37 protein-coding genes and 4 pseudogenes are annotated in these 44,385 nt (G+C 73.7%); 17 read left to right on the plus strand and 24 right to left on the minus strand.

Annotated elements, in window-relative coordinates; genetic code table 11:
• Window positions 1-114: 114 nt before the first annotated feature.
• Window positions 115-270: pseudogene (locus ABZ497_RS31185) on the plus strand (DUF4345 family protein); the annotation flags it as partial.
• A 929-nt stretch (window positions 271-1,199) separates the two neighbouring features.
• Here ABZ497_RS31185 and ABZ497_RS31190 read toward each other — a convergent pair.
• Entirely contained in the window at window positions 1,200-1,721 is a 522-nt protein-coding gene (locus tag ABZ497_RS31190) for a TerD family protein (protein WP_359810058.1), read from the minus strand.
• Window positions 1,722-1,978: 257 nt separating this feature from the next.
• A pseudogene (locus ABZ497_RS31195) lies at window positions 1,979-2,242 on the minus strand (2Fe-2S iron-sulfur cluster-binding protein); the annotation flags it as partial.
• Between the two features lie 329 nt (window positions 2,243-2,571).
• Here ABZ497_RS31195 and ABZ497_RS31200 point away from each other — a divergent pair.
• Window positions 2,572-3,579: a PHP domain-containing protein gene (locus ABZ497_RS31200; protein WP_359810060.1), complete on the plus strand. Its 1,008-nt coding sequence runs from the start codon at window positions 2,572-2,574 to the stop codon at window positions 3,577-3,579.
• Window positions 3,580-3,674: 95 nt separating this feature from the next.
• Here ABZ497_RS31200 and ABZ497_RS31205 read toward each other — a convergent pair whose 3' ends face one another.
• Complete coding sequence (locus ABZ497_RS31205) at window positions 3,675-4,064, minus strand: STAS domain-containing protein (protein ID WP_359810063.1); 390 nt, start codon at window positions 4,062-4,064, stop codon at window positions 3,675-3,677.
• 164 nt (window positions 4,065-4,228) lie between these two features.
• Here ABZ497_RS31205 and ABZ497_RS31210 point away from each other — a divergent pair, with 164 nt between their 5' ends.
• Window positions 4,229-5,320, plus strand: coding sequence for a glutamate--cysteine ligase (locus tag ABZ497_RS31210; RefSeq protein ID WP_359810066.1), 1,092 nt, complete (start codon window positions 4,229-4,231; stop codon window positions 5,318-5,320).
• A gap of 75 nt (window positions 5,321-5,395) precedes the next feature.
• Here ABZ497_RS31210 and ddaH read toward each other — a convergent pair whose 3' ends face one another.
• The gene (gene ddaH, locus ABZ497_RS31215) at window positions 5,396-6,283 is read right to left on the minus strand and encodes a dimethylargininase (protein ID WP_359810069.1); all 888 of its coding nucleotides are present in this window, start codon (window positions 6,281-6,283) and stop codon (window positions 5,396-5,398) included.
• Between the two features lie 339 nt (window positions 6,284-6,622).
• Here ddaH and ABZ497_RS31220 point away from each other — a divergent pair, with 339 nt between their 5' ends.
• Window positions 6,623-6,790 carry a hypothetical protein gene (locus tag ABZ497_RS31220; RefSeq protein WP_359810071.1) on the plus strand — a complete coding sequence of 56 codons (168 nt, stop codon included), beginning with the start codon at window positions 6,623-6,625 and terminating at the stop codon, window positions 6,788-6,790.
• Window positions 6,791-6,995: 205 nt separating this feature from the next.
• Window positions 6,996-7,991, plus strand: coding sequence for an iron-containing redox enzyme family protein (locus tag ABZ497_RS31225; RefSeq protein WP_359810073.1), 996 nt, complete (start codon window positions 6,996-6,998; stop codon window positions 7,989-7,991).
• A gap of 268 nt (window positions 7,992-8,259) precedes the next feature.
• Here ABZ497_RS31225 and ABZ497_RS31230 read toward each other — a convergent pair whose 3' ends face one another.
• From ABZ497_RS31230 to ABZ497_RS31245, 4 genes are all read right to left on the minus strand, one after another.
• Entirely contained in the window at window positions 8,260-8,439 is a 180-nt protein-coding gene (locus ABZ497_RS31230) for a hypothetical protein (RefSeq protein WP_359810076.1), read from the minus strand.
• A 145-nt stretch (window positions 8,440-8,584) separates the two neighbouring features.
• Window positions 8,585-11,035, minus strand: a complete 2,451-nt coding sequence (locus ABZ497_RS31235) for a SpoIIE family protein phosphatase (protein ID WP_359810079.1) — start codon at window positions 11,033-11,035, stop codon at window positions 8,585-8,587.
• A gap of 59 nt (window positions 11,036-11,094) precedes the next feature.
• The gene (locus ABZ497_RS31240; RefSeq protein ID WP_359810082.1) at window positions 11,095-15,390 is read right to left on the minus strand and encodes a HAMP domain-containing protein; all 4,296 of its coding nucleotides are present in this window, start codon (window positions 15,388-15,390) and stop codon (window positions 11,095-11,097) included.
• A 549-nt stretch (window positions 15,391-15,939) separates the two neighbouring features.
• Window positions 15,940-16,866 carry a SigB/SigF/SigG family RNA polymerase sigma factor gene (locus tag ABZ497_RS31245; protein WP_359810085.1) on the minus strand — a complete coding sequence of 309 codons (927 nt, stop codon included), beginning with the start codon at window positions 16,864-16,866 and terminating at the stop codon, window positions 15,940-15,942.
• A 231-nt stretch (window positions 16,867-17,097) separates the two neighbouring features.
• On the opposite strand from ABZ497_RS31245, the gene ABZ497_RS31250 reads away from it, so the two are divergent.
• Together ABZ497_RS31250 and ABZ497_RS31255 are read left to right on the plus strand one after the other, a co-directional pair.
• A complete protein-coding gene (locus ABZ497_RS31250) occupies window positions 17,098-17,496 on the plus strand; it encodes an STAS domain-containing protein (protein WP_359810088.1) in 399 nt (132 codons plus the stop codon).
• 216 nt (window positions 17,497-17,712) lie between these two features.
• A complete protein-coding gene (locus ABZ497_RS31255) occupies window positions 17,713-18,135 on the plus strand; it encodes an ATP-binding protein (protein ID WP_359810091.1) in 423 nt (140 codons plus the stop codon).
• A 74-nt stretch (window positions 18,136-18,209) separates the two neighbouring features.
• Here the strand turns inward: ABZ497_RS31255 and ABZ497_RS31260 are convergent, their stop codons facing one another.
• From ABZ497_RS31260 to ABZ497_RS31270, 3 genes are all read right to left on the minus strand, one after another.
• Window positions 18,210-18,914, minus strand: coding sequence for a metal-dependent hydrolase (locus tag ABZ497_RS31260; protein ID WP_359810094.1), 705 nt, complete (start codon window positions 18,912-18,914; stop codon window positions 18,210-18,212).
• 514 nt (window positions 18,915-19,428) lie between these two features.
• Window positions 19,429-19,902 (minus strand): SRPBCC family protein, encoded by a 474-nt coding sequence (locus ABZ497_RS31265; RefSeq protein WP_359810097.1) that lies wholly within the window; start codon window positions 19,900-19,902, stop codon window positions 19,429-19,431.
• Window positions 19,903-20,026: 124 nt separating this feature from the next.
• On the minus strand, window positions 20,027-21,664 hold the full coding sequence (locus ABZ497_RS31270; protein WP_359810100.1) for an NAD(P)/FAD-dependent oxidoreductase: 1,638 nt from the start codon (window positions 21,662-21,664) through the stop codon (window positions 20,027-20,029).
• A 254-nt stretch (window positions 21,665-21,918) separates the two neighbouring features.
• Between ABZ497_RS31270 and ABZ497_RS31275 the strand changes: the two genes are divergently transcribed.
• The 3 genes from ABZ497_RS31275 to ABZ497_RS31285 are packed head-to-tail and all read left to right on the plus strand — an operon-like array spanning window position 21,919 to window position 23,824.
• A complete protein-coding gene (locus tag ABZ497_RS31275) occupies window positions 21,919-22,680 on the plus strand; it encodes a hypothetical protein (protein ID WP_359810103.1) in 762 nt (253 codons plus the stop codon).
• A 2-nt stretch (window positions 22,681-22,682) separates the two neighbouring features.
• Complete coding sequence (locus ABZ497_RS31280; protein WP_359810106.1) at window positions 22,683-23,180, plus strand: phage holin family protein; 498 nt, start codon at window positions 22,683-22,685, stop codon at window positions 23,178-23,180.
• A complete protein-coding gene (locus tag ABZ497_RS31285) occupies window positions 23,156-23,824 on the plus strand; it encodes a DUF3618 domain-containing protein (RefSeq protein WP_359810109.1) in 669 nt (222 codons plus the stop codon). Before ABZ497_RS31280 ends, ABZ497_RS31285 begins: the two co-directional genes overlap by 25 nt.
• 131 nt (window positions 23,825-23,955) lie before the next feature.
• On the opposite strand, the gene ABZ497_RS31290 is transcribed toward ABZ497_RS31285, so the two are convergent.
• Complete coding sequence (locus ABZ497_RS31290; protein WP_359810112.1) at window positions 23,956-26,253, minus strand: catalase; 2,298 nt, start codon at window positions 26,251-26,253, stop codon at window positions 23,956-23,958.
• 398 nt (window positions 26,254-26,651) lie between these two features.
• On the opposite strand from ABZ497_RS31290, the gene ABZ497_RS31295 reads away from it, so the two are divergent.
• Window positions 26,652-27,143 carry a CinA family protein gene (locus tag ABZ497_RS31295; RefSeq protein ID WP_359810114.1) on the plus strand — a complete coding sequence of 164 codons (492 nt, stop codon included), beginning with the start codon at window positions 26,652-26,654 and terminating at the stop codon, window positions 27,141-27,143.
• Between the two features lie 38 nt (window positions 27,144-27,181).
• On the opposite strand, the gene ABZ497_RS31300 is transcribed toward ABZ497_RS31295, so the two are convergent.
• The 4 genes and pseudogenes from ABZ497_RS31300 to ABZ497_RS31315 all read right to left on the minus strand — a co-directional run bounded on the left by ABZ497_RS31300 (window position 27,182) and on the right by ABZ497_RS31315 (window position 29,046).
• Window positions 27,182-27,406 (minus strand): CDGSH iron-sulfur domain-containing protein, encoded by a 225-nt coding sequence (locus ABZ497_RS31300; protein WP_359810155.1) that lies wholly within the window; start codon window positions 27,404-27,406, stop codon window positions 27,182-27,184.
• A gap of 52 nt (window positions 27,407-27,458) precedes the next feature.
• On the minus strand, window positions 27,459-28,103 hold the full coding sequence (locus tag ABZ497_RS31305; protein WP_359810117.1) for a HemK2/MTQ2 family protein methyltransferase: 645 nt from the start codon (window positions 28,101-28,103) through the stop codon (window positions 27,459-27,461).
• Window positions 28,104-28,323: 220 nt separating this feature from the next.
• Window positions 28,324-28,671: pseudogene (locus ABZ497_RS31310) on the minus strand (MSMEG_6728 family protein); the annotation flags it as partial.
• 6 nt (window positions 28,672-28,677) lie between these two features.
• A complete protein-coding gene (locus tag ABZ497_RS31315) occupies window positions 28,678-29,046 on the minus strand; it encodes a DUF6480 family protein (protein WP_359810120.1) in 369 nt (122 codons plus the stop codon).
• A 343-nt stretch (window positions 29,047-29,389) separates the two neighbouring features.
• On the opposite strand from ABZ497_RS31315, the gene ABZ497_RS31320 reads away from it, so the two are divergent.
• Both ABZ497_RS31320 and ABZ497_RS31325 read left to right on the plus strand, forming a co-directional pair.
• Complete coding sequence (locus ABZ497_RS31320; RefSeq protein WP_359810123.1) at window positions 29,390-29,800, plus strand: hypothetical protein; 411 nt, start codon at window positions 29,390-29,392, stop codon at window positions 29,798-29,800.
• A 380-nt stretch (window positions 29,801-30,180) separates the two neighbouring features.
• Window positions 30,181-31,149 carry a helix-turn-helix transcriptional regulator gene (locus ABZ497_RS31325; RefSeq protein WP_359810125.1) on the plus strand — a complete coding sequence of 323 codons (969 nt, stop codon included), beginning with the start codon at window positions 30,181-30,183 and terminating at the stop codon, window positions 31,147-31,149.
• Window positions 31,150-31,198: 49 nt separating this feature from the next.
• On the opposite strand, the gene ABZ497_RS31330 is transcribed toward ABZ497_RS31325, so the two are convergent.
• Window positions 31,199-31,555 carry an STAS domain-containing protein gene (locus ABZ497_RS31330; protein WP_359810128.1) on the minus strand — a complete coding sequence of 119 codons (357 nt, stop codon included), beginning with the start codon at window positions 31,553-31,555 and terminating at the stop codon, window positions 31,199-31,201.
• Window positions 31,556-32,023: 468 nt separating this feature from the next.
• Window positions 32,024-32,875 (minus strand): class II glutamine amidotransferase, encoded by an 852-nt coding sequence (locus tag ABZ497_RS31335; RefSeq protein ID WP_359810131.1) that lies wholly within the window; start codon window positions 32,873-32,875, stop codon window positions 32,024-32,026.
• A gap of 432 nt (window positions 32,876-33,307) precedes the next feature.
• Between ABZ497_RS31335 and ABZ497_RS31340 the strand changes: the two genes are divergently transcribed.
• The 3 genes from ABZ497_RS31340 to ABZ497_RS31350 all read left to right on the plus strand — a co-directional run bounded on the left by ABZ497_RS31340 (window position 33,308) and on the right by ABZ497_RS31350 (window position 37,382).
• Window positions 33,308-33,757 (plus strand): hypothetical protein, encoded by a 450-nt coding sequence (locus ABZ497_RS31340; protein ID WP_359810134.1) that lies wholly within the window; start codon window positions 33,308-33,310, stop codon window positions 33,755-33,757.
• A 316-nt stretch (window positions 33,758-34,073) separates the two neighbouring features.
• Entirely contained in the window at window positions 34,074-36,857 is a 2,784-nt protein-coding gene (locus tag ABZ497_RS31345; protein ID WP_359810137.1) for an aconitate hydratase, read from the plus strand.
• Window positions 36,858-36,878: 21 nt separating this feature from the next.
• Entirely contained in the window at window positions 36,879-37,382 is a 504-nt protein-coding gene (locus ABZ497_RS31350) for a metallophosphoesterase (RefSeq protein WP_359810140.1), read from the plus strand.
• A gap of 172 nt (window positions 37,383-37,554) precedes the next feature.
• Here ABZ497_RS31350 and ABZ497_RS31355 read toward each other — a convergent pair whose 3' ends face one another.
• From ABZ497_RS31355 to ABZ497_RS31370, 4 genes are all read right to left on the minus strand, one after another.
• On the minus strand, window positions 37,555-38,040 hold the full coding sequence (locus tag ABZ497_RS31355; protein WP_359810142.1) for an SPW repeat protein: 486 nt from the start codon (window positions 38,038-38,040) through the stop codon (window positions 37,555-37,557).
• 233 nt (window positions 38,041-38,273) lie between these two features.
• Window positions 38,274-38,471, minus strand: coding sequence for a hypothetical protein (locus ABZ497_RS31360; RefSeq protein WP_359810144.1), 198 nt, complete (start codon window positions 38,469-38,471; stop codon window positions 38,274-38,276).
• Window positions 38,472-38,647: 176 nt separating this feature from the next.
• Window positions 38,648-38,851: a hypothetical protein gene (locus ABZ497_RS31365; protein ID WP_359810147.1), complete on the minus strand. Its 204-nt coding sequence runs from the start codon at window positions 38,849-38,851 to the stop codon at window positions 38,648-38,650.
• Between the two features lie 604 nt (window positions 38,852-39,455).
• Window positions 39,456-40,193, minus strand: a complete 738-nt coding sequence (locus ABZ497_RS31370; RefSeq protein ID WP_359810150.1) for an SDR family oxidoreductase — start codon at window positions 40,191-40,193, stop codon at window positions 39,456-39,458.
• A 92-nt stretch (window positions 40,194-40,285) separates the two neighbouring features.
• On the opposite strand from ABZ497_RS31370, the gene ABZ497_RS31375 reads away from it, so the two are divergent.
• Window positions 40,286-41,149, plus strand: coding sequence for a LysR family transcriptional regulator (locus ABZ497_RS31375; RefSeq protein ID WP_329491858.1), 864 nt, complete (start codon window positions 40,286-40,288; stop codon window positions 41,147-41,149).
• Between the two features lie 308 nt (window positions 41,150-41,457).
• Here the strand turns inward: ABZ497_RS31375 and ABZ497_RS31380 are convergent, their stop codons facing one another.
• Window positions 41,458-42,921, minus strand: coding sequence for a trypsin-like serine protease (locus ABZ497_RS31380; protein WP_359810153.1), 1,464 nt, complete (start codon window positions 42,919-42,921; stop codon window positions 41,458-41,460).
• A 91-nt stretch (window positions 42,922-43,012) separates the two neighbouring features.
• Window positions 43,013-44,385, minus strand: a pseudogene (locus tag ABZ497_RS31385) (hypothetical protein); the annotation flags it as partial.

A 44,385-nucleotide genomic window follows, 5' to 3' on the forward strand; every position in this document is an offset into this window, starting at 1 on the left:
CGCCCGGGGGCGGGGGGCGGGGGCCCCCGCCTTCGCGTCTCCGGCCGGGCCCGCCCGGTTGGGGCGGGCCCGCCCCTACCGCCCGGCCCGGCCGGCCTCAGCGACTGAAGAACGGGCAACGCCTCCCTCCCCGGTGCGGGCGCCGCCGGGACGACGAGCGGCAGCCTGGGGCGCTTCTTCGGGGCGATCTTCGCCGGGTACGGACTGGCCTGGTTGTGGGTCGCCCGGCAGCGGCCGATCCCGGCGACGGCCGTGCGCGGGCCGGCCGGGGCGGGAGCTGGAGCTGGAGCCGGGGGTGCGGCAGCGGTGGGGGACGGCTCCGGTCGGCGGGTCGTGATCTTCACCCGGGCCACCGAGTACGAGTCCGATCGGGTCGACGTCCTCCACGGTCAACCTCCGCACCATGGTCCCCTGGCGTGCCGGCAACCCGACCGCGGCCCTCCCGACGGTGTTCAAGCTCGTCGAGTCCGCACCGGTCGACGGCGCGCAATCACCGGCGCTCACCTGGTCCCCCCGGTTCGTACCGGCACCCGCTTCGACGATGGCGTCCGGGGCCCGGCGCGGTGCGGGTCACCTCCGTCGCGCTGCGGGTGGCGCGGCCGTTGAGGCCCACCTGGGTGGGAGTCAGGGCGAGGGCGTGCCGGGAGGTGATCTTCTCCGGCAGGTCGAGGGCCACCTCGGGGCCGTCCTTGCGGTGGCGCACTGCTCCTGGTCCGCGGCTGGCCACTGACCCGGCCGGGGGACGAGGAACCTCGCCTACCTCGCCCGGTTCCCGCAGATCGGCCCGGCCGTTCCCGACTCGGCACCCGATGAGTACTACCGCAGCGGCCGCCGCCAGGCGGTGGTGCTGTCCGTTCCCGGGTACGCCGCCGAACAGGCAGTGTTGGCCATAGCCGTCCACACCCATCCGTCGGGGGCGACGGTCCTCACCGTCACCGGGGAGCTGCTGGAGGGCGCCGCTGACCGATCGAGCCATCGGCGCGGTGGACCGGGGGTTCGGGGCCCCGGACTGTTCCAGAAGCATTCGGCATCCGTCACGTCAGAACGCTCCACAGCCCCGGGGCCGACCGGAGAGACCAGCCCACTGTCGCACCGTGACAAGATCCGAACCACGGGGGAGACGGCCCGCACCGCATGGTGTCGGCAGGAGTTGTTCAAGGCATCCCGGCCTACTCCTGCCCGACCTTCTGCAACAGGTCTCAGGTGCCCATGATCCTCGCGAAAGTCGCCGGATCGGCATCGAAGCCGTAGACGCCGGGCTGGAATCCCCAGGCCCCCGAGCTGTCCCGGACGAACTCCGCGACCCTCGCCGCTGTTGCCTCACCGGCGCCGGCGAAGTCCACAGCCGCGAACTCATCGCGCCCGTTCCGGATCTTCACCACGGGGTTCGCTATGTCCCCGAACGTCAGTCGGCCGGCGTTCTGTTGGATGGCGACGCCCACGACCACCCGGACGTAGCGGTCGGCCAGACGGTCGAGCTCCAGGACGAGGCGTTCGTCGACGCCGAGGCCCTTGCCGTCAAGGCTGTCGCGGGTGAGGGTGATCGTGCCGTCGGGAGCGCGGTTGTCGAAATGAACCAGGTAGGCGGGGGCGCCGGACGGGGCGGCGGCGGTGTATGTCGCGGCGACGAGGTCCAGATCGTGGCGGGCCGAGCCTGCGGGACTCGGATCCCACAACAGGCCTACTTCGATCCGTTCCAGACCCTTGTTGAGACTGCTCACCGGACTGTCCCTTCGTCGTCGCACCGACCGGATCTGCGCTGTTGCGTACCAGTCCTTGGCGGTTAACAGCATTGCCATAATATGTAATTGACATACTATCAATAGCAGTCGGCGCCTCGGGCCGACACGGGCGTGACCGTGCTCATCATCGAACCCCAGATCCGCCCTCTGACCTACCCAGACTTCGGGCCCCGCGAGACCTTCGCCGCCCCGCCAGCGGCCGCTGGCTGACCGGCGGGGTGCGGCCCGTCCGGACCGGCCAGACCCTCCACGGTCGTGACGGCGGCGCCGTCCTGGGCGACGGCCGGCAGCAGGCAGCGGTTGACCCGCCGTCCGTCCAGCAGCACGGTGCAGGCGCCCCACTGGCCGTGGTCGCAGCCCTGCTTCGCGCCGGTCAGTACGAGCCGCTCGCGGAGCACGTCGAGGAGCGTGGCCCGGTGGTCGACCACGAGCGTGTGCGCCCGGCCGTTCGCGGTCAGGGTGATCTCGCTGCCGGTCGGCAGCGTGTGGGTGGGGTCCATGGGCCACGCATTCCACCGGGTGTCCGGGAGGACAACTGTGGATCCTCGCGACCACCGCTTCGCCGCACGTTCCGTCCCCCTTCAGGGGCATCCGGCACCCGCGGGCACCCGTCTCCCGTCGGCACCCGGTGGTGGCCGGTGGCCCTGGTCCGCCGTCCGGTGTCCGCACGGCCTGGGGACCGTGTCGGGGCCCCCGTCCCGGGTAGGCGCCGTGCGGTGCTCCCGCCGGCGAGGAGAGGGCCGTGCCCGGCGCGGCGGGATCCGGGACACCCGGGGGCGCCGCGATCCGGGCCGGGTGGCGCCGGCCCGAGGAGAGGACCCGTGGTGCCATGGACCCGACCGAAGCACTCCGGCGGATCGCCTTCCTGCTCGAATGGCGCGGCGCCTCCCCTTACCGGGTCCGGGCCTTCCACACGGCGGCCGACGCGGTCGGAGCACTGCCCGTCGGCCCGGTCGACGCGGCGGCGGCGGGCCGGCTGCGCGGCGTCGGCCCGGTGACCGCGGAGGTGATCGCCCAGGCTTCGGCGGGCGGGACACCCGCCTACCTCGCGCGGCTGGAGTCGGACGTCGGCCTGGCCGCCCGGTCCGGCTGGGAGCTGGTGACCGCGAGCGCCGGGGACTGCCACATGCACTCCGACTGGTCCGACGGCGGCAGCCCGATCGAGGAGATGGCGGATGCCGCCCGCGCGCTGGGGCACCGCTGGGCCGTGCTCACCGACCACTCGCCGAGGCTCACCGTCGCGCACGGCCTCGGCCCGGAGCGGCTGCGGCTCCAACTGGAAGCGGTGGCGGCCGTCGACAGCCGCCCGGGGGCGCTGCGGCTGCTCTCCGGGATCGAGTGCGACATCCTGGACGACGGCTCGCTGGACCAGACGGAGGAACTGCTCGGCCGCCTCGACGTGGTCGTGGCGTCGGTGCACTCGAAGCTGCGCGCCGAACCGGGCCCGATGACCGCCCGGATGGTGGCGGCGGTGGGCAACCCCTACACCGACGTGCTCGGGCACTGCACCGGTCGGATCGTCACCGGCCGGGGCCGGCCGCAGTCGCGTTTCGACGCCGCTGCCGTCTTCCGGGCCTGCGCCGAGGCCGACACGGCGGTGGAGATCAACTGCCGGCCCGAGCGGCGGGACCCGCCCGACGACCTGCTGCTGCTGGCGGCAGAGGCGGGCTGCCTGTTCGCCGTGGACACCGACGCCCACGCGCCGGAGCAGTTGCACTGGCAGAGCTCCGGCTACGCGCGCGCCGCACGCATCGGCCTGGGGCGGGACCGGCTGGTGACGACCTGGCCGCGCGAGCGGCTGCTGGAGTGGACCGGCCGGTCCCGCGCCCGGGCCTGAGAGCCCTGACCGGCCGAGCGGGTCGGACGACCGTCACCGGCCTGCCGGGGGCGTGCCTGCCGTCGCCGCGGGCCGCGGCCGGAGGGGCCGGCTGCTCACCCCGCGCCGCTGCGCGTCCGCGCCGGGCGGATGTCCGCCGCCCCCGGGTGGACGGCGAACACCGTCGCCGTCCCGGTCGTGTCCAGGACCCGCCACACCCTCGGCCGTACTCCGGCCAGGCGCAGTGACGTACCCGCACGCTCGGCCTCCGACCGCAGGAGCAGGAGGGCGTTGAGCCCGGTGGAGTCGCAGAAGCCCACGCCCCGCAGATCGACCGCGAGTACCTCGGGCGGCGGGGTCGCGGCCAGCCGTTGTCGCAGTGCGCCCTGGAGCGTCTCGGCGGTCTGGATGTCCAGTGCGCCGTTCACGGTGCACACGACCACGCCGTCGCGTTCCTCGGAGCACGAGACCGCGAGCAGTCCTCCCGTGGAAGCCCTTCCGGTCATGGTGAACACCTCCAGCCGCGACGTCTACCCTTGCGGGCCCATCCGAACCGCGGCCGCCGCCCTCCGGCTGCTCCCCGCCGGCCGGGCCGGCGGGGAGCAGCCGGGGCGCAGGGGGTGCCACGGCCACCAGGAGTGGACGCCGGAGCGGCGGGTATGCGCGAGACATGATCACCCTTGGAGTGGAGGAGGAGTACCTCCTGCTCGACCGTTCGGCCGGCACCCCCGTCGCACGTGCCGCACAGGTGCGCCGGGCGGCCGACCTGCAGCCCGCGATGGACCACGGCGAGGTGCAACGCGAGCTGCTGCAGGCGCAGTTGGAGGTAGCGACGCCCGTCTGCCGGGAACTCGACGAGATCGGCGGACACCTCGTCCGGATGCGGCACGCGCTGGGCGAGGCGGCGCGCCAGGACGGTTGCCTCCTCGCGGCCTGCGCGAGTGCGCCGTTCACCGACCGGCTGCCCGTGCCGGTGACCGACACCGCCCGTTACCGGGCCATCCACAGCGACGCTCGGCGCCTCACTGACGAGCAGCTCATCTGCGGCATGCACATCCACCTGGGCATCCCCGACCGGGCCACCGGCGTCGCGCTGCAGAACCGACTGCGGCCGTGGCTTCCCCTGCTGGTCGCGCTGGCCGCGAACTCGCCGCTGTCCCAGGGCACCGACACCGGCTTCGCCAGTTGGCGCACGGTGGTCTTCAACCGCTGGCCCGTCAGCGGTCTGCCGCCGTTCATCGACGGCCCCGAGGAGTACGACCGGCGGATCCGGGCCCTCGTGGAGGACCGGTTGATCCCGGACACCGGCCAGATCTACTGGCACATCAGGCTCTCGGAGCGCTACCCGACCGTCGAGATCCGCGCCATGGACGTCCAGCTGCGCCCGGACGAGGCGGTGATGCTCGCCGGTACCGTCCGTGCCCTCGCCACCCGGCTGCTCGGCGAGGAGATACCCGGCCCGCCGGCCGCCGCGTTCCGGCCGGAGACCCTGGACGCGGCCCTGTGGCGCGGCGCCCGCCACGGTTGCGCCGATGAGGTCTTCGACCCGCTCCACGGCGGGCTGCGGGCGTTCGGCGACGCGGTCGCCGCCCTGGTGGAGTTCACCGCCCCCGCGATGGGGGACGACGGCAGGCACATCACCCCGGTGCTGGAGCGGGCCCTGCGCGAGGGCAACGGAGCGGTCCGCCAGCTCGGCGAACTGCGCCGCGCCGGCCGCGAGGGTCTGGTCCGCATGATCGCCGACCAGACCACGGGGGCCTGAGCCCCCGCCGGGCCGCGTCCGGCCCGCGCGGGGCCGCCGCCTCACAGGGCGTGTTCGGCCGCAGCGGGGGAGGCTTCAGGCGGCCTCCCGGGTGTCCTCGGCCACCTCGGCGTCCCGGCGCAGCCGGATGGGCTCGCCCTCGGCGCAACCGTGCAGGTCGAGCGTGCAGCACTTGGCGGCGCCGCCGGCCTTGAGGAACTCGCCCATCCCGACGCCGATCGGCTGGAACCCCCGCTCCTCCAACTGCGCGGCCAGCCGGACGGCGGACGGGGGCAGGACGACGTGGCGGCCGTCGGAGACGGCGTTGAGGGCGAAGGCCTCCGCCTCGGCGCGTTCGGCGAGCAGGGCGTCCGGGAACAGGGCCTCCAGCGTGGCGCGGGCCGCCGGGTCGAAGGCGCCGGGGTAGTACATGGCCTCGGTGTCCCCGAGTACGGCCAGCGCGGTGTCCAGGTGGTAGAAGCGGGGGTCGGTCAGGGTCAGTGTCACCACGGGGAGTCCCAGGAGGGCCTGGACCTCGGCGTGGGCGGCCGGTTCCGTACGGAATCCGGTCCCGGCCAGGAGCAGGCCGGCGGCCGGCAGGATGTCGCCCTGGCCCTCGTTGACGTGGCCGGCCGTGGCGACCCGGCGGAAGGTCCGCTCGGTGAACCACTGCCGGTAGGCGTCCGCCTCCGCCGCGCGCTCCGGGTGCCGGAACCTGGAGACCAGCACGCGCTGGTCGACGACGCTCGCCGCGTTCGCCGCGAAGACCATGTCCGGCAGACCCGGGCGCGGCTCCACCAGGCTCACGCTGTGCCCCAGGTCGCGGTACAGGCTCACCAGGCGTTCCCACTGGCGGACCGCCCGGGCCGAGTCGACCGGCCGGGCGGGATCCATCCAGGGATTGATCGCGTAGTCGACGGCGAAGTACGTCGGCCGGCACATCAGGTAGTGGCGCTTCCGTGCGGTTCGCAGAGCTGGTGACATCGACGCCCCCTGTGGTCGTGGCGACGCGCCGGGATCGGCGCCCGTCCCCGAGGGCCGCTGAGCCGGCCGCTCGGGCGTGTGCCCGAGCGGGCCCGGGCCGAAACGGCGCGTCCGGGCGCCGCTTGGGAGCGGCCGCGACTGGGCAGCCGCCAGGGTGCCGATCCCGCTCACACCGATCCCGTCCACACCGACGCCGGACGGACCGGCCCCAGTCACACCGGCCCCGGTCACAGTGGCACCGTGCCGTCCGAGCGCGGTCCGCCGCCCGGACGGTCGGGAGCGGTGCACCCCGGCCGGCCCCCGGGCGGTGCTCGGCAATCGACGGAAGGCGGTCGGACCATGGTCTGGGTTCTGTTGCTGGTGATCGCGGCGATCGTGCTCGGCCTGATCGGCGCGGTCGCCGAAGGTCTGGCGTATCTGCTGGTCATCGGCGTCGTGGTGTTCCTCGTGGCACTCGCGGTGGCCGCGTTCCGGGTCCGGCGAGCCGGTCGGCGGCCGATGCGCTGACCCGGTCCGGCGGGGCCGGGCCGGCTGCTCACTCCGACGGGCCGCAGGTTAGTCCGGGCGGATGCCGGGCAGCCGCTCGGACGGACAGGGACGTCCGACGACAGGAGACGGGCATGATGCGACAGCGGGGCCGGACGGCGTTCACCGGGACCGAGGAGCGCCGGGCAGCCCGGCGAGGGGCCCCGGACGGCCTTCGGAGCGGGCGGTGAAGGCTCTGCCCGAGGCCCGGGGCCCGCTCTCCGGCGCCGTACTCGAAGCCGTCGCGGCCGGCCCGCCGGGCTCCGGCCGGCCGGTCGTGGCACCGGGGCCGCCCTCGGACCCGTGGGGGGAGGACCACCAGCTCGCCCTCCACCTCTGCTACGACCTGCACGACCGCGGTCTGGCGGGCGTGGACCCCGACTGGGAGTGGGATCCCGCCCTGCTGGCGTTCCGGCGGGAGCTCGAAGTGCCGTTCCTCGCCGCCGTCCGGGAGCAGGCGAAGCCGGCGGAGCGGGTCGGTGACGCCCTGGAACAGCTGCTGACCGAGCCCGTCGACGGCTCCGGGCCGTCGCACTACCTGCTCGCCGAGGGCGAGCGCTGGCAGGCCCGGGAGTACCTGGTGCACCGCTCGGTCTACCACCTCAAGGAGGCCGACCCGCAGCTGTGGATGATCCCCCGGGTGCACGGTCCGGCGCAGGCGGCCCTGATGGCGGTCGCGTTCGACGAGTACGGCGCGGGCCGGCCGGACCGCGCCCACGCCCTGCTCTTCGCCCGGATGATGGCGGACCTGGGCCTCGACCCCGGCTACGGGCACTACCTGGACCGCGTTCCGGCCCCCGCGCTGGCGGTGGTCAACCTGATGACCCTGTTCGGCCTGCACCGGTCCCTGCGGGGCGCGGCGGTCGGCCTGTTCGCCGTCGTCGAGGTCACCTCCTCGCCGGGTTCCGCCCGGCTGGCGGCCGCCCTGGAACGGCTGGGCGCGGGGCCGGACGGCACGCTCTTCTACCGCGAGCACATCGAGGCGGACGCCGTTCACGAACAGCTGATGCGGCGCGGTGTCATCGGAGAGCTGCTCGCGAGCGAGGCGGAGCTGGAGCCCGACATCGCGTTCGGCATCGCGGCGGCCGAGGTGGTGGACGACCGGTTCGCCGCCCACCTGCTGGAGCACTGGAAGGCCGGCCGCAGTTCGCTGCGCTCACCCCTGCCGGACGGGCCCGCCTGAGCCCGGCCCGACCCGACCCGACCGGGCGGCCCCCTGACGGACCGGAGGGCCGGGGCGCCGTCGCCGACCAGCCCGACCGCCGCCCACGCACGCCGGACGCTCGGCCGGGAAAGCCCCGGCCGAGCGTCTCTGCGCGCTGCTCGCGGCCTTGGCCCACCGGTCAGGTGGTGCGACGACCGCTGGAAACCGCCCGAAACGGCCCGGCCGCCCGCTCGGCCGGCCCGAGCCGCCCGGCGTCGGGAGGATCCGGCGCCGGGCGGCTCCGGCGTCAGGGCGCCCGGACGTCCGCCCCGGGAGCCTCCGGCTCGTCGTCGTCCTCCTCCGAGCCCTCGGCCTTGGCCCGCACGTCCGCCGGGGTGGGGGCCGTGACGGACCTCTCCTCCGCGGAGCGGTCCCGTGCCTGCTCACCGTCCCGTACCTGTACCTGCTCGTCGTCCGGGGTGCTCATGGCGTGTTCCTCTCGCTGCGCCGCTTCCCCCGCCGGGGGAGCGGGGCGCCAGGCGGCTTCCCCGCTCCCTCTGTCCCGCACGGAGCCGGGGTCGCGTAGGCACCCGGCCGGCGGACTCCGCGAAGCTCCGGCGGGGCCCGACGGCTCAGCGGACCGTGATCCCGATCAGACAGGTGTCGTCGTCGGTGTCGGAGCTGCTGTACCGCAGGAGGTGGTCGAGCCGGCGGTCGAGCTCCGCGACGCCGTCCGCGTCCCCGGCGGTGCTCAGCAGGTCGGCGAGCGACTGCTCCAGGGAGCGGTCCCGGCGCTCGATCAGGCCGTCGGTGTACATCATCAGGGTGTCCCCGGCCTCCAGCCGGATCTCCCCCTCGTCGTAGTCGGCCTGGTCGATCGCACCGAGCAGGATGCCGGCGACGGTGGGCAGCTCGGTCGCGCGGCCGTCCCGCACCAGGATGGGCGGGAGGTGACCCGCCCTGGCCCACCGAAGGGCCCGGGTCCGCGGATCGTAGAGGGCGCAGACGGTCGTCGCGGTGACGTTGTCGGTGAGGTGGTGGGTCACGGTGTTCAGCCAGCCCAGGAGCTGGCCAGGGCCGGCACCGGTGGCGGCCAGCCCGCGCAGGGCGTTGCGCAGCGCGACCATCCCGGTCGCCGCTTCGATGCCGTGTCCGGCGACGTCGCCCACGCACAGCAGCACCTGGCCGGTGGGCAGGGCGAGGGCGTCGTACCAGTCGCCGCCGACCAGGTGGTCCTTCTCGGCGGGCCGGTAGCGCACCGCCACGCGCAGGTCGTGCAGGTCCAACGGGCCGCGGCTGGGCGGCATGATGGCGTGCTGCAGCTGCAGGGCAAGCCGGTTGCGTTCGGCGGCCTGCTGTTCGGTGTGGGCGAGCTGGTCGCGGGTGGCGGCGAGGGCGACCTCGGTCCAGTGCTGGGCGGAGACGTCCTGGTAGGCGCCGCGGACGGCGACGATGCGGGCGTCGGCGTCGAGGACGGGCTCGGCGACCACCCGGATGTGCCGGGCGATCCCGTCGGCGCGCTGGAGGCGGAAGGCCGTCGAGGCGGGCCGCTGGTGGTGTAGCAGGGTGCGCAGGAACCGGCCGATGGCATGCCCGTCGTCGGGGTGCGCATGGGTCGGCAACTGCTCCAGCGGGACGGGTTCGGCGTGCGGGGGGAGGCCGTGGAGGTCGAACAGGGTCTCGTTCCAGGCGATCTCGCCGGTGTGCAGGTTCTCCTCGAAGCCGCCGATGCGCCCGAGGCGCTGGGCGTGCTGGAGCAGGTTGGCGACCCGGGCGGTACCGTCCTCGGTCCGCCACACGACGACCGCGTAGGCCCCGTGGCGGCTGATGCTCACCCGGGCCCGGGTGGTCAGCCGGACGCCGTCCACCAGCGCGGACAGGATCATCCCCGGCGAGCGGAAGGACTCGCCGGTCGCGAGGACGTGTTCGATCATCTCGAAGAGGCCGCCCGGCTCGGCGGCCAGCGGGTAGGCCTCCAGCAGCCGGGCGCCGACGATGGCGCTGCGCGGCCGCCCGGCGAAGTCCTCGAAGCTCGGGTTGAGGTGCTTGATCAGGTAGTCGGTGGCCCGGCCGGACGCGTCGACGTCCGGGTGCATGATCAGGCAGGGGTCGTTCAGGCCGTGGACCAGTTCCAGCAGGTCGGTGGTCTCCGGGTCGGTGCCGCCGTTGGTGTCGACGACGGCCGGGCGGGACTCCAGGGCGGTGACGCACAGTTCCGCCAGGGCCTCGAACTGCCGTTGCAGCGACTGGGACTGCGGAGGCAGGCCGCCGCTCCAGCAGACCTCCAGGACGCCGGTGATCCGGCCGCCCGCGCCCGCCGGTACCGCCAGCCGTCCGCCGCCGAACTCCCGCTGCCCGATCGAGGGGAGGCCCGCGGCGGCCAGCGACTGGTAGGTCGCGGTGGCCCGCTCGGTCAGCGCGCGGCGCGCGGGGACGGGCACCCCGGGCGGGACATGGCGCCAGCGCCTCGCCTCCTCCTCCGCGAAACCGGCACTGCCGGCCAGTGTCAGGGACTGGTCGGAGTTGGCCGCCCAGATCGCCACCGCCTGCGCTCCGAGCGGCCGCAGCGCGTGTTCGAGGGCGGACTGCGCGACGGCCTGGACGTCGTCGGCCCCGAGCATGCCGGTCTCCGCGCTGCGCAGCCGAACGCCCACCGACGGCTCGCCGGTGGAGGCCAGGAACTCGCGGGCGAGGTCCGCGATCCGGTCGTGCGAGGCCTGGTTGACCAGGTCGGCCGCCAGCTCCAGGACGGACACGTTGGACTGGCCCGCCAGGTCTTCGAGCTGCCGGAGGGCGTCGGCGGGGCCGTAGCCCAGGCGCTCGACCAGGATCCCCTTGGCGAGTTCGATCAAGGCCCGGCCGTCCGCCTCGGCCCGCGCCAGGGTGAGTTCGCGGCGCAGGCGTTCGACGGTGGTGGTCAGCCGGCCGATGACACCGGAGTCGGCCGGCTTGTCCGGAGGCCGGCCGACCGGCGACCGCTGGGCGACGACGGACTGGGCGGGCATCCGGTTCACCACGTCGCCGTGGTGCGGCGCGGGGTTGGGGCGGTCGTCTGCGTCCCGAGGCGGTTGGCGGTCGCGCATCGGTATCTCCTCGGGTTGCACGGTGTCGGGTCGAGTGGCCTGGTCCGGTGGGGGTCGCGCTACGGCCTCAGCCACCGCTCGATGCAGGTGATCAGGTCGCGCGCGTCGACCGGCTTGGTGACGTAGTCGCTGGCCCCGGAGGCGAGACTCTTCTCCCGGTCACCCATCATCGCCTTCGCGGTGACGGCGATGATCGGCAGATCGGTGTACGCGGGCATGGCGCGGATCGCGGTGGTGGCGGCGTAGCCGTCCATCTCCGGCATCATGACGTCCATCAGGATCAGGTCGACACCGGCGTTGCGGGTGAGGGTGTCGATCGCGGCGCGGCCGTTCTCGGCCTGCAGCACCCGCATGCCGTGCAGTTCCAGGATCCCGGTCAGTGCGTACAGGTTGCGGTCGTCGTCGTCGACCACCAGGACGGTCCGTCCGGCGAGCGAGCCGTCGACGTCCTGGGCGAGCGGGGTGGCCGGGTCCTCGGCACGGACCAGCGGCAGCACGTCGCCGGGCTGCTCCGCGCTCAGGTGCAGGGCGATGCGCTCGCGCAACTCGTCCAGGCTGGAGAGGAGTTCGAGCGGCTGCACGGTGGCGCGCTGTTGCAGGAGCCGCTCCTGCTCGGCCCCCAGGCGCCGGTTGTTGTGCGCCAGGACGGGCACGCTGTGCAGCGCGGCGTCCCGTGCCATCTCCTCCAGGAAGTCCAGCGCCGCGCCGTTCGGCAGGTCCAGTTCGAGGACCACGCAGTGGCACGGCGTCGCGGCGAGGGTCTCCGCCGCCTCCTGGGCCCCTACCGTGGTGATGACCTCGACCGCCCCGCGCGGTCCGCCGAGGTCGGCGTGCCCGGTCAGGTCGGCGACGGCGCTCTCCGCGACGAGGGAGAGCAGGCCGCGCTGCCGCTCCTCGATGACCAGCAGCCGCTTGGGCTGGGCGACCTCCGGCGTGCCCGGCTGCCCGGCCTGCTCGTCCTGGCCCGGCCGGGCCGATTCGGCCGGGCCGGGCTCCAGGGCCTCCCGCGGGGCCTGGCCGCTCAGTTCGACGAACTCCGCCCTGGCCGCGGGCAGGTAGAGCGAGAAGGTGCTGCCCTGACCCGGGGTGCTCTGCGCGGTGATGGCGCCGCCGAGGAGGAAGGCGATCTCCCGGCTGATGGACAGACCCAGGCCGGTACCGCCGTACTTGCGGCTGGTGGTGCCGTCGGCCTGCTGGAACGCGCCGAAGACGCTCTCCAGGTGCTGGGGGTCGATCCCGATGCCGGTGTCCACGACGTGGAAGGCGACCACCGGACCGTCGTCGCGGCGGGCGACCTCGGGCAGCTGCGCGCCGTCCGCGAGCTCGATGCGCAGGTCGACGCTGCCCCGCTCGGTGAACTTCACCGCGTTGGACAGCAGGTTGCGCAGGACCTGCCGCAGCCGGTAGTCGTCGGTGAGCAGTTCGGCGGGTACTCCGGCGGCGGTGGTGACCTGGAAGGCCAGGCTCTTCTGGCTGGTCAGCGGCCGGAACGTGGCCTCGACGTAGTCGAGCAGCTGGCGCAGCGGGATGCGCTCCGGGGAGACGTCCATCTTCCCGGCCTCGACCTTCGAGAGGTCGAGGATGTCGTTGATGAGCTGCAGCAGGTCGGAGCCGGCGGAGTGGATGATCCCGGCGTACTCGACCTGCTTGGCCGTCAGGTTGCGGGTCGGGTTCTGGGCGAGCAGCTGAGCGAGGATCAGCAGGCTGTTGAGCGGCGTGCGCAGCTCGTGGCTCATGTTGGCCAGGAACTCCGACTTGTAGGTGGAGGCCAGCGACAGCTGGTGTGCGCGGTCCTCCAGCTCCTGGCGGGCCTGCTCGATCTCCAGGTTCTTGGTCTCGATGTCCCGGTTCTGGGCGGCGAGCAGGGCGGCCTTGTCCTCCAGTTCGGCGTTGGAGGACTGCAGCTCCTCCTGGCGGGCCTGCAACTCCGCGGATCGGACCTGCAGTTCGGAGGTGAGGCGCTGGGACTCGCCGAGCAGCTCGTCCGTCCTGGCGTTGGCGACGATGGTGTTCACGTTGACGCCGATGGTCTCCATCAGCTGTTCCAGGAAGGCCTGGTGCACCGGGGTGAAGTCCTGGAGCGCGGCGAGCTCGATGACGCCGAGCACCTGCTCCTCGACGACGATCGGCAGCACGATCAGCGAGGTCGGCTCGGCCCGGCCCAGGCCCGAGGAGACGCTCACGTAGCCGGCCGGCAGCCGGTCGACGGCGATCGTGCGCCGGCTGCGGGCGGCCTGGCCGACGAAGGACTCGCCGAGCCTGAACCGGGTGGGGCTCGCGCCGGCGGGGAAGGCGTAGGACCCGATGAGGTTGAGGAAGGTGGCGCCGCCGGTGTCCTCGGCCAGGTAGAAGGCGCCGTACTGGGCGGCGACGAGCGGGGTGATCTCGTCCATGATCAGCTCGGCGACGACGGGCAGGTCGCGCCGGCCCTGCATCAGGGCGGAGATCCGGGCGAGGTTGGACTTGAGCCAGTCCTGCTCCTCGTTGGCCCGGGTGGTCTCACGCAGGGACTCCACCATGAAGTTGATGTTGTCCTTGAGGTCGGCGACCTCGCCGGAGGCGTCCACGGTGATCGAGCGGGTCAGGTCGCCCTCGGCGACCGCGCTGGTGACCTCGGCGATCGCGCGGACCTGGCGGGTGAGGTTGCCGGCCAGCTCGTTGACGTTCTCGGTGAGCCGCTTCCAGGTCCCGGAGACGCCCTCGACCTCGGCCTGCCCGCCGAGCCGGCCCTCGCTGCCGACCTCGCGGGCCACCCGGGTGACCTCCGCGGCGAAGGCGCTCAGCTGGTCGACCATGGTGTTGATGGTGGTCTTGAGCTCCAGGATCTCGCCCCGCGCGTCCACGTCGATCTTGCGGGTGAGGTCGCCCTTGGCGACGGCGGTGGTGACCTGGGCGATGTTGCGGACCTGGCTGGTGAGGTTGTGCGCCATGAAGTTGACGTTGTCGGTGAGGTCCTTCCAGGTGCCGGCCACGTTCGGGACCCGGGCCTGGCCGCCCAGGGTGCCCTCGGTGCCGACCTCGCGGGCCACCCGGGTCACCTCGTCCGCGAACGCGGAGAGCGTGTCGACCATGGTGTTGATGACGCCGGCCAGCGCGGCGACCTCGCCCTTGGCCTCGACGGTGATCTTCTGCGAGAGGTCGCCCTTGGCGACGGCGGTGGCCACCTGGGCGATCGAGCGGACCTGGCCGGTGAGGTTGGAGGCCATCACGTTGACGTTGTCGGTGAGGTCCTTCCAGGTGCCGGAGGCACCGCGGACGGTGGCCTGGCCGCCGAGGTTGCCCTCGGTGCCGACCTCGCGGGCCACCCGGGTCACCTCGTCCGCGAAGGCGCTCAGCTGGTCGACCATCGTGTTGATGGTCTCCTTCAGCTCCAGGATCTCGCCGCGCGCGTCCACCCGGATCTTCTGGGAGAGGTCGCCCTGGGCGACGGCGGTGGTCACCTCGGCGATGGAGCGGACCTGGGCGGTGAGGTTGTCGGCCATGACGTTGACCGATTCGGTGAGGTCCCGCCAGGTGCCGGAGACGTCCCGGACGTCGGCCTGGCCGCCCAGGCGGCCTTCGGTGCCGACCTCGCGGGCCACCCGGGTCACCTCGCCGGCGAAGGCGCTCAGCTGGTCGACCATCGTGTTGATGGTCTCCTTCAGCTCCAGGATCTCGCCGCGCGCGTCGACGTTGATCTTCTGGGACAGGTCGCCCTTGGCGACGGCGGTGGCCACCTGGGCGATGGAGCGGACCTGGGCGGTGAGGTTGCCGGCCATGAAGTTGACCGAGTCGGTGAGGTCGCGCCAGGTGCCGGAGACACCCTTGACGTCGGCCTGGCCGCCGAGCCGGCCGTCGGTGCCGACCTCGCGGGCCACCCGGGTCACCTCGCCGGCGAAGGCGGACAGCTGGTCGACCATCGTGTTGACGGTGTTCTTGAGTTCGAGGATCTCGCCGCGGGCGTCGACGGTGATGGTCTGCGACAGGTCGCCCTTGGCGACGGCGGTGGCCACCTGGGCGATGTCGCGGACCTGGGTGGTGAGGTTGCCGGCCATCGCGTTGACGGAGTCGGTGAGGTCCTTCCACGTCCCCGACACGCCGGGCACCTTGGCCTGGCCGCCGAGCCGGCCGTCGGTGCCGACCTCGCGGGCCACCCTGGTCACCTCGGAGGTGAACAGGGAGAGCTGGTCGACCATGCCGTTGAACACGGTGGCGATCTCGCCCAGCAGCCCGTCGGCATCGTCGGGCAGCCGGGTGCCGAAGTCGCCGTCGCGTACGGCGGTCAGCCCGGCCAGCAGCCGCCGCAGGTCCGGTTCGCCGACCTGCGCGGTGTCGCTCGTCGTGCGCTGTGCCTGGGACTTCGTCGTGCCCGCCATCGGGACGTCGCTTCCTCGTCAGGTGCCGGGCCGAAGGCCCGCCACAGTCACCGCCCGCTCCGGCCTCGGACCCGGCCGAGGGCCGGGCCACACGGCCGCGCAAGGCACCAGTCCGTACCGTCAGGGACGGTACTCCACCTGTTCCGCCAGGGTGAACTCCCCCGTCGGCCCGGGGCCGTGACCCCGCTCACGTCGGGCCGCACGCCCCCACGGGGTGCGTCCGCCCTGGTCCGCGGGCCAGGGCGGACGCACCCGGCACCCCCGCAAGGCCGTGCGTTCCGTCGGCGCCGGCCGGAGGGCGACCCCGCGCCGCGGTGGCGCGTCGCCCCGGCCGACCTGTCGCCGCCGTTCTCCCGCGACGCCGGGCCGCTCCGGAAGCACCGGGGCGGGTGCCGGTGATCCTGATCACCCGCTTCGCCGCCGGTGCGACCGACGCCGCCCGCTCCCGCCGCCGCACGGTCGGGAACACCCCGGGACCCCCGAAAGGGGCGCCCGACGGCTCGTCGGGCGCCCCTCCCATGCCGTCCGCGAGTGGCTCGGGAGCATCGCTCAGGCGTCGGCCAGGAGTTCGGCGCGCAGGCCGGCCAGGATGCGGTTGAGCAGCCGGGAGACGTGCATCTGCGAGATGCCGAGCCGGCGGCCGATCTCGCCCTGGGTCAGCTCGGCGCCGAAGCGCAGGGAGAGGATGGTGCGGTCGCGCTCCGGCAGGGCGGCGATCGCCGGCTTGAGGGTCTCCAGGCAGAGCATGAGCTCGTAGGCGCCCTCCTCCTGCGCGACCCGGTCCGCCAGCGGGTCGCCGCCGTCCGCCCCGAGGGCCGGGGCGTCGAGGGAGCTCGCGCTCTGCGCCTGGGAGGCGATCAGGCCCTCGCGCACCTCGTCCTCGGTCAGGTCCAGCTCGGCGGCCAGCTCGGCGGGCGCGGGGACGCGGTCCAGCAGCTGCTCCATCGCGTCGCTGGTCTTGGCCAGTGTCAGCCGCAGCTCCTGTAGACGGCGGGGGACGTGCACCATCCAGCCGGTGTCGCGGAAGAAGCGCTTGATCTCGCCCCGGATGGTCGGCAGCGCGAACGTGGAGAACTCGACCTCGAACGACGGGTCGAAGCGGTTGACGGCCTTGATCAGACCGATCGTGCCGACCTGGACGATGTCCTCGATCGGCTCCTTGCGGTGGGCGAACCGGTTCGCCGCGAACTCCACCAGCGCCATGTTCAGTTCGATCAGGGTGCCGCGTACGTAGGAGTACTCGGCGCTGCCCTCCTCCGCCGCGCGCAGGCGGACGAACAGGGCCTTCGACAGCTCGCGCGCATCGGCGGGGCACACCTCGACCAATCGGTCCGCCTCGATCCCCAGCCGCGCGGCCACCCGGACGAGGTCGGCCGAGGACGTCACCGCGTCACCGCCCGCCACCGGTGCGGTAGCGGCGGTCGAAGAACTGCTGGTGCGGGCACTGGTCGAAGGGCGGGACACGACGGTCGGCATGCCCTCTCCTCTGCTGGGGGTCATGTGATCGGGTACGACGCGGCTCACGTGCCCAGCCTCACCCGGATCAGGCCTCCCCTTGCGGAAAGGCCCCACTATATTCACATTGCCCGCACATTCGGGTGGTGCTGCTCGACTGTCCCGCCCGGAGGGCGTACCTTGCGGTCGGATGCCGCCGTACCGTCGTACGGGCAGACACGGCCCCACTCGACAGAAGGAGGACGGAGAGCGATGCCCCACGGCGTCCCCGAGCCGGAACCGGCCCCCCAGCAGCCCGGCGAGGACTCGCGCACCGTGCGCCTCAGGGCCGATCTGCGAACCGAGGACGGTGCGGTGGTCGTCTCGCCGGTCGGCGAGCTGGACTACGACAGCGTGGCGCTCCTGCGCGCGCAGCTCCACGAGGCGATCGGACAGGCCCGGGAGCGGGTCGTCGTCGACTGCCATGGCTTGTCGTTCTGCGACTCCACCGGCCTCAACCTGCTGCTCAACACCCGCGCCGAAGCGGAACGCGCGCACCTCACCCTCGTCCTGGCCGGCCTGCAGTCCTCGGTCGCCCGAGTGTTCGAGCTCACCGGGGCGCAGACGGTGTTCGACATCCGTGCGGACCTCGGTTCGGCTCTCGCCCGATGACGCCGGGTACACCCGGGCGCCGGAGGGCGGCCCGTGGACCGTGCGGCAGCCGTCGGGGGGCGGCGGGGCCCGGTGCACGTCACCGGTGTCTCCTGCGAACCGGCGGGCACACGAGGAAGCAAAGGCCGGTTGCCACCCGGTCCCGGTCGGTCGTCGGAGTGAGGACAGATGAGTGCCAGTGAGTACCGGACGGCGAGCCGGTCGGTGATGCCAGGGATGCCTCCCACCGGTCAGGTCCGGAGGCTGACCCTGGACGGTGCGGCAGGTGCGGTCGGACGCTGTCGCGACCGGACACGGGCCGCGCTGGAGGACTGGGGATGGCTGCCCACCACCGATCCGGACCAGCAGGCCCGGGCCGACGACGTCCTCCTCATCGTCTCCGAGCTCGCCACCAACGCCTGCCAGCACGCCGGCGGGCCGGACCAGCTCGTCCTGTCCGCGAGTGCCGGCACCCTCCGGATCGAGGTGCTGGACGGCTCCGACGAACCGCCGCGGCCCCGGTTGCCGCACGAGCCGACCCGCATCGGCGGGCACGGCCTGCACACCGTCGAGCTGCTGGCCAGCCGGTGGGGGCACCTCCCGCGGGCCGACCGCCCCGGCAAGGCGGTCTGGGTCGAGATCGACCTCCCGCAGGGCTGAGCGGCGTCGGTCGGCGCCGCCGGCCCCGCCGGGGGCGCGCCGTCGTCCGGGCGGGTGGCGGGGTGCCGCCCGGCTCAGCTGATCGGCAGGGTTCCGGGGAAGACCGTGCACCAGAGCAGGACGAAGGTCGCGATCGTCATGAGGGGGGCGAGGAACTTGGTCTCGACGCCGTTTCCGGTGCGCTTGATCAGCGGTATCTCGTAACGCCGTCCGTACGGCCAGAACAGCGGGATGCCCCGCCTGGTCAGGAAGTCACCGAGCAGGTGTGCCAGGACGCCCAGGGTCACCGCGCACGGCAGCCAGTACCGGGCGTTCGGCAGCCAGGAGTCCAGGCCGGCCGCTCCGAGGGCGGCCAGGCCGGTGGGCAGTGCCCAGGTCGCCGGGCCGTTGCCGGGCGGGTGCAGGTGCAGGGCCCGCAGGGCCAGCGCCAGCAGGCAGAAGGTCAGGCCCAGGACGAAGCCGCGGCCCAGATGGGCGATACCGGCCCAGGTACCGGCGCCGGCGAGGGCCGCGAACAGCAGCGAGTGGGTCGCGTGGCGATGGCCCCCGCTGACCCGGCCCAGCACGCGGCAGAGCACCCCGGACACCGGCCCGAGGAAGTGGGCGAGCGTGCTGTCGTGGTGGTCCAGGTCGGGCAGGAGGGCGGCGCCGGCGCACAGGACGGTGCCCATCAGGAGGTCGGCGGGCCCGAACCCGGGTCCGACCAGTTCGACGGGGAGATGGCCCGACGCCGCCGCGAACAGCAGCCCTCCGCTCACCGCGTGCGAATGTCCCATCATGGCGCGCCCCCACCTTCGTCGCTCCTCTCGACCGCCGCTCCCCTCGACGGACCGCGCGACCGGCCGGACCCGCGCCCGACGGCGCGTCGACTACCCGCGATCTTCGTGTCGAAGCGCCCCCGGGCCGCGGGTGACGTCCGGTGCGGACCCCTGAGTCCGTACCGTCTCCGGTACCGACGACGACGGGAACGGCACGTACGCCGCCGCTCCGGGCGCCGGTGCGCCCGCTCCGACGGTCCCCGGGAAGCCGGCCCCGCCCGGCTCTCCACGGGCCGTCACCCGCGCCCGTGATCCCTGCCGCCGGGGGCGGGGATCGCGGTGCGACCGGTCCGGCCGGTGGCGCGGCCCGTGGGCGGCGGCCCGGTCGGCGCGGCGCGGAACTGCACTGGCAGGTATGACGGATGGCATCTCCGGCATCCCGGCCCTCGCCGCGCTCCGGCAGCCCGCGCCGGGTGTCGTCGACCGTGTCCCGTCCCGATCGTCGCGGTCCGGTTCCGGCCGGGCCGGCGCGTGCTCACCCCGGGCGGTGGTTCGGCGCCGCCCCGGCGGTCTGCTGGTGCTCCCGGACCGCCACGCGGGCCAGGTTGCCCAGCAGCCGGCGGTTGCGCAGGTGCAGCAGCAGCTCGCTGGGCGGCCCCTGGAGCCGGCTTCCCGGGCCGGTGAGGGGGTGTTCGTCGAGGAATACCAGGGTGTTGGCGCCCCACGGGACGAGGGTGAACGCGATGCGGGCGGCACCGAAGGGCTCGGCCTTCGCCTCGAGTTCCAGGCGGGTGCCGGGTTCGCAGATCCGTACCACGCAACGGTCGTCCACGGTGAGCGGCCCGATACCGGCCCGGAAGTGCAGCAGGGTGCCGACGGCCGGCCAGTCGGCGTCGGCGTGCTCGATGTCCCGGGTCCCGACCACCCACTCGGCGTAGTTGCGGCCGTCGGACAGGACGCTCCAGACCGCTTCCGGTGGGCATTCGATGAACTGCTGGCGCCGTGCCATGCGACTCCTCCTTCGTTCGTCCCGGACCCGCCGGGCTCCGCGCTGTCGTCGCTCCCGCGATGCCGGGCGTCCGGCGCCCCGCCAACGCCGGTCCGGCGGGGCGGAGCACCCGGCAGGGAGAACCTCACTCGTGCTGTCCGCGGCGGCCCGACAGCAGCCGCTGGGCCGCGGCCAGACCAGGCGCCAGCACGCGACCGGCCAGCAGCCGGTGCGAGCGCAGCGCCGCGCGGGCGGCGTTGGCCCCGCAGGCCCCGTGGACACCACCGCCCGGGTGGGCGGACGACGAGGCCAGGTAGAGCCCTGCCACGGGCGTCTCGGGGCGCCCGGTGCCCGGTACCGGGCGGAAGACCAACTGCTGGTGCGGCGCGGTGGTGCCGCCGTTGATCGCGCCGCCTACCAGGCTGGGATCGCGCTCCTCCAGGAGGGGCGGGGTGAGCACGCGCCGGGCGACGATACGGTCCCTGAAGCCCGGGGCGAACCGTTCCACCTGGTCCTCGATCCGCTCCGCCATCGCCTCGGTCTCGCGGGTGTCCCAGCGGCCGGTAATGCCGGCGTCCCCCAGGTCGTCCCTGATCACCTGGGGGACGTGGGTGTAGGCCCAGGCGGACTCGGTGCCGGCGGGGGACCTGCCGGGATCGGTGGTCGTCATCTGCCCCAGGAGCGCGAACGGGCGGCGCGGCAGCCGCCCCGTGCTCAACTGCAGCGCGTAGTCGCTCAACTCGTCGAGGTCGGCGCCCAGGTGCACCGTCCCGGCCGCGGCCGCCTCGGGCGCGGTCCAGGGGATGGGGCCGTCGAGGGCCCAGTCGACCTTGACCGTGGAGAAGTCCCACTGGAAGCGCCGGAGATCCGCGCGCGTCCGGGGCGGCAGGTGCTCCCACCCCACCAGGGCGCCGTAGAGGGTCGGCGCCGGAACGTCCGCGAGGACGGCACGGCGGGCCCGGTGGGACTGGCCGTCGGCGGTGCGCACGCCCAGCGCGCGGCCCCCGCGCACCACCACCTCCACCACCCGGGCGTCGCAGTGCACGCTTCCGCCCGAGGCCTCCAGCCGCCGCACCAGCGCCGCCGTGAGCGCGGCCGCGCCGCCCACCGGGGCGGGCCAGCCGACCTGCTGGCCGAGCATCGCCATCAGCCAGCCGAACGCGGCGCTGCCGACGCTCTCGGGCAGCAGGTCGGCGTGCAGGGCGCAGCCGGCGAGGAGGAGACCGGCGCCGGGTTCGGTGAACTCCTCCTGCGCCAGGCGCCGTACCGGGAGGGTCAGGAAGCGCAGGGTCCGGAGCCCGTCCGCGGCCCGCAGCCGGGCGGCCATCGCGACCCCCGCCCTGACCGGGGGGAAGGGGGTGAACAGCGACCTCACGAGGTGCGGGTCGAGGTCCTCCCACAGCTGGGAGAGCCGCTGCCACGCCTCGGCGTCGGCTCCGCCGAAGGCGCTCTCCAGCCCGGCGCAGTTGGCGGTCACCCCGCGGTGCAGGGTGGCGCACCGCCCGTCGGGCAGGGGATGGGCCAGCACGGTGGGCGCGTGGCTCCAGCGCAGGCCGTGGGCGCCCAGGTCGAGCGCGCCGATGGCGGGGGAGGCGGCGGCCAGGGGGTAGAAGGAGCTGAACACGTCGTGGACGTAGCCGGGATGCACGCCCCGGTCGCTGCGGACGGCGCCGCCGGGTTCCGACTGGCTCTCCAGGACCTCCACCTGCCAGCCGGCGTCGGCCAGGATGTTGGCGGCCACCAGCCCGTTGGGGCCGGCGCCGATGACGATGGCGTCAGGCATGACTCTCCTCGTGCCGGTGCCCTCTCCCCGTGCAGCACGCTACCCCGGGCGCGGCCGAACGGCCCGGCGAAGGAGCCGCCGAACGGCCCGGGCACCCACCGTGGTCATCACCGGGTGCGACCGGTCGGCGGTTCGGGCCGGTCCGGGCGGCCCGCGCCGGCGCCGCCCGGTCGGGTCGGACGAACGCGGTTACGCCTCCCGATGCCGGGCAGGCGCGGCCCAAGGACGATCCGACCGATGCGTGAGGAGGAGCCTTGAACGAGTACACGGGCCCGGTGGGTTCGAACCAGGAAGAGGACGCCACAGTGGCGGGTGCCGCTGTCCGCAGCGTGCGGGACAAGGCCGGCGGTGGTGCACAGGTGGTGGCCGACAACGTGGGCGAGGCCGTGGGTACGGCCAAGGACCAGGCATCGGAGGTGGTCGGCGAGGCGGGTGCGCAGGTGCGTGACCTGCTCGCCGAGGCTCGCGATCAGGTACAGGAACAGGCCCGGGCGCAGACCGGACGACTGGCGGAGAACGTGCGGCGGCTGGCCCACGAGCTGCGGGACATGGCCGACCACGGGAAGCCGGACTCCGCGGCCACCGCCGCGGTGGGCCAACTGGCCGACGGCGGCCACCAGATGGCCGACCGGCTGGAACGGCGCGGCCCCGACGGTCTGTTGGAGGACGTGCAGGACTTCGCGCGCCGTCGGCCCGGGGTGTTCCTGGCCGGTGCCGCGCTCGCGGGCTTCGCCCTCGGCCGCACGGGCAAGGGCGTCGCGGCGGCCGGGAGCACGTCGGCCCCCGGCGGGGAAGGGCGCGGTGGGCGAGAGTACCCGCCGCCCGTCCCGGTGACACCGCCGAGCCCGGCGGCGCCGCCCGCGCCCGGGTATCCGCCGGCGAGTCCGCTGCCCACCGGCGGCGGCGTCGCGCCGGGCCCGTACGAGGACTACGGCCAGTCCCAGCCGCCCCACGTCACACCCGCCTACGGCCAGGACCCGGCCTTCGGCCGGCGGCCGCCGGCGCAGGGGGTCTAGCGATGGCGATCTCCTATTCCGAACAGGCCGCCAAGGCTCCGGCGGCGGGCCCCGCTCCCACCGGCGGGCCCTCGAGCCCGCCGCCGTACCCGACCGGGGCGACGGCGGCCCCGCCGGCAACCGGGAACCAGTCACTGGGCGATCTGATCAGTGAGATCACCGACGATCTGAGCAGACTGGTGCGCGACGAGATCGACCTCGCGAAAGCGGAGGTCAAGCAGGAGGCGGTGAAGGCGGGTAAGGCGTCCGGGATGCTCGCCGGGGCCGGGTACGCGGGCCACCTGGTGCTCGTGCTCGCCAGCCTGACCCTGGTCTTCGCGCTCGGCAACGCGATGAACCTGGCGTGGGCCGCGCTGATCGTCACCGCCCTGTGGGCGGTGGTGGGCGCCGTGCTCTACCGCACCGGGCGCAAGCGCCTGAAGGACGTACGCCTCACTCCCGAACAGACCCTGGAGACCCTGAAGGAGGACGCGGCATGGGTGCGACACCCGACGAGCTGAGGAGTGAGGTGGAGGCGCGCCGTGCGCACCTCGCACGCAACGTCGACCGGCTGGCCGACAAGGTCGCCCCCGGCCGGGTGGCGCACCGCCAGGCCGAGGCCGCACGGGACAGGATCACCGGAATCAGGGAGCGAGTGATGGGCACCGTCCACGACACCGGATCGTCCGCGCAGCGGGCGGCCGCCGCGACCGGCGAGGGCGTCGAGCAGCTCGGCGAAACCGCCAAGGAGACCGCCGCCCAGATCGGCGACGCCGTCCAGCAGACCCCCGCCCAGGTGCGTCGCCGGACCCAGGGCAGTCCTCTGGCCGCCGGCCTGATGGCGTTCGGCGCCGGCCTTCTCGCGGCGGCGCTGCTGCCGACCAGCAAGGTCGAGGAGCAGGGCGGCGCCAAGCTGCGCGAGCACCCGGAGCTGCTGGAGCCGGCGAAGCAGGCCGCCGTCGAAGCCGTCCAGGAGGTGCGCGACGAGCTGCGTGAACCGGCCGGCGACGCGGTGCGGGCGGTCAAGTCCACGGCCCAGGACGCCGCCCAGACCAGCAAGGGGGCCGCCCAGGACGCCGGGCAGCGCACGGCGCACGACCTGAAGGCCGCCGGGCAGGAGGCGGCGGACGAGATCCGCCACCAGGGGCAGGGCGGCCAGGGCTGACGTTCCCTGGCCAAGCTCTTCGGGGCGTACCCGCGGATATGCCCCGAAGAGGGTCCGACCGCCTTTCTGGCACAAGCCCGCAACGCCCCGCCTCCGTTCCCGGTGGCGGGGCGTTGCGTCACCGCGGCGGGTCAGCGGGTCGCGGCCTCGGCCGGGGGAGGGAAGCGGTCCCAGACCCGGTGGGCGGCGAGCAGGCCGGTGATCTCGCGCAGCACGTTCTCCCCGTCGTCGCCGAGGACGACACCCGGCCCGGCGGCGGGGACGGCCGCCGCGGCCAGGGCCTGCTCGGCGGTGCCCCAGCCGCCGATGGCCTTGGCGTGGCGCCACGCCTCGGCCAGCAGGAGGGTGATGCGGGGGTCGACCGGTGCGCCCGGGCCCTGCGGCGCGCCGGCCTTGGCGTCGCGCCCGCCGTCGGCGTCGATCCCGGGCGCGGGCGAGCCGGCGAGCAGGATGGCGTCGAACTCGGTCGAGCGGGCGGTGGCGAAGGTCCGCTGGACGGCGAGGGGCTCCGCGCCGTCGGCGGTGAGCTCGCCTCCCGTCGGAGCGATGACCAGGGGCACCATCCCCGCGGCGAGGACGGCCCGGCGCACGGCCGCGAGAGCGGCGAGGTCCCCGGCGGGATCGGCGACGATGCCGATGACCCGGCCCTGGGTGGGCCACTCCTGGCCGAGCTGGGACAGGGCCGGGCTGGGCGCGGGGTCCGTGGCCGGCTCGGAGGGCTGCGGAGCCGGCAGGCCCAGGCCGGCGGCGACCTGGGCGCACAGGTAGCGGTCGATGTTGGCGAGCACCAGCAGGGTGCGCTCCTTGACGGCCTGGTGGTAGCACTTGTTCAGTTCGAAGGTGTAGGCGGCGATGATGTGCTCGCGCTCGGGCGGGCTCATGCTGAGCCAGAAGAGGCGGGCCTGGCTGAAGTGGTCGTCGAAGGTGGCCGGGGCCTCGCGGACCTTGGTGGCGGCGGGTACCGGGGTGGGGTGCTCGATGTAGGCGTGGTCGGCGGCGCCGGCGAAGAACGGGCAGCCCCCGTCGAGGGAGTTGGGCTTGTACGGCGCGACGCCGGTGTGGACGGCGTCCTGGTGGAAGCCGTCGCGGAGCATGTCGTTGACCGGGGCGTGGGTGCGGTTGATCGGGATCTGGGCGAAGTTGGGGCCGCCCAGCCGGGTGATCTGGGTGTCGAGGTAGGAGAACAGGCGCCCGGCCAGCAGCGGATCGTCGGTGACGTCGATACCGGGGACGAGGTGCCCGACATGGAAGGCCACCTGCTCGACTTCCGCGAAGAAGTTCGTCGGGTTGGCGTTGAGCGTCATCAGCCCGATCGGCCGGACGGGTGCCAGCTCCTCCGGGACGATCTTGGTGGGGTCGAGCAGGTCGATGCCCTCGAACATCTGGTCGGGGGTGTCGGGGAAGGTCTGGATGCCGAGTTCCCACTGCGGGAAGGCGCCGGCTTCGATGGCGTCGTAGAGATCACGTCGGTGGAAGTCCGGATCCATGCCGGCGATCAGCTGCGCCTCCTCCCAGACGAGGGAGTGGACGCCGAGCTTGGGCTTCCAGTGGAACTTCACGAGCGTGGTGGCGCCGTCGGCGTCGACGAGGCGGAAGGTGTGGACGCCGAAGCCCTCCATCGTCCGGTAGGAGCGGGGGATGCCCCGGTCGGACATGTTCCAGATGGTGTGGTGGGTGGCCTCGGTGTGCAGGGAGACGAAGTCCCAGAAGGTGTCGTGGGCGCTCTGCGCCTGCGGGATCTCGCGGTCGGGGTGCGGCTTGCCGGCGTGGATGATGTCGGGGAACTTGATGGCGTCCTGGATGAAGAACACCGGGATGTTGTTGCCGACCAGGTCGAAGACGCCCTCGGTGGTGTAGAACTTCGTCGCGAAGCCCCGCGTGTCACGCACCGTGTCCGCCGACCCGCGGGAGCCGAGGACGGTGGAGAACCGGACGAACACCGGCGTCTCCACGCCCTCGGCCAGGAACGCGGCCCTGGTGACCCCGCCGGCGGTGCCGTAGCCCCGGAAGACGCCGTGGGCGGCCGCGCCGCGGGCGTGCACCACCCGCTCCGGGATCCGCTCGTGGTCGAAATGGGTGATCTTCTCCCGCAGGTGGTGGTCCTGCAGCAGCACCGGCCCCCGCGGACCCGCCTTCAGCGAGTGATCCGAATCCGGTAGCCGCGCACCCTGGGCGGTCGTCAGGAACCCGCCGTTCTGCGCCCGCACGTCGTCGGCGGCCCGTCCGCCCCGCCCGGTGGCCGATAGCGGCTCCGGCGCGCGCTGGTCGGGCTTCGGCGGCAGGGGCGCCCGGGGCTCGGTGGGCTCGGCCACGGACGGCGGTTTCGCCCCCGGCGCACCCGGTACTTCCACCGGGGGGCGGGCGTCGCCGTCGGTCAGGGCGTCGACAAGGGCGTCAGCGGCCTTCTTGAGGGGGCCTGGCGTTTCCATCGTGTTCCTCACTGCTGGTGCTGGAGAGATGCCCGCCGGAGAAGTGCCGGCGGAGGCCGGCCCGGCCCGAGGGGCGCGGGTGCAAGGTGGCCGGATGACGTGGCGGGGGCGTGTGTCGCGCCCGGCGGGCCGGGTAGCCGCCCTGACGGCCGGCCGTCAGGGCGGGCGGGCGCCCGCGGTCTTCTCCGGCCCTGGGCCCGAGCCTGCTGGCCATCGCCCCTTCACGCATCTCCGCACGGCGACTCGGGTGACCGACGGTGACCGGACAGCACTCGGCGGGCGGAGCGGGGCGCGGCGCGGCCCACCCCACACGGGTGGCAGCCGCCGCTGCCGGGGTGCGTCCCGACACCGCGACCGCTCGCCCGGTCCCCACCACCCGAGCGCGAAGGAAGGCAGCGATGACCGAAGGCCACGAGGAGCGACAGCGGCTGGCGCGGGAGCTCCTCTCCGGGCTCGGCGCCGCGGAGAGCACGGTGTCCGTCGCGGAGTCGCTGACCGGAGGCGCGCTGGCGGTCGCGCTGTCGGAGGCGCCCGGCGCGTCCGGCGTGTTCGAAGGCTCGGTCACCGCCTACGCCACCGAGATCAAGGCGCGGGTACTGGGGGTCGACCGCGACCTCCTCGCCGCACGCGGGGCGGTGGATCCGGAGGTCGCGCGGCAGATGGCGGAGGGGGTCCGCCGGCTCATGGACACCACGTACGCGATCGCCACCACGGGTGTGGCGGGCCCCGAGCCGCAGGACGGCCGGCCACCCGGGACGGTGTACGTCGCGGTGGCCGGGCCGAAGGAGACGGTCGTGCTCGCCACGCCCGCCCCCGGTGACCGTACCGCCGTCCAGCGGGCCGCCGTCCTGGCCGCCCTGCGGGCGCTGCGCGACCACCTGCGGCCCTGAACCCGCCGCCCGGGCGGGAGGGCGGGGTCGGGCCGTGGTCAACCGGCCTCGGCCGCGCCCTCCTCGTGCGCCCGGCCTCGCTGGGCGCGCTCCGCGGGCGGCACGGAGCGTCGACGGTGACTGGTGTCGCAGAACGGGTAGCGCTTGCTGCGCCGGCACACGCACAGCGCGACGACCGGGCGCTCGCTCACCCGGACGGTGCCGTCCGGCAGGACGACCTCGACGGGCCCCTCCACCAGGAGGGGCCCGTTCTCCACGGGCATGGTCAGGCGCCGGGTCTCCCGGAGGTCGGGCAGCCCAGGCGAGCCGGGCAGGTCAGAGAGGTCGGACACCGCGGATCACCGCCAGCTCCTCGTGCCGCACGCCGGGGGCGATCAGCCCCTGTTCCTCGAACCAGTCGGCCCGTGCGGACATCACCGGGCCGAACGCGAGGCGCCGGCGCGCGACCACCCCGGTCCGCAGTCCGGCCCGGGCCAGGGCCCGGCAGCTCGCCTCGACCCCGCAGAGCGAGGAGTGCACCAGCAGCAGGATCCCGCCGGGTGCCAGCACCCGGGGGGCGTCGCGGCAGATCCGGTCGAGGAGCGCGCGTCCGTCGTGCCCGGCGTCCCAGGCCCGTGCCGCCCCGTGGGTGGGCAGCGCGTCGTCGGCCGCCGGTACGTACGGGGGATTGGAGACGATCAGGTCGAACCGGCGTCCGCGCACCGGCTCCACCAGGTCGCCGTGCCGGACACGGATGCGCCGCCCGTTCAGCGCGCCGTTGAGCCATGCCGTGGCCAGCGCCCGGCGGGAGACGTCGATGGCGGTGACGCGGGCGCCCGTGCCGGCGGCGGCCAGGGCCACCGCACCCGTGCCGGTCCCGATGTCCAGCACCTCGTCCCCCTCCCGCAGACGCTCGCGGCCCAGACTGGAGATCAGCAGATCGGTGTCTTCCTGCGCCCGGTAGACACCGGGAGGTTTCATCAGCCACATGCCGCGCGTCTGCCCACCCAGGCCCTGCCGACACCTCCGGCCACGGGGTGGTGAGCGGGATGGAGGGCGGGGTGGAGGGCGCGCGGGACACGCGGATCTGCCGGCCGAGGACGCAGCCCCGGCCGGCGGAGCCGCCTCCCCGGCGGGAGCGTCAGCGCTCCGCGGTGAGGCGAAACGCCCGGCCAGCCCCCGGGGGCGGGCTGCTCCCGCCTCACACCCGGTGCGCGCGGTCGGACGCGGGCCATACGTAGGACAGGTCGTCCGGTTCCTCCGGGAAGCGGGCCCGGTAGAACGCCGGGTTCTTGCGGAGCAGCGCGGACCGGTGGCTGCGGTGGAGCTCCGCGGCTCCGAGCCACGGAGGGAGTTCTCCCGCACCCGCCGGCTCCGCCTGGGAGCGTACGGCGGGGGGCCCGGTCCCGCGCTCCGGCAGGCCGTCCCGGAGGCTGTCCGCACAGGTGTCCCGGCGCCCCTCGGCGGTCCAGGCCCGGCACACCTCCCGGCCGTACCGGACGAGCGCCTCCTCGTAGCCGGCCCACATCCCTACGGCCGGATGGTGGCGCCGGCCTCACCAGCCCGCGATGCGGGCGACGAAGAAGAGCACGACGCAGACGACGAGCACCGCGACCACCACGATCGGCCAGGTGCCCCAGGCCTGGCGCACCTCGGGAGGCTCCGGGGTGGAGATGCCGGCGGTGGTGCTCTCCTCGGCAGGCGGCGTCTCCTGCGGCGCCGGGCCCGCCGGGGAACGGCGGGCCGCGCTGCGCGCCAGGACTGCGGCCGCCTCGGCGGCAGCGGTTCCGCCCTGGCCGGCGTCCGTCCCGTGGCGCTGCAGGAAGTCGAGCGTCGACGGGAAGTCGAGTTCCTCGTCGGGGCCGGTGGGGCCGTGGATCCGGGCGGCGCGGAACTCGCCGTCGGTCGAGAAGAACGACTCCACGGTCAGGTCGGAGCGTTCGCACCGGAGCGGGCGCCGGGTTCCAGGGGGCGGATCCTCCACCGACCATCCTAGAGCCTCGGCCCGGGCGTGCAGCCCGGCCCGGTCCGCGCTCCTCGGGGTCTGCGAACCTGCTACTGCCATGATCGGCCTCCCGTCCCGGGCCGACGGCGTCGGCGACGTCGTCGCCCCGGCGCGTCTATCCACGTGCACGCGAACCAATCGCGCCGGCCGGTCCCGGCGCCGATCGTCCGGGAACTCCCGCCGACGGGCCTCCGACTCCCTCCTCGAAGTGCCCTCGGCCGGGCCGTGTCGGCGCGGCCGGTGCTGCCGCTATCGTGCGGGGATGGACATGCGGGTAGAGATCCTGGGGCTGATCACGGAGGCGGAACAGCAGCTCGGGACGGCAGGGTGGGACCTCACGCCGAGGGACCGGGCGCTGGCCCGCGAGGTGGCCGCCGGCCTCGGGGTGGTCGGCCCGGAGGGCGGCCGGGCGGATGCGGTGGAGCCCCAGCGGCTGGAGCGGCTGCGCGAGGCGCTCGCCGTGCTGGCGATCGGCCTGGCCCGCACCCACGGCCGCCTGGCCTGGTTCCTGGCGGGGTGCAGCGCGGCGCTCTCCCCCGTCCTGCACTGGCGGGCCCTGCCGGCGGGGGACGGCCCGACGTTCAACACCGTCGTCCCCACCGCGGAGCAGTTCACCCAGGCCGAGGAGGCGGTGCGGCGGCTGGCTTCCATGCTCGCCCGGATCAGCGCCTGAACAGTGACGTCCCTGCGGTGACGCCTGAACAGTGACGTCTGGGAGCGCGAACTCTCGCTCTGCCGTACGACCGATGCCGGTCCCGCCGGAGGACAGTGGCCCCAGGGGTGCCCGGCCGGCACCCGAGGGCCGCCGCCGTCCGGCCGCAACCCCCGTCGGGGAGACGGAGTTCACTCGGCACGGTGCCCCCTCGGCGGCTGCCGCGCCCCGGCCGGGGGCCGCCTGGCAGGCTCGGCGCCCTCGCCGCCACACGAACGCGCTCTGTCCCCGTACGCCCGGTCCTCAGCTCCCGCGCCGGCGCGGGAGGGGCGGGAGTCGTCTGCGGGTCGCGCTCCCGCGACCTCGTTTCGAGCGCCGGGATTCCCTGGCAGGATCGGGGCATGGAGAGCGTGGACTTCCGCAGTGGCAGCCTGGACGCGACGGAGGCCTTCCTGTCGTCCGCGTACACCCCGATGCGGATCGGTGGATCGGTGAGTGACGCACAGGTGCGGGTCACCCGTCGAGCGGCGGGCCCGCTGAGCGTGGACCGTCTCGCCGTGAATTTCGACATGGGGTACGACGCCGGCAGCCTGGGCAGGATCTGCCTGGTCAGCATGCACGCCGGGACCTTGGTGGACCGGACGGACGGCCGGGAGACGGTGTACGGCCCGGGGGAGACGTTCCTCCTCGCCCAGCCCGACCTCCCGTACCAGGGCGAGGTACGGTCGGCGCGCTACACCATCGCGATGTTCGATCCGGCCCTGCTGGACCGGATGGCCGCCTCCGGCGGAGCAGCCGGGCCGGGACCGGTGAGGCTGACGGGCTCCCGGGCGGTCACCGAGGCCGGGAACAAGCGACTCGGCGCCGCGATCGCCTACGTGCGCGACGCGGTCCTGAACGACGCGGCGTCCTTCCCGGGCGCGCTGGCCGTCTCCACCGCCGCGCAGCACCTCGCGGCGGTGGTGCTGGCCTCGCTGCCCCACACCGTGAGGACCGCGCCCGCGCGCGTCGACACCCGCGACGCCGACAGCGGCACCCTTCGGCGGGCGGTCTCGTTCATCGAGGACAACGCCCACCGCGACATCGCGCTCGCCGACATCGCGACCGCCGTGAGGGTGACCCCGCGCGCACTGCAGTACGCGTTCCGTCGCCACGCGGGGACCACGCCGCTGGGGTTTCTGCGCCGGGTCCGGCTGGAACGCGCGCACGCGGACCTCGCCGCCGCCGACCGGCACGCCGGGGTGACCGTCACGCAGATCGCCGCGCACTGGGGGTTCGCCCACCCCGGGCGGTTCGCCGCCCTCTACCGCTCGGTGTACGGCCGGGCGCCGTCGCTCGCGCTCAAGGGGGTCGGCGCCGAACGGCGGTGATCGTCGGGCCGGTCGTCGGCCGGTCGTCGCCCGCCGTCGGGCCCGGGGGTCAGAACGGCCTGGACGGTTCGGACTCGGGGACGGGCGGCACTCCCAGGAGGGTGTCGGTCTCCGTCAGGCGCAGCAGTCGGCGCAACTGGTCCTGCGGCGCGGCGACCCGGAAGGCGATGCCCAGGCCGACGGCGGTCATCCGGGCCCGCAGGAACTCGTTGAGCCCGGCCGACGCACAGAAGCTCAGCTTGTCGCAGTCCACGACCAGGGCCTGCGGGAGGGGAGGGGCACCGAGTCCGTCGTCCAGCGCGGCACGCAGGACGTCAGCCGTATCCATGTCGGCGACCCCGTCGAGTGCGACCCGCCGCACACCGGGTGCGCTCTGGTGGCTGGCGATGCGAAGTCCGGATTCCACTGATGCCTTTCCCTGAGTGTGGCCGAGTACCGGTCCCGGCCCACTCTCCCGGTCGGACGCCGTTCGCGCAGCACCGGGAGCGAAGCCTTTCCGCTCGGTGGCAGTCCGGGAAACGAAACGGCGCGGCGTCCGGGCGGGCGGTCCGATCGGTGGGCAGTCAGTCAGGGCCGGGGGGCCGGGTGGGGTCGCGACAGGGGAGCGCCCGGCTGCCGACGACGCTGGTGGTCGTGCTGCCGAAGCCGGTGTCGGACCTCGTGGTCGTCACCCGGACGCGGCCGTGCGGTACCCGGAGCCCTTCTACGAGCCGTTCACCACGCCGTCCTGACCGGCCGGCACCACCCCCGGGTCCGGGAGGTGGTCCGGTTCTCGCCGGGTGGGAGAGCCGGGACGGGTGTCAGTGCAGGACGCTGACGGCGCGGGCGATCACCAGGAGGGAGGTCAGCAGGGCCGCGATGCTCTCGATGCTCATCAGGGCCGGACCGGCCGGAACACGTGGATCGAGTCGTGGCCTTCCTGAACGAGCCCGTAGCAGGACTCGGGGACGGGGTTCCAGGCGCCCGGCAGGTCACCGATGGGCTCGGAGACGATGATGCGGGTCTCCTCGGACACCCGCCGCAGGACGGTGCTGTCCGGATGCAGGGCGCGTAGCGCGTGGACGCTGGTGCTGAAGAACAGCGAACGGGACGCGCGTTCGGTCGAGTAGCGGAACGCCCACAGCCGCCTACCGTCGGAGACGCCGACTGTCATCTGCAGGGCGCCGGGGACGCCGTGCCGGGCGGCGACCGCCTCGACGAAGCCGGCCATGCGCTCGACGGCTCCCGGTACGTCGTCCCGGAGCCCGAAGGTCAGCGCCAGATAGAACATCAGCTCGGAGTCGGTGGAGCCCTCGATGGAGGGGTAGAGGGGAGCGGCGACCTCGAGTGCGAGGTCGCGTTTGAGCTTCGGGAAGTCATGGATCGCGCCGTTGTGCATCCAGAGCCACTGTCCGTAACGGAAGGGATGGCAGTTGGTCTGCTGCACCGCCGTGCCGGTGGAGGCACGGATGTGGGCGAGGAACAGCGGTGAGCGCACGCAGTGTGCGAGCTCGTGCAGGTTGCGGTCGCTCCACGCCGGGCCCACCGCTCGGAAGACCGCCGGATCCGTGGCGCCGTCGACGTCGCGCAGCTCGTCCGGATACCAGCCGACGCCGAACCCGTCGCCGTTGGTCGTCTCGACGCCCATCCGGGCGTGGCGGCTCTGGTCGATCAGCGAGTGGGCGGGTTTGTACAGCAACTCCTCCAACATGATCGGGGAACCGGAGTAGGCAAGCCATCGGCACATGTATCTCACCGTCCTCACGGGCAGTGCGGTCACGCGGATCCCTCGGTCGACTCCTTCCACCGTAGGGCGCGGCGCCGGGCCGGGCGCGAGGAGGTCGGCTCGGCTCTGCCCGTCGTTCCAAGCGATGCGGGGCCTGCCGGGCTCGGCGTACTCGTGGGCGGTGCACGGCGGGCGGCCACCTCGCCGGCGCCGGGGACCTCAGGACCCCCACCCGGACCGCGCCGATGATCTGGGCGTGGGTGTCCCGGGCGGCGACCGCGTCGTCCAGCACGGTGGAGTCAGCCCGCCGGTGCCTGGACTCCAGGACACCGGTGCCCTCGACGACCTCGGCACGGCCTCGGAGAGGTGGTCCGCCGGGGGAGCGACCCGGCCGGCGGCGAGGGGTCGAACGCGGTGCCGTTCGGGCTCATCCGCCATTGGTAGGCTCCGGCGGTGCGTAATTCCAAGAGGGCGGTCGCGGCCCGTGAAGCCGCGATCCGGCGCTGGCTGCCGACGGTTCTCGTTTCGGCGGGCGTGCTGCTGATGCCGTGGATCGCCGTGCTCGTGATGTCGGTGAAGGGGCGCTTCGGCGCACGCAACCTTTCCAACTCATGGGTGTGGCTGGACGTCATCGAGATCGCCGCACTGTTCCTGCTGGCCTGGCTGGTGCGTCGGCGCCACCGCGCCACCAGCCCTCTTGCCTCGGCCAGCGCCGTGCTGCTCGGCCTGGACGCGTTCTTCGACCTGTGGTCGGCGCACCGCGGTTCCGACTACGAGGTCGCGCAGGCGCTGGCCTACTTCGCCGAGCTGCCGAGCGCCGCGGTCCTCGCCGGGCTCTCCTGGTACTCGCTGGCATGGGCCGCGGCCGACGACGTCGCGCTCGCCTCACGGCGCGGGACGTGACGGCGGCTCCTCCTGTGACCGCGCCGTCCGGGGCGCCGGAAGGCCGCCACCCCCTGGGGCGACGACCCTGCGATGGTGTGGGCCGACGCTCCCGGCGGTCCTCAGTCGGCGCGGCGGGGTGCCGGACGAACTGCACCGCGTGGAAGTAGCGAGACGGACGCCGCCCGCCAGGAGCGCGGCGCGCCCCGCCAGCTGCGCTCTCGGCCATCCGGGCGCCGACGGCGGCGCCCCCTCCGGTTGACCCCGCCGCACCCGGGTAGCCGCCGCCTGCGGTCCCCGGTCGGCGGGGACCGCCGCACCCGCGGGAGGTCACGCCATGCCATCGGACAGCTTCGCCGCCCGGGGGACCTTCGAGGCCCTCGGCTCGTCCCGCTCGCTCTACCGGCTCGACGCGGTACCCGGTGCTGGACGGCTGCCGTACAGCCTCAAGGTGTTGCTGGAGAACCTGCTGCGCAACGAGGACGGGCACGGCGTCACTCGTGACCAGATCAGCGCGGTCGCCGACTGGGACCCGCACGCCGAGCCGGCGACGGAGATCCAGTTCACGCCCGCGCGGGTGCTGATGCAGGACTTCACCGGAGTGCCGTGCCTGGTGGACCTGGTCGCGATGCGGGAGGCGATGACCGAACGCGGCGGTGATCCGGCCCTGATCGACACCCGCCGGCCCGTCGAGCTGGTGATCGACCACTCCGTCGTCGCCGACCGCTTCGGCTCACCGGAGGCCTTCGGCCGGAACGTGGAACTCGAATACGAACGGAACCGGGAACGCTACGAGTTCCTGCGATGGGGACAGGGCGCGCTGCGGAACCTGCGCGTCGTCCCGCCGGGGACCGGCATCTGCCACCAGGTCAACCTGGAGCACCTGGCCCGGGTGGTCTTCGACGAGGACGGGCTGGCCTTCCCGGACACCCTCGTCGGCACCGACTCCCACACGCCGATGGTCAACGGGCTCGGCGTGCTGGGCTGGGGCGTCGGAGGGATCGAGGCCGAGGCCGCGATGCTCGGCCGCCCGGTGAGCATGCTCGTCCCCAGGGTCGTGGGCGTGCGGCTCAGCGGGGCACTGCCGTCCGGCAGCACCGCCACCGACCTCGTACTGACGATCGCCGAGCGGTTGCGGGCCCACGGCGTGGTCGGCTCCTTCGTCGAGTTCCACGGACCGGGCGTCGCCGAGGTGCCGGTGGCCAACCGGGCCACCATCGGAAACATGAGCCCCGAGTACGGCGCCACCTGCGCGATCTTCCCGATCGACGCCGAGACGCTCGCCTACCTGCGGCTCACCGGCCGCGACGAGCGGCACGTGGCGCTGGTGGAGGCGTACGCCAAGGAGCAGGGGCTGTGGCACGACCCCGGGCACACCGCCGACTACAGCGAAACCCTGGACATCGACCTGTCGGCCGTCGTCCCCTCGATCGCCGGGCCGAAGCGGCCGCAGGACCGCATCGCGCTGCCCGAGGCGCCCGCGGCGCTGTTCGCCGCCCTCGGCCGGGGCGACACCCCGGACGCCGGCGCGCCGGCCGGCGTGGACGAGGGCGACGAGGAGTCGTTCCCGGCCTCGGATCCGCTGTCGGTGACCGGCGACCACCCCGGGGACCGGCCGGCCGAACCGACGCGGGTACCCCGGGCCGGTGAGACACCGCCCCCGCCGTCCGGCCCCGTCTGCGCCGCGGGGCCGGACGGCACCGTCGACCGGCTCGGCCACGGCGCGGTGGTCATCGCCGCCATCACCTCGTGCACCAACACCTCCAACCCGCAGGTGATGGTGGCCGCCGGGCTGCTCGCCCGGAAGGCCGTCGAGCGCGGGCTGCGTTCCAGGCCGTGGGTGAAGACCAGCCTCGCGCCGGGCTCGCGGATCGTGATGGACTACCTCGCGCACGCCGGACTGCTGCCGGCCCTGGAGACCCTCGGCTTCGACCTGGTCGGCTACGGCTGCACCACCTGCATCGGCAACTCCGGACCGCTGATCGACGAGGTCTCGCGGACGGTGGCCGCCGAGGACCTCACCGTCGCGTCCGTCCTGTCCGGCAACCGGAACTTCGAGGGCCGCATCCACCCCGAGGTCAAGCTCAACTACCTCGCCTCCCCGCCGCTGGTCGTCGCCTACGCCCTCGCCGGCTCGATGGCCGTCGACCTCACCCGTGACCCGCTCGGCACCGGTGACGACGGCCGACCCGTGCGCCTGCGGGACATCTGGCCCGAGCCGCAGGAGATCCAACAGGTGATCGCCGCCAGCCTGCGGCCCGACATGTTCAAGGCCGGCTACGCCGACCTCTTCGCCGGCGACGAACGCTGGCAGGGCCTGCCCGATCCCCGCGGCGACCTGTTCGCCTGGGACGCCGACTCCACCTACGTCCGGTGCCCGCCGTACTTCCAGGACCTGCCCGATCGCCCGCCGCCCCTGCGTGACCTGACACGCGCCCGCGTCCTCGCCCTGCTGGGCGACTCGGTCACCACCGACCACATCTCGCCGGCGGGTGCGATCCGGCCCGACTCGCCCGCCGGCGAATACCTGCAGGCCCACGGCGTGGCCCCGAGGGACTTCAACTCCTACGGCTCCCGCCGCGGCAACCACGAGGTGATGATCCGCGGCACCTTCGCCAACGTCCGCCTGCGCAACCTGCTGGCACCCGGCACCGAGGGCGGCTTCACCCGTCACCTGCCCGACGGGGAGCAGACCACGATCCACGCGGCCGCCGTGCGCTACGCCGAAGAAGGCGTCCCCCTCCTGATCGTCGCCGGCAAGGAGTACGGCTCCGGGTCCTCCCGCGACTGGGCGGCCAAGGGCACCGCGTTGCTCGGCGTCAAGGCCGTGCTGGCGGAGTCCTTCGAACGCATCCACCGCTCCAACCTGGTCGGCATGGGCGTGCTGCCCCTCCAGTTCCTACACGGCGACAGCGCCCGAACGCTGGGACTCACCGGCGAGGAGACCTACGCCGTCCACAGGGTCGCCGAACTGTCCGACACCGTCGACATCGAGGCGAGCGGACCGGCGGGCACCACCCGCTTCACCGCCCGCGTCCGTCTCGACACCCCCACCGAGGCCGAGTACTACCGGCACGGCGGAATCCTGCCGCACGCCCTGCGCTCCCTCCTGGCCCCCTGATCCGAGTCGGAACCCGCGACCATGCGACTGCTCCTCACCTCCGACACCCACGTCCCCACTCGGGCGCGCTCCCTGCCCGCCCCGCTGCTGCGCGCCCTCGACGAGGCCGACGTGGTGATCCACGCCGGGGACTGGGTCGACACCGCCACGCTCGACCTGTTCGAGGCCAGGGCCCGGCGACTGGTCGCCGTCCACGGCAACAACGACGGGCCGGTGCTGCGCGCACGACTGCCCGAAGTGGCCCGGGTCGAGCTGGTGGGCCTGCGCTTCGCGGTCGTCCACGAGACGGGCCCCGCCGGGGGACGCGACCAGCGGTGCGGCTCGCGCTTCCCCGACGCGGACGTCCTGGTCTTCGGACACAGCCACATCCCGTGGGACAGCCGGGCTCCCAGCGGCCTGCGCCTGCTCAACCCCGGCTCTCCGACGGACCGGCGGCGCCAGCCCTTCGCCACCTACCTGACCGCCCGCGCGGACGACGGCCACCTCACCGAGGTGCGGTTCCACCGGCTGCCACCACGCTCCTGACCACCGGCACCGGGCCGGGGGCACCGGCGGCCCGGGCCGGCCCACCCGGGGCGCCGCGCTCGGCGATCCGCTGTGGTGGCGTGGTGGCGTGCGGATGCCGCCGGGAGGGGGTGGAGAGTGGTCGTCCTCCCGGCGGCGGGTGGGGTTGCCGGTCTTGCCGGTCTTGCCGGTGTCAGCGGTCGTCGAGCCCCGGCATGGGGCGGTTGCGACGGGTGCCGGTCGCCTGCCCGGTGGTCGCGCGGTCGCGGGCGGCGGCGGACGCCGCGCAGGCCAGGACGGTGGCGATGGCGCCGGCTATGAGGTTGCTGGTGATGGAACGGGTGTGGGCGACGTCGCCGGCGACGACCCAGGGGGCGACGCAGGTCCAGATGCCGAGCGCGGCGGCGGCCCAGGCCATCGAGTGGGTCCGCTCGTAGGAGCTGCCGAGGCCGCCCAGGAGCAGGGCGTAGGCGATGCCGGTGATGAGGTTGGTGACGGCCAGGGTGGTGAAGCCGTTGAAACCGCAGATCCAGGGCGACGCCGCCAGGTACAGGCCGGTGACGAGGGCGAGCGCCTCGATCATCTGCGCACGTGGCGTGGCGGCGGCGCGGTCGTGCCGGGCGCGCAGCTCCATCAGGTCGGGGTGCTCCTCGATGGGTGCGCGGTGGGTCGACGCCATGATGGCCTCCGAATGGGTGAGTGAGTCCTCCACCGCTTACCCATAAAGAGCCCATAAACACGCAAATCGGACAGTGGGAGGTGCTCCCCTCTCGGAGAAGCCCGCGTCGGCTCCCAAGTGGGAAGCCGCACCACGGAGCCCGGCGGCGTGGCGGCGGGGCCGCCGTCGCGGCCAGGTCCACCACCCGTGTCCGGGCCGCAGCCGCCCGGCGGACCGGCGCCCGGCCGGCGGTGCTACGCGAAGGACGGCCGCCGGCCGAAGCGGCGGCGCCGGCGCCGGACGGTGGTCGTGGCGCCGTCGTGCTTCGCCATGCCGGCGAGCCGGTCCGCCTGGTGGCCGGTCAGCCGGGGCGGTGGGCCCGAGCCGTTGTCGGCGTGGACGTGGGCGGGGAGGGGGGCCAGGGCCGTGACGAGTGCGAAGTAGTCGCTCATTTCATGGTTCCTTTCGGTCTTCGTCCTTTGACCTCAAGGGTGACGCATCGTCATGACGGTGGTTTTGCAGGCGTGTCTCGGGCTGGTGACCATCGGGTGGACGTCAGGCCCCGGCGTTACCGGCGGGCCGCGCGAGTGTGACGACGTGGGCAGGGGAGCCGGAGCGCCGGGACCGGTCACCCCCGGTGGTCAGCCGTTGCGCGGGCGGCGGGGGAGGGGCCGGGTCCGCCCGCGATCAACCGGATCCGGTGGGCACGGGCGAAGAGGACGGTGAGGCCCGTGCGGTCGAGGTACTCGACCGCACGGAGGCCGACGGTCAGCGGTCCGTCGGTGTCGGGCAGCCGGTCGATCGCGGCGGCGAGGTCGTCCGCGTCGCGCAACCGGGCCCGCCAGGCACTTCGCCGTCGAGGAAGGTGAGCAGCCCGTTGCCGTCGGCGTCGAAGCCACGGGGCTCTGGTGCGCCGCGGAATCCCTGGTCGTGAACGTGCCGCAGCAGCCGGTGGATCGCCGGTGTCGCCGGGGACGTCGACCGGTGGACGACGTCCCCGCGGCGGCGCACGACGTTCACGCCACCGCGGAATCCCTGCTGTTCGGTCTGCTCAGCGGGCCGACCAGATCGGACAGTCGGCCCTGTGGCGGGTCAGTACGACCACCGTCCCGCCGTCCGTGACCTGCCGGTCGCGCGAGACCGTGCAGCACGCCACCGCCACCGGAGGCACCGCCCGGACGACGGCAGGAGCCTCGTCCCGGTCAGGAATCGCGGTACGCGGCCACACGGGTTCCGCGGTCGGCGGTCCGGGCCTGCGCAGCAAGGCGCGGCGGCCGGCCTGCTCGATGGGTACCCCGAGAGCTCGGGCGCGGGCGTGAAGACGGCGGCGGTCGCGGCGTTCGGACATGGTGACACCATGCACCCTCCCACCCCGTACACGCCAACGCCGCGGGCGTCGCCAGGAAGCCGTCGACCTGTTCGCCTCGGTGGGCCGGTCACCAGGGGACGACGCCGTCGTCCTCGAAGAACGAACCGCTCGGGCCGCCGTCGGGCAGGGTGGCGAGCCGGATCGCTGTAGCCGCGCCCTGGGCGGGGGTTCGGGGTCCGTGGAAGCCTGTGAAGTCGGTGGCGACCAGGCCCGGGCAGGCGGCGTTGACGAGGATGCCGGTGCCGGCGAACCGGCGGGCGTACTGCAGCGTGAGGGCGTTGAGGAAGGATTTCGACGGAGCGTAGGCCGCCATGATCGGACCGACCTCGGTGTCGGGGTCCGCCTGCCGGGTCAGGGAGCCGACGCTGCTGGAGACGTTGACGATGCGTGGCGAGCCGGAGCGCCGCAGCAGCGGCAGCATCGCGTTGGTCACCCGGACGACACCCATGACGTTGGTGTCCACCACCGTGCGGAGCACTTCCAGATCGAGCGCGGTCGGGTCCTGCTCCCACCCGGGGCCCATCTCGCCCGAGATCCCGGCATTGTTGACCAGGGCGTCCAGGCGTCCGGCCAGCCGTTCGACCAGCTCCGCCGCATCGGTGACGCTGCGGTCGTCGGTCACGTCCAGCGGCACCCCGAAGGCGTCCACGCCGAGGGCGCGCAGTGTGCCGACGGCGGTTTCGCGACGGGCCTCGTCACGGGCTCCCACGCCCACGCGGTACCCGAGACCGCCCAGCCCGGCCGCTATCTCGTACCCAATGCCCTTGTTCGCGCCGGTCACCAGCGCGATCATCGTTTCGCTCATGCTGATGATGGTGCTCCTCGCACGAAAGGCGTGGCCAACACCGATACGGTGTCCTGTCATACCTGCCGGGTATCACCGCGTAAGCTGCGGCCGTGGACACCCTGGAAACCCGCGAGTTGAGGTACTTCGTGGCCGTCGCCGAGGAACTGCACTTCGGACGCGCCGCCGAGCGCCTCGGCCTGGCCCAGCCGCCGCTGTCGCGGGCGATCCAGCAGCTCGAACGGCGCCTGGGAGTCTGCCTGCTGGAGCGCAACCGCCGTGGTGTCCGCCTGACCGGTGCGGGGGAGGTGCTGCTGCACGAGGGCCGAGCGGCCCTCGACGCGACCGTCGCCGCCGCTCGCCGAACCCGGCGCGCCGGCGGTGCCGACAGCCCCGGAGGCCCCCGCGACCGCCTGGTCCTCGCGGTGAAGGCCGCAGCCTCCCATGAACTGCTGCGGAAGCTTCTCGACGCCTACGCGGCCGAGCCCGACAGTGCCGAGATCGAGGTGCTGCCGGGCGGGATCTGCGAGCAGGAGGAGATGCTGCGCGACGGACGCGCCGATGTCGCGCTCATGTACACACCGTGGAACTCCCTCGCCGGGTTCGACAGCGAGGTACTGGCGGCGGAGGGGCAGGTCGCCGTCCTGCCTGCCGGGCACCCCCTCGCCGCCCGCGAGACCTTGTCGCTGGCCGATGTCAGGGACGTCCCCGGTCTGCCGCTCGCCCGCTGGCCCACCCGCGGCACCTACGCACCCGGCCCCGGCCCCGAGATCCACAACCAGACACAACTGGCCCAGCTGATCGCCCTCGGACGCACCGTGGCGGTCGTCCCCGACTCCGCCCGCTCCTGGCTGTGGGCCGAGCACGCGGCCGTTCCCTTGGTCGACGCACCTTCCGTGGTGACCCACATCGCCTGGCCCGCGCACAGCCGCTCCCTCGCGCTGGCCGGCCTGGTCCGCACGGCCGCACGGCTGTGACCGGGTCCGAGGCTCCGCGGGTCGTGGCATCAGGTGCGGAGCGGGGCTGGGCCGGAGGGGTGGGGTGCCGGGTAGGACTCCGCGGAGCTCGTCGAGGCCATCCGACGGAATCCGTTGACCTGCAGCGACACCAACCCGGCGACGTGGGCGTTCCCATCACTCCGAAGATCATTTCCCACATCGATGCCGGGATGGCGGTGGGCCCCCGGGCCTGATCGGACCGCGCCCCGGGCGGGGGCTGGTCCGGCTGTTCCACGGCTGGCGGCCTCCGGTGTCCACGGTGTCGGTCCGGACGGGTGGGCGGCGCTTCACCGGCCGGGGACGACGATGCCCTGGGTCGACTTGCCGCTGCCGCTCCAGTCGCCGGTGACCGGGAGGCCGCTGTCGCCGTAGGAGACGGAGGTAGTGGAGCCGTCGGGGGCGGCGCCGCGGAAGTGGAAGGCGCTGCCGGTGGTCTGGTAGACGCCGACCTGGGTGGTGCCGCTGCCGTTCCAGTCGCCGGTGAGGGGCGTGTCCCCGCGCGCGCCGAACGTGAACGTGATGTCGGCCTCGCCGTCGTGGATGGAGTTCACGAGGTAGAAGGTGGCGGTGTCGGGGTCGAACAGCCCCGGGGTGTCGAATCCCTTGTGTGTCCAGTCCCCGGCGATCGGCTTCCAGTTGCCGCCGTTGCCCAGCCTGAAGGACGTCACGGTGCCGTCGTGGTGGCGCAGGTGGAACTCGGCGGTGCTCGGGCGGTAGATCCCCACTTCGCTGGTGCGTCCGCCGTCCCACCGGCCGACGAGGGGGACATCGTCCCGGTCGCCGAACCCGAAGTCGGTGGTGCTGGGGCCGCCGTCGAGCGAGTTCGTCAGGTAGAAGTGGGCGGTGGTGGGGTCGTAGGCGCCCGGGGTGTCCCCGCCGATGCCGTCCCAGTTGCCCGCCAGCGGGATCATCGGGCTCTCCCCGAAGTCGAACGTGGCCCGGGTGGAGACGTTCGACTGGGCCGAGTCGGAGAGGAACCAGCGCAGGACACCGGGGGCCTGGGGCGGCATCGTGCTGGAGCGGACGAACTTGATCCAGTCGTTGAGGTCGTCGGTGCGGGTGTCGTAGGCGCCGGTGCGGGTGGCTTCGGCGGAACCGAGGCAGCCGTTCTGCCAGGAGCGGCTGTTGAGGGCGGCGAGTTCGTAGTGGTCGCCGACCTGACGTAGGGCGGGGCCGCCGGTGTCGCCCTTGCAGACGGTGGCGTCCGTGGGCGCCTTGGCGGTGAGGGCGAGGCCGGTCGGGTCGACGCCACCGACGGTGAAGAGGGCGGTGTGGAGCTTGTCGGGCACCCACTCGGTCCTGGTGCGGCCGTAGCCCGTCACCCGGAGTTCCTCGCCGGCGGTGGGGGCAGTGGAGGACAGGGCGAGCGGGGTGATGTCGATGACCGGGTTGACCAGGCGCGCCATGACCAGGTCACGGTCGGTGCGGGGGACGAGTTCGGCGATGTCACGGACCTGGCCCGCCGTGGTGGTGAGGTCGGTGCGGCCGACCGTGGCGGTGGTCCTGAGTGCGGGCGGGCCGGCGGGGACGGTTGCCGGCTGGGCGGGATTGCCGGCGAAGCAGGAGGCGGCGGTGACGACCCAGAACGGATCGACCAGGGCACCGGTGCAGGCGCGTTTGCCGTCGCCGATGTCGAGCTTGGCCGTGAACGCGAAGGCACCGGCCGGCGCGGCGTCACCGCTGAGAGCGGGCGCGGGCGTACCGGCCAGCAGGGCAGCTGTCAGGGCGACGGTCGTGACCGTCCCGGTCATCCACGCCGAGCGTGGGCGTGAGCGAGGCATGAGGTAACTCTTCTCCGTCTTGGACCTGCTGGTGTCCCGGGCGGGTGGATCACGGGTGCGGTCAGCCTGTCGCGGGGATCTGGCCGACCACGGACCAGCCGGACCAGCCACCGCCGTTGGTGTTGTAGGCGTGGGCCATGACGCCGTCGGTGCCCTGGCCGAAGACCTCGGCCGTTCTGGTGTCGGGGTTGTAGACCGCGGCGGGGGAGCTGCCGAACTTCCAGTTGCCGGTCATGGTCCAGGGCGTCCAGCCGGTGGCCCGGCTCCACGTGGCCCGGTACATCGATGCGTCGGTGCCGGTCGCGAACACCTCCAGGGTGCTGGTGACCGGGTTGTGGAGGACGGCCGGCACCCCGACGAACGCGCCTCCGGGGTTGAGGGCGTACCAGCCGGACCAGCCCTCGCCGTTGGTGTTGTAGAGGTGCGCCATCACGCCGTCGGTCCGCAGAGCGAAGATTTCGGCCGTCCTGGTGTCCGGGTTGTAGACCGTGGAGGCGTCGCCGCGGAACTTCCAGTCACCAGTCATCGTCCACGGGGTCCAGCCGGTGGCCCGGCTCCACGCGGCCCGGTACATCGAGCCGTCGGTGCCGGTGGCGAACACCTCGAGCGAGTTGGTGATCGGATTCTGGACAACGGCCGGTTCGCCGGCGAACCGGGCCCCGGGGTCCAGCGCGTACCAGCCGGACCAGCCCTCGCCGTTGGTGTTGTAGAGGTGTGCCATGACGCCGTCGGTCCGCAGAGCGAACACCTCGGCCGTTCTGGTGTCCGGGTTGTAGACGGTGGTCGGGTCGCCGCGGAACCTCCAGTCACCTGTCAGGGTCCACGGGGTCCAGCCGGTGGCCCGGCTCCACGTGGCCCGGTACATCGAGCCGTCGGTGCCGGTGGCGAACACCTCCAGGGTGTTGGTGACCGGGTTGTGGACGACGGCCGGTTCGCCGACGAACCGCGCGCCGTCGCCGAGGACGTGCCAGCCCGACCAGCCCTCGCCGTTGGTGTTGTAGGCGTGGATCATGGCGCCGTCGGTCCGCAGTGTGAAGATCTCGGCGGTCCTGGTGTCCGGGTTGTAGACGGTGCCGCGGTTCCCGGACCGGACGGTGGCGGCCCAGGCGGAGGTGGTCTGCTGGATCCAGGTACCGAGGTCGTCGGTGCGGGTGTTGTAGGCACCGGTGCGGGTGGTTTCGGTGGAGCCTAGGCAGCCGTTCTGCCAGGAGCGGCTGTTGAGGGCGGCGAGTTCGTAGTGGTCGCCGACCTGCCGTAGGGCGGGGCCGCCGGTGTCGCCCTTGCAGACGGTGGCGTCGACTGGGGCCTTGGCGGTGATGGCGAGGCCGGTCGGGTCCAAGGCGCCGACGGTGAAGAGGGCGCTGTGGAGCTTGTCGGGCACCCACTCGGTCCTGGTGCGGCCGTAGCCCGTCACCCGGAGTTCCTCACCGGCGG

This window comes from Kitasatospora sp. NPDC005751 (assembly GCF_040630835.1).
Taxonomy (GTDB): Bacteria; Actinomycetota; Actinomycetes; order Streptomycetales; family Streptomycetaceae; genus Kitasatospora.

Coding starts and splice junctions, on each gene's coding strand:
- ABZ497_RS31245 (WP_359810085.1), bottom strand. CDS start 16,866: ATGCCGACCGTCGTGTCCCGCCCTTCGACCAGTGCCCGCACCAGCAGT.
- ABZ497_RS31230 (WP_359810076.1), bottom strand. CDS start 8,439: ATGAGCACCCCGGACGACGAGCAGGTACAGGTACGGGACGGTGAGCAG.
- ABZ497_RS31325 (WP_359810125.1), top strand. CDS start 30,181: ATGGAGAGCGTGGACTTCCGCAGTGGCAGCCTGGACGCGACGGAGGCC.
- ABZ497_RS31270 (WP_359810100.1), bottom strand. CDS start 21,664: ATGCCTGACGCCATCGTCATCGGCGCCGGCCCCAACGGGCTGGTGGCC.
- ABZ497_RS31355 (WP_359810142.1), bottom strand. CDS start 38,040: ATGGCGTCGACCCACCGCGCACCCATCGAGGAGCACCCCGACCTGATG.
- ABZ497_RS31280 (WP_359810106.1), top strand. CDS start 22,683: ATGGCGATCTCCTATTCCGAACAGGCCGCCAAGGCTCCGGCGGCGGGC.
- ABZ497_RS31210 (WP_359810066.1), top strand. CDS start 4,229: ATGATCACCCTTGGAGTGGAGGAGGAGTACCTCCTGCTCGACCGTTCG.
- ABZ497_RS31335 (WP_359810131.1), bottom strand. CDS start 32,875: ATGTGCCGATGGCTTGCCTACTCCGGTTCCCCGATCATGTTGGAGGAG.
- ABZ497_RS31300 (WP_359810155.1), bottom strand. CDS start 27,406: ATGCCCGTGGAGAACGGGCCCCTCCTGGTGGAGGGGCCCGTCGAGGTC.
- ABZ497_RS31370 (WP_359810150.1), bottom strand. CDS start 40,193: ATGAGCGAAACGATGATCGCGCTGGTGACCGGCGCGAACAAGGGCATT.
- ABZ497_RS31350 (WP_359810140.1), top strand. CDS start 36,879: ATGCGACTGCTCCTCACCTCCGACACCCACGTCCCCACTCGGGCGCGC.
- ABZ497_RS31380 (WP_359810153.1), bottom strand. CDS start 42,921: ATGACCGGGACGGTCACGACCGTCGCCCTGACAGCTGCCCTGCTGGCC.
- ABZ497_RS31295 (WP_359810114.1), top strand. CDS start 26,652: ATGACCGAAGGCCACGAGGAGCGACAGCGGCTGGCGCGGGAGCTCCTC.
- ABZ497_RS31200 (WP_359810060.1), top strand. CDS start 2,572: ATGGACCCGACCGAAGCACTCCGGCGGATCGCCTTCCTGCTCGAATGG.
- ABZ497_RS31290 (WP_359810112.1), bottom strand. CDS start 26,253: ATGGAAACGCCAGGCCCCCTCAAGAAGGCCGCTGACGCCCTTGTCGAC.
- ABZ497_RS31285 (WP_359810109.1), top strand. CDS start 23,156: ATGGGTGCGACACCCGACGAGCTGAGGAGTGAGGTGGAGGCGCGCCGT.
- ABZ497_RS31260 (WP_359810094.1), bottom strand. CDS start 18,914: ATGATGGGACATTCGCACGCGGTGAGCGGAGGGCTGCTGTTCGCGGCG.
- ABZ497_RS31235 (WP_359810079.1), bottom strand. CDS start 11,035: ATGCGCGACCGCCAACCGCCTCGGGACGCAGACGACCGCCCCAACCCC.
- ABZ497_RS31345 (WP_359810137.1), top strand. CDS start 34,074: ATGCCATCGGACAGCTTCGCCGCCCGGGGGACCTTCGAGGCCCTCGGC.
- ABZ497_RS31265 (WP_359810097.1), bottom strand. CDS start 19,902: ATGGCACGGCGCCAGCAGTTCATCGAATGCCCACCGGAAGCGGTCTGG.
- ABZ497_RS31320 (WP_359810123.1), top strand. CDS start 29,390: ATGGACATGCGGGTAGAGATCCTGGGGCTGATCACGGAGGCGGAACAG.
- ABZ497_RS31240 (WP_359810082.1), bottom strand. CDS start 15,390: ATGGCGGGCACGACGAAGTCCCAGGCACAGCGCACGACGAGCGACACC.
- ABZ497_RS31305 (WP_359810117.1), bottom strand. CDS start 28,103: ATGAAACCTCCCGGTGTCTACCGGGCGCAGGAAGACACCGATCTGCTG.
- ABZ497_RS31220 (WP_359810071.1), top strand. CDS start 6,623: ATGGTCTGGGTTCTGTTGCTGGTGATCGCGGCGATCGTGCTCGGCCTG.
- ABZ497_RS31360 (WP_359810144.1), bottom strand. CDS start 38,471: ATGAGCGACTACTTCGCACTCGTCACGGCCCTGGCCCCCCTCCCCGCC.
- ddaH (WP_359810069.1), bottom strand. CDS start 6,283: ATGTCACCAGCTCTGCGAACCGCACGGAAGCGCCACTACCTGATGTGC.
- ABZ497_RS31205 (WP_359810063.1), bottom strand. CDS start 4,064: ATGACCGGAAGGGCTTCCACGGGAGGACTGCTCGCGGTCTCGTGCTCC.
- ABZ497_RS31250 (WP_359810088.1), top strand. CDS start 17,098: ATGCCCCACGGCGTCCCCGAGCCGGAACCGGCCCCCCAGCAGCCCGGC.
- ABZ497_RS31255 (WP_359810091.1), top strand. CDS start 17,713: ATGCCTCCCACCGGTCAGGTCCGGAGGCTGACCCTGGACGGTGCGGCA.